The 57,439-nt window shown below is 68.0% G+C and carries 50 protein-coding genes (1 of these 50 cut by a window edge); 38 read left to right on the top strand and 12 right to left on the bottom strand.

Annotation, left to right across the window (positions count from 1 at the left end; genetic code table 11):
- The 9 genes in view from rseP to AABN02_RS00980 are tightly spaced (at most 59 nt apart) and all read left to right on the top strand, a layout consistent with a single transcriptional unit that may run on beyond the window.
- A protein-coding gene (gene rseP, locus AABN02_RS01020) for an RIP metalloprotease RseP (protein WP_338413062.1) crosses the window boundary here: on the top strand, window positions 1–1,092 show its 3' portion. The gene continues 273 nt to the left of window position 1, outside the view; the window shows 1,092 of its 1,365 coding nt (coding positions 274–1,365); the start codon falls outside the window, past its left edge; it ends in the stop codon at window positions 1,090–1,092.
- A gap of 4 nt (window positions 1,093–1,096) precedes the next feature.
- A complete protein-coding gene (gene bamA, locus AABN02_RS01015; protein ID WP_338413061.1) occupies window positions 1,097–3,400 on the top strand; it encodes an outer membrane protein assembly factor BamA in 2,304 nt (767 codons plus the stop codon).
- 2 nt (window positions 3,401–3,402) lie between these two features.
- Window positions 3,403–3,957, top strand: a complete 555-nt coding sequence (locus AABN02_RS01010) for an OmpH family outer membrane protein (protein WP_338413060.1) — start codon at window positions 3,403–3,405, stop codon at window positions 3,955–3,957.
- On the top strand, window positions 3,954–5,012 hold the full coding sequence (gene lpxD / locus AABN02_RS01005; RefSeq protein ID WP_338413059.1) for a UDP-3-O-(3-hydroxymyristoyl)glucosamine N-acyltransferase: 1,059 nt from the start codon (window positions 3,954–3,956) through the stop codon (window positions 5,010–5,012). The genes AABN02_RS01010 and lpxD overlap by 4 nt, the downstream gene beginning before the upstream one ends.
- Before the next feature lie 59 nt (window positions 5,013–5,071).
- A complete protein-coding gene (fabZ, locus tag AABN02_RS01000; protein WP_338413213.1) occupies window positions 5,072–5,512 on the top strand; it encodes a 3-hydroxyacyl-ACP dehydratase FabZ in 441 nt (146 codons plus the stop codon).
- Between the two features lie 16 nt (window positions 5,513–5,528).
- Window positions 5,529–6,317, top strand: a complete 789-nt coding sequence (gene lpxA / locus AABN02_RS00995; protein WP_338413058.1) for an acyl-ACP--UDP-N-acetylglucosamine O-acyltransferase — start codon at window positions 5,529–5,531, stop codon at window positions 6,315–6,317.
- A 12-nt stretch (window positions 6,318–6,329) separates the two neighbouring features.
- Window positions 6,330–7,478, top strand: coding sequence for a lipid-A-disaccharide synthase (gene lpxB, locus AABN02_RS00990; RefSeq protein WP_338413057.1), 1,149 nt, complete (start codon window positions 6,330–6,332; stop codon window positions 7,476–7,478).
- Window positions 7,450–8,133: a ribonuclease HII gene (gene rnhB / locus AABN02_RS00985; protein WP_338413056.1), complete on the top strand. Its 684-nt coding sequence runs from the start codon at window positions 7,450–7,452 to the stop codon at window positions 8,131–8,133. The genes lpxB and rnhB overlap by 29 nt, the downstream gene beginning before the upstream one ends.
- Window positions 8,130–8,906, top strand: a complete 777-nt coding sequence (locus tag AABN02_RS00980; RefSeq protein ID WP_338413055.1) for an RNA methyltransferase — start codon at window positions 8,130–8,132, stop codon at window positions 8,904–8,906. The genes rnhB and AABN02_RS00980 overlap by 4 nt, the downstream gene beginning before the upstream one ends.
- A gap of 24 nt (window positions 8,907–8,930) precedes the next feature.
- Here the strand turns inward: AABN02_RS00980 and AABN02_RS00975 are convergent, their stop codons facing one another.
- Window positions 8,931–9,752 (bottom strand): pyruvate, water dikinase regulatory protein, encoded by an 822-nt coding sequence (locus tag AABN02_RS00975; RefSeq protein WP_338413054.1) that lies wholly within the window; start codon window positions 9,750–9,752, stop codon window positions 8,931–8,933.
- Window positions 9,753–9,948: 196 nt separating this feature from the next.
- Here AABN02_RS00975 and ppsA point away from each other — a divergent pair, with 196 nt between their 5' ends.
- From ppsA to dnaB, 8 genes are all read left to right on the top strand, one after another.
- Window positions 9,949–12,351 (top strand): phosphoenolpyruvate synthase, encoded by a 2,403-nt coding sequence (gene ppsA, locus AABN02_RS00970; protein ID WP_338413053.1) that lies wholly within the window; start codon window positions 9,949–9,951, stop codon window positions 12,349–12,351.
- Between the two features lie 155 nt (window positions 12,352–12,506).
- Window positions 12,507–12,788 carry a sodium/substrate symporter small subunit gene (locus AABN02_RS00965; protein WP_338413052.1) on the top strand — a complete coding sequence of 94 codons (282 nt, stop codon included), beginning with the start codon at window positions 12,507–12,509 and terminating at the stop codon, window positions 12,786–12,788.
- A complete protein-coding gene (locus tag AABN02_RS00960) occupies window positions 12,781–14,886 on the top strand; it encodes a sodium:solute symporter family protein (protein WP_338413051.1) in 2,106 nt (701 codons plus the stop codon). The genes AABN02_RS00965 and AABN02_RS00960 overlap by 8 nt, the downstream gene beginning before the upstream one ends.
- 118 nt (window positions 14,887–15,004) lie before the next feature.
- Window positions 15,005–15,373, top strand: a complete 369-nt coding sequence (rpsF, locus tag AABN02_RS00955; protein WP_179635079.1) for a 30S ribosomal protein S6 — start codon at window positions 15,005–15,007, stop codon at window positions 15,371–15,373.
- Entirely contained in the window at window positions 15,373–15,711 is a 339-nt protein-coding gene (gene priB, locus AABN02_RS00950; RefSeq protein WP_338413050.1) for a primosomal replication protein N, read from the top strand. Before rpsF ends, priB begins: the two co-directional genes overlap by 1 nt.
- A gap of 9 nt (window positions 15,712–15,720) precedes the next feature.
- Complete coding sequence (gene rpsR, locus AABN02_RS00945) at window positions 15,721–16,005, top strand: 30S ribosomal protein S18 (protein WP_179635080.1); 285 nt, start codon at window positions 15,721–15,723, stop codon at window positions 16,003–16,005.
- A 10-nt stretch (window positions 16,006–16,015) separates the two neighbouring features.
- Window positions 16,016–16,468, top strand: a complete 453-nt coding sequence (gene rplI / locus AABN02_RS00940) for a 50S ribosomal protein L9 (protein WP_179635081.1) — start codon at window positions 16,016–16,018, stop codon at window positions 16,466–16,468.
- Between the two features lie 112 nt (window positions 16,469–16,580).
- Window positions 16,581–18,737, top strand: coding sequence for a replicative DNA helicase (dnaB, locus tag AABN02_RS00935; protein ID WP_338413049.1), 2,157 nt, complete (start codon window positions 16,581–16,583; stop codon window positions 18,735–18,737).
- Window positions 18,738–18,807: 70 nt separating this feature from the next.
- On the opposite strand, the gene AABN02_RS00930 is transcribed toward dnaB, so the two are convergent.
- The gene (locus AABN02_RS00930) at window positions 18,808–19,503 is read right to left on the bottom strand and encodes a Bax inhibitor-1 family protein (protein ID WP_338413048.1); all 696 of its coding nucleotides are present in this window, start codon (window positions 19,501–19,503) and stop codon (window positions 18,808–18,810) included.
- 142 nt (window positions 19,504–19,645) lie between these two features.
- On the opposite strand from AABN02_RS00930, the gene AABN02_RS00925 reads away from it, so the two are divergent.
- Window positions 19,646–20,059 carry a heme-binding protein gene (locus AABN02_RS00925; protein ID WP_338413047.1) on the top strand — a complete coding sequence of 138 codons (414 nt, stop codon included), beginning with the start codon at window positions 19,646–19,648 and terminating at the stop codon, window positions 20,057–20,059.
- Between the two features lie 6 nt (window positions 20,060–20,065).
- A complete protein-coding gene (gene dut / locus AABN02_RS00920; RefSeq protein ID WP_338413046.1) occupies window positions 20,066–20,545 on the top strand; it encodes a dUTP diphosphatase in 480 nt (159 codons plus the stop codon).
- Window positions 20,546–20,573: 28 nt separating this feature from the next.
- Here dut and AABN02_RS00915 read toward each other — a convergent pair whose 3' ends face one another.
- Entirely contained in the window at window positions 20,574–21,101 is a 528-nt protein-coding gene (locus AABN02_RS00915) for a peptidylprolyl isomerase (RefSeq protein ID WP_338413045.1), read from the bottom strand.
- Window positions 21,102–21,165: 64 nt separating this feature from the next.
- Here AABN02_RS00915 and AABN02_RS00910 point away from each other — a divergent pair, with 64 nt between their 5' ends.
- From AABN02_RS00910 to AABN02_RS00900, 3 genes are read left to right on the top strand one after another with little or no spacing between them, the layout of a single operon-like run.
- A complete protein-coding gene (locus tag AABN02_RS00910) occupies window positions 21,166–22,374 on the top strand; it encodes a cupin domain-containing protein (protein ID WP_338413044.1) in 1,209 nt (402 codons plus the stop codon).
- Window positions 22,375–22,382: 8 nt separating this feature from the next.
- A complete protein-coding gene (locus AABN02_RS00905; protein WP_338413043.1) occupies window positions 22,383–22,652 on the top strand; it encodes a hypothetical protein in 270 nt (89 codons plus the stop codon).
- Window positions 22,653–22,682: 30 nt separating this feature from the next.
- Window positions 22,683–22,934: a hypothetical protein gene (locus tag AABN02_RS00900; RefSeq protein ID WP_338413042.1), complete on the top strand. Its 252-nt coding sequence runs from the start codon at window positions 22,683–22,685 to the stop codon at window positions 22,932–22,934.
- 131 nt (window positions 22,935–23,065) lie between these two features.
- On the opposite strand, the gene bamC is transcribed toward AABN02_RS00900, so the two are convergent.
- The 5 genes from bamC to AABN02_RS00875 form a co-directional block, all read right to left on the bottom strand.
- A complete protein-coding gene (gene bamC, locus AABN02_RS00895) occupies window positions 23,066–24,247 on the bottom strand; it encodes an outer membrane protein assembly factor BamC (RefSeq protein ID WP_338413041.1) in 1,182 nt (393 codons plus the stop codon).
- Between the two features lies 1 nt (window position 24,248).
- On the bottom strand, window positions 24,249–25,130 hold the full coding sequence (gene dapA / locus AABN02_RS00890; protein WP_338413040.1) for a 4-hydroxy-tetrahydrodipicolinate synthase: 882 nt from the start codon (window positions 25,128–25,130) through the stop codon (window positions 24,249–24,251).
- A gap of 28 nt (window positions 25,131–25,158) precedes the next feature.
- Window positions 25,159–25,758 carry a class I SAM-dependent methyltransferase gene (locus AABN02_RS00885; protein WP_338413039.1) on the bottom strand — a complete coding sequence of 200 codons (600 nt, stop codon included), beginning with the start codon at window positions 25,756–25,758 and terminating at the stop codon, window positions 25,159–25,161.
- 109 nt (window positions 25,759–25,867) lie between these two features.
- Window positions 25,868–27,103: an MFS transporter gene (locus AABN02_RS00880; protein WP_338413038.1), complete on the bottom strand. Its 1,236-nt coding sequence runs from the start codon at window positions 27,101–27,103 to the stop codon at window positions 25,868–25,870.
- Between the two features lie 69 nt (window positions 27,104–27,172).
- Window positions 27,173–27,910, bottom strand: coding sequence for a hypothetical protein (locus AABN02_RS00875; RefSeq protein WP_338413037.1), 738 nt, complete (start codon window positions 27,908–27,910; stop codon window positions 27,173–27,175).
- A gap of 147 nt (window positions 27,911–28,057) precedes the next feature.
- Here AABN02_RS00875 and AABN02_RS00870 point away from each other — a divergent pair, with 147 nt between their 5' ends.
- The 10 genes from AABN02_RS00870 to AABN02_RS00825 all read left to right on the top strand — a co-directional run bounded on the left by AABN02_RS00870 (window position 28,058) and on the right by AABN02_RS00825 (window position 41,599).
- Window positions 28,058–30,055, top strand: a complete 1,998-nt coding sequence (locus AABN02_RS00870) for a DNA topoisomerase IV subunit B (protein ID WP_338413036.1) — start codon at window positions 28,058–28,060, stop codon at window positions 30,053–30,055.
- 50 nt (window positions 30,056–30,105) lie between these two features.
- Window positions 30,106–31,335, top strand: a complete 1,230-nt coding sequence (locus tag AABN02_RS00865) for a mechanosensitive ion channel (protein ID WP_338413035.1) — start codon at window positions 30,106–30,108, stop codon at window positions 31,333–31,335.
- 18 nt (window positions 31,336–31,353) lie between these two features.
- A complete protein-coding gene (locus AABN02_RS00860) occupies window positions 31,354–32,946 on the top strand; it encodes a GAF domain-containing sensor histidine kinase (RefSeq protein WP_338413034.1) in 1,593 nt (530 codons plus the stop codon).
- A 14-nt stretch (window positions 32,947–32,960) separates the two neighbouring features.
- Complete coding sequence (locus AABN02_RS00855; protein ID WP_338413033.1) at window positions 32,961–33,611, top strand: response regulator transcription factor; 651 nt, start codon at window positions 32,961–32,963, stop codon at window positions 33,609–33,611.
- A 296-nt stretch (window positions 33,612–33,907) separates the two neighbouring features.
- Window positions 33,908–35,029 (top strand): hypothetical protein, encoded by a 1,122-nt coding sequence (locus AABN02_RS00850; RefSeq protein WP_338413032.1) that lies wholly within the window; start codon window positions 33,908–33,910, stop codon window positions 35,027–35,029.
- Between the two features lie 233 nt (window positions 35,030–35,262).
- Window positions 35,263–36,048: a DUF481 domain-containing protein gene (locus AABN02_RS00845; RefSeq protein ID WP_338413031.1), complete on the top strand. Its 786-nt coding sequence runs from the start codon at window positions 35,263–35,265 to the stop codon at window positions 36,046–36,048.
- Between the two features lie 22 nt (window positions 36,049–36,070).
- Window positions 36,071–36,601, top strand: a complete 531-nt coding sequence (locus tag AABN02_RS00840) for a hypothetical protein (RefSeq protein ID WP_338413030.1) — start codon at window positions 36,071–36,073, stop codon at window positions 36,599–36,601.
- Between the two features lie 60 nt (window positions 36,602–36,661).
- Window positions 36,662–39,007 (top strand): DNA topoisomerase IV subunit A, encoded by a 2,346-nt coding sequence (parC, locus tag AABN02_RS00835; protein WP_338413029.1) that lies wholly within the window; start codon window positions 36,662–36,664, stop codon window positions 39,005–39,007.
- 457 nt (window positions 39,008–39,464) lie between these two features.
- Window positions 39,465–40,175, top strand: a complete 711-nt coding sequence (locus tag AABN02_RS00830; protein WP_338413028.1) for a winged helix-turn-helix domain-containing protein — start codon at window positions 39,465–39,467, stop codon at window positions 40,173–40,175.
- Window positions 40,172–41,599: an ATP-binding protein gene (locus AABN02_RS00825; RefSeq protein ID WP_338413027.1), complete on the top strand. Its 1,428-nt coding sequence runs from the start codon at window positions 40,172–40,174 to the stop codon at window positions 41,597–41,599. The genes AABN02_RS00830 and AABN02_RS00825 overlap by 4 nt, the downstream gene beginning before the upstream one ends.
- On the opposite strand, the gene AABN02_RS00820 is transcribed toward AABN02_RS00825, so the two are convergent.
- The 4 genes from AABN02_RS00820 to AABN02_RS00805 form a co-directional block, all read right to left on the bottom strand.
- A complete protein-coding gene (locus tag AABN02_RS00820) occupies window positions 41,551–42,351 on the bottom strand; it encodes a hypothetical protein (protein ID WP_338413026.1) in 801 nt (266 codons plus the stop codon). The two genes, AABN02_RS00825 and AABN02_RS00820, sit on opposite strands and share 49 nt — an antisense overlap.
- On the bottom strand, window positions 42,329–43,897 hold the full coding sequence (locus AABN02_RS00815) for a hypothetical protein (RefSeq protein ID WP_338413025.1): 1,569 nt from the start codon (window positions 43,895–43,897) through the stop codon (window positions 42,329–42,331). Before AABN02_RS00815 ends, AABN02_RS00820 begins: the two co-directional genes overlap by 23 nt.
- 155 nt (window positions 43,898–44,052) lie before the next feature.
- Complete coding sequence (locus AABN02_RS00810; protein ID WP_338413024.1) at window positions 44,053–44,571, bottom strand: disulfide bond formation protein B; 519 nt, start codon at window positions 44,569–44,571, stop codon at window positions 44,053–44,055.
- A 5-nt stretch (window positions 44,572–44,576) separates the two neighbouring features.
- Complete coding sequence (locus AABN02_RS00805) at window positions 44,577–45,035, bottom strand: RidA family protein (protein WP_338413023.1); 459 nt, start codon at window positions 45,033–45,035, stop codon at window positions 44,577–44,579.
- A gap of 130 nt (window positions 45,036–45,165) precedes the next feature.
- Between AABN02_RS00805 and AABN02_RS00800 the strand changes: the two genes are divergently transcribed.
- The 6 genes from AABN02_RS00800 to AABN02_RS00775 all read left to right on the top strand — a co-directional run bounded on the left by AABN02_RS00800 (window position 45,166) and on the right by AABN02_RS00775 (window position 57,282).
- Window positions 45,166–47,655, top strand: a complete 2,490-nt coding sequence (locus AABN02_RS00800) for a DNA internalization-related competence protein ComEC/Rec2 (protein ID WP_338413022.1) — start codon at window positions 45,166–45,168, stop codon at window positions 47,653–47,655.
- Window positions 47,652–49,085, top strand: a complete 1,434-nt coding sequence (locus AABN02_RS00795; RefSeq protein ID WP_338413021.1) for a circularly permuted type 2 ATP-grasp protein — start codon at window positions 47,652–47,654, stop codon at window positions 49,083–49,085. The genes AABN02_RS00800 and AABN02_RS00795 overlap by 4 nt, the downstream gene beginning before the upstream one ends.
- 5 nt (window positions 49,086–49,090) lie before the next feature.
- A complete protein-coding gene (locus AABN02_RS00790) occupies window positions 49,091–50,047 on the top strand; it encodes an alpha-E domain-containing protein (protein ID WP_338413020.1) in 957 nt (318 codons plus the stop codon).
- A gap of 17 nt (window positions 50,048–50,064) precedes the next feature.
- Complete coding sequence (locus AABN02_RS00785; RefSeq protein ID WP_338413019.1) at window positions 50,065–53,607, top strand: transglutaminase family protein; 3,543 nt, start codon at window positions 50,065–50,067, stop codon at window positions 53,605–53,607.
- A gap of 70 nt (window positions 53,608–53,677) precedes the next feature.
- Window positions 53,678–56,293, top strand: a complete 2,616-nt coding sequence (locus AABN02_RS00780; protein ID WP_338413018.1) for a circularly permuted type 2 ATP-grasp protein — start codon at window positions 53,678–53,680, stop codon at window positions 56,291–56,293.
- Window positions 56,284–57,282, top strand: coding sequence for a transglutaminase family protein (locus tag AABN02_RS00775; protein WP_338413017.1), 999 nt, complete (start codon window positions 56,284–56,286; stop codon window positions 57,280–57,282). The genes AABN02_RS00780 and AABN02_RS00775 overlap by 10 nt, the downstream gene beginning before the upstream one ends.
- Window positions 57,283–57,439: the final 157 nt, after the last annotated feature.

The raw sequence follows: 57,439 nt of genomic DNA, 5'->3' as shown, positions 1-57,439 counted from the left end.
CGCTCTGCCGTGGTCGCGGCTGGCCCGGTGGCCAACCTGGTACTGGCGGTGCTGCTGTACGCGGCCTCGTCGTGGCTGGGCACGCTGGAGCCGCGTGCCGTGATCGGCGCGCCCGCCGCCGGCAGTCTGGCTGAAGTCGCGGGCCTCCAGGCGGGGCAGTGGGTGCGCCGCTGGTCGCCGGCCGATTCGGAACAGTGGGCGGACGTGGTCTCGCTCACCGATCTGCGCTGGCAGCTCACGCGGGCAGCGCTCGACGACCGCGATTTGCGGCTGGAAGTGACCAGCATCGATGGTGGCCGTCGCCGCGAGGTCATGCTGCCGCTGTCCGGTCTGGAAGCCAGCGAGGCCGATGCGGAGTTGGTGCGTCGCATCGGGCTGGTGTCGGCCTATTCGGAACCAGTGCTCGGAGAGATCAAGCCGGGTGGTCCGGCAGACCGCGCCGGGCTGCAAGCCGGTGACCGGGTGCTGCGGGTGGACGGACACGACGTCGTCGATGCGACCAGCCTGCGGGCGCAAATCAGGGCCTCGGGTGCCCAGGCGGATCCGGTGGCGCAGTCCTGGCAGATCGAGCGCGCCGGGCGTTCGATGGCCATCGAGATCCGGCCGGTGCGTGTCGAGGACCAGGGGTTGCAGATCGGCCGCATCGAGGCCGTTGTCGGCAGCCGGCCACAAACGGACCTCATCACGTTGGGATTCGCTGAAGGTCTGGCGCAGGGCGTGGTGCGGACCTGGGACATGTCGGTGATGTCGCTGCGCATGTTCGGCCGCATGGTGATCGGCCAGGCCTCGCTCAAGAATCTCAGTGGTCCGCTCACGATTGCCGACTATGCTGGGCAGTCTGCGGAGCTTGGGCTGGCCTACTACCTCGGCTTTCTCGCGGTGGTCAGTGTCAGTCTTGGCGTTCTGAACCTGCTCCCGCTGCCCATGCTCGACGGTGGGCACCTCCTGTATTATCTGATCGAGGGTGCCATCGGTCGGCCGATCTCCGACCTCTGGACCGCCAGATTGCAACGTGGCGGTTTCATGGTGATCCTGCTCATGATGTCGCTCGCCCTCTACAACGATGTGGCCCGTTACCTGGGCCTGCACTGACCGCATGCGCGTACCCGCCTACCACTTCGCTCTCTCTTCCCGTGCCTGTGCCGTTGCGGTGCTGGTGGCGTCCGCGGCTCTGCCCGCTCTGGCTGTCCAGCCCTTCGTGATCAAGGACATCCGTGTCGAGGGTCTGCAGCGGACCGAGGCCGGCACCGTGTTCGCCGCCCTGCCGTTCCGCGTGGGCGACACGTACAGCGACGAGAAAGGAGCTGCCGCCCTGCGCGCGCTGTTCGCCACCGGGCTGTTCAAGGACGTGCGCATCGAGGTCGAGTCGCAGGTCGCTGTCGTGGTCGTCGAGGAGCGCGCGGTCATCGCCAGCGTCGACTTCACCGGCACCAAGGAGTTCGACCGCGAGACGCTGATCAAGGCGCTCAAGGACATCGGCGTCGGCGAGGGCCAGCCCTTCGACAAGGCCCTGGCCGACCGCGCCGAGCAGGAACTCAAGCGCCAGTACCTGACCCGCAGCCTCTACGGCGCCGAGGTGGTCACGACCATCACGCCGGTGGACCGCAACCGCGTCAACGTCACGTTCGCCGTGAGCGAAGGCGGTGTGGCGCGCATCCGCGACATCCACATCACCGGCAACGAGGCGTTCTCCGAGGGCACGCTGCTCGGTCAGCTCGACCTGACCACGGGCGGCATGATGACCTGGTACACCAAGAGCGACCGCTACGCCCGCACCAAGCTCAACGCCGACCAGGAAACGCTGCGTGCGTGGTACCTGAACCGCGGCTACCTCGAATTCAACGTCGAATCGACGCAGGTGGCGATCTCTCCGGACAAGCAGGACATCTCGATCACCATCAACATCAAGGAAGGCCAGCGCTACACCGTCACCGGCGTGAAGCTCAGCGGTGATTTCCTGGGCAAGGAAGAAGAGTTCAAGCAGCTGGTGAAGATCCGTCCGGGCGAGCCCTACCGCGCCGAAGACGTGGCCACCACCCAGAAGGCCTTCACCGACCGCTACGGCCTGTTCGGCTACGCCTTCGCCAAGGTGGAACTGGTGCCCCAGATCGACCGCAATACCGGTCGCGTGCAGATCGTGCTGAACGGTGATCCGGGTCGCCGCGTCTATGTGCGCCGCATCAATGTGTCGGGCAACACCCGCACCCGCGATGAAGTCATCCGCCGTGAACTGCGCCAGTTCGAATCTGCCTGGTATGACAGCCAGCGCATCAAGCTCTCGCGCGACCGGGTCGACCGCCTGGGCTACTTCAGCGAAGTCGATGTCGACACCAGCGAAGTGCCCGGTACCTTCGACCAGGTGGACCTGACGATCAACGTCAAGGAAAAGCCCACGGGCAGCCTGATGGTCGGTGCGAACTTCTCCAGCGCGGACAAGTTCTCCTTCACCGGCTCGATCAAGCAGGACAACGTGTTCGGCTCCGGCAACTACCTGGGCATCGAGGTCAACACCAGCAAGTCGGCCCGCACGCTGGTGCTGTCGAGCGTCGATCCCTATTTCACCCGCGACGGCATCTCGCGCTCGCTGGACGTCTACTACCGCACCAACAAGCCGCTCAACAGCCAGGGCGAGGCCTACGAGCTGGTCACGCCGGGCGCTGGCGTGCGTTTCGGTGTGCCGTTCTCGGACTACGACACCGTCTACTTCGGCGTCGGTGCCGAGCGCACCAGCATCAAGTCGGCCACCGCGCTGCCGGAAAACTTCTACCGCTACCGCGCCACCTACGGGCAGTCGAGCACATCGTTCCCGCTCACCCTGGGCTGGCAGCGCGACGGCCGCGACAGCGCCCTGGTGCCGACCAACGGTCGTTACCAGCGGATCAATCTGGAGTGGGGCGCCTTCGGCGACACGCGCTACCTGCGCAGCAACTACCAGCTGCAGCAGTACTTCCCGATCAGCAAGAAGCTCACGCTCGGCCTGAACGCTGAAATTGGCCACGGCATCGGCCTCGGCGGCCGCGCCTTCCCGATCTTCAAGAACTTCTACGGCGGCGGCCTCGGCACCGTGCGGGCGTTCGACCAGAATTCGATGGGTCCGGTGGACGTGACGGGCGCCTACCTCGGTGGCACCAAGCGCATCAACCTCAACAGCGAACTCTATTTCCCCTTCCCGGGCACCGGCAACGACCGGACGCTGCGCTTCTTCGGCTATTTCGACGCGGGCAACGTCTGGGGCGACAACGAGACCCCGACCATCGCGTCCTTCCGCACGTCGGCCGGTCTGGGCCTGTCCTGGATCTCGCCGGTCGGTCCGCTCAAACTCAGCTGGGGTCAGCCCATCCGCAAGTTTGCTCAGGATAGAATCCAACGCTTCCAGTTCCAGATCGGTACCGCATTCTGATGATGACTTCCTTCATACGTCCGTTGACTGCCAAGACCCTGCTCGCTCTCACCACCAGCGTGGTTGCCCTTGCTGCGCTGCTGGCGTCTCCCGCAGTTTCGGCGCAGGAATTCAAGATCGGCTATGTCAACAGCGACCGCATGCTGCGCGATGCGGCCCCGGCCAAGGCTGCGCAGGCCAAGTTGGAAGTTGAATTCGGCAAGCGCGAGAAAGACCTCAACGACGCCGCCGCCCGCCTGAAGACCGCTGCCGACAAGTTCGAGAAGGAGCAGGTCACCCTGGCCGAATCCGAGCGTGGCCGCCGCCAGCGGGACCTGGTCGAGCAGGAGCGTGACCTGCAGCGCAAGCGCCGCGAGTTCCAGGAAGACCTGAACCAGCGCAAGAATGAAGAGCTGTCGTCCGTGGTCGAGCGCGCCAACCGCGTCATCAAGCAGATCTTCGACGCAGAAAAGTACGACCTGATCCTGCAGGATCCGGTGGTCTTCGCCGGTCCCCGCGTGGACATCACCGACAAGGTGATCAAGGCGCTCAACGCCGCGCCCCCGCCGACCAAGTGAGCCCCGTCTTCTCCGTGCGTCTGCACGAGGTGCAGGCGGCCCTCGGGGGAGATCTGGTCTCGAACGACGGCACCGATTCGCTCGGTGACCGACTGATCCACCGCATCGGCCCGCTCGACAGCGCCGATGCCACCACGGTCAGCTTCCTGTCGAACCCGCGCTACCGCAGCCAGTTGCAGGACACGGCCGCGGGCTGCGTCATCGTGGCCCCGGCGGTGCAGGACGGCGTCCGGGCTGGTTGTGTCGCGCTGGTCACGCCCGATCCCTACCTCTATTTCGCGCGCCTGACCCAGTGGTGGGCAGCCCGCACGCGCGCGGCCGCTCCGGTGGGCGTGCATCCCAGCGCCGTTGTGGCACTGGATGCTGTCCTTGGAGAGGGTATTTCCATCGGACCGCTGGCGGTGGTGGAGTCTGGTGCGGTGATCGGCCGCAACGCGGTGGTTGGCGCCCACGCTTTTGTGGGTGCCGGCGTAGAGATTGGCGAAGGCAGCCGTCTGGCGCCCCGCGTGACGCTGATGCCAGGCACCCGCCTCGGCGCGCGCTGCCTGCTGCACAGCGGTGTTGTCATCGGTGCCGATGGGTTCGGCTTCGCGCCCACCCAGGGTCGCTGGGAAAAGATCGAACAGCTTGGCGGCGTGGCGGTGGGCGATGACGTCGAAATCGGTGCGAACACCTGCATCGACCGCGGCGCCCTCGACGACACCGTCATCGGCACCGGCGTCAAGCTCGACAACCTGATCCAGATCGGCCACAACGTGCAGATCGGCGACCACAGCGCGATGGCGGGCTGCGTCGGCGTGGCCGGCAGCGCACGGATCGGCAGCGGCTGCACGGTGGGTGGCGGCGCGATCGTGCTGGGCCACCTGGCACTGGCCGACGGCGTGCACATCTCCGCCGCCAGCGTCGTGATGCGCTCGATTTCCAAGCCAGGGCAGTACAGCGGGGTCTTCCCGCTCGACGACAACGCCGCGTGGGAGAAGAATGCCGCCACGCTGCGGCAACTGCACACCTTGCGCGACCGCCTGCGCGCTCTCGAAAAGAAGATGACACCATGACCACGACGCACAACCTGACCGTTGACACCACCGAGACGCCTGCTCCTGTCCTGCTCAAGATGGACATCCACCAGATCCTCAAGAAGCTGCCGCACCGCTATCCGATCCTGCTGGTCGACCGCGTGCTGGAGATCGAGCTGGGCAAGCGCATCAAGGCGCTGAAGAACGTGTCGATCAACGAGCCGATCTTCCAGGGTCACTTCCCGCACCGCCCGGTGATGCCGGGCGTGATGATCCTCGAAGCGCTGGCGCAGGCGTCGGCGCTGCTGTCCTTCGCGACCATGGGCGAGGACCCGGGCGAGGACACGGTGGTGTATTTCGCAGGCATCGACGGCGCGCGGTTCAAGCGTCCGGTCGAGCCGGGTGACCAGCTCATCCTCGAATCGACGCTGGAGCGTGCCAAGGGCGGCATCTTCAAGTACAAGGCCCGCGCCACGGTCAACGGCGAACTGGCCACTGAGGCCGAGCTGATGTGCACGATGCGCAAGATCGTCTCCTGAGTCGGGCCAGCGGCGCATGAGCAGCATCCACCCCACCGCGATCGTCGACCCTGCAGCCCGGCTGCACCCCTCGGTCGAGGTCGGTCCGTATTCGATCATCGGCGCCCACGTCACGCTGGGCGAGGGCAGCCGCGTCGGTCCGCACTGCGTGATCGACGGCCACACCACGATCGGCCGCGACAACCGCTTCTATCCCTTCTGCTCGATCGGCTCCGATCCGCAGGACAAGAAGTACGCGGGCGAGCCGACCCGGCTGGAGATCGGTGACGGCAACACCTTCCGCGAATCCTGCACCGTGTCCACCGGCACGACGCAGGACGAAGGCGTCACCCGCATCGGCGACGACAACTGGCTCATGGCCTACGTCCACATCGCCCACGACTGCCGCATCGGCAGCCACACCATCATGGCCAACGTGACCACGCTGGCCGGCCATGTGCACGTGGGCGACTGGGCCATCATCGGCGGCCTGACCGGCATCCACCAGTTCAGCCGCGTCGGTGCCCACGCGATGGCCGGCTTTGCTTCGCGCATCGCGCAGGACGTGCCGCCGTTTGTCATGGTCGCCGGCAACCCCTGCGAAGCCCATGGCTTCAACCAGGAAGGCCTCAAGCGCCGCGGTTTCAGCGCGGAGCGCATCGCAGTCGTCAAGCAGATGTACCGTGCCATCTACCGCAAGAGCCTCACGCTCGACGCCGCCAGGGGCGAGATCGAGGCCTTGCTGGGCACGGTGCCGGACGCGGACGGCGAGGTGCGGCTGATGCTGGACTTCCTGTCCAACGCGCCCCGCGGCATCGTCCGCTGAGCGCCTGATGCGATGAGCACGACCGATCCGCGCCTGGCGCTGGTGGCTGGCGAGGCGTCCGGCGACCTGCTGGCCGGGCTGCTGCTGGGTGGCCTGAAGCAGCGCTGGCCCGAGCTGCAGTCCGCGGGCATTGGCGGGCCGCAGATGAAGCGCCACGGCTTCGATGCCTGGTGGCCCTACGACCTGCTGGCCGTGCACGGCTACAGCTTCGAGCTGCTCTGGCGGCTGCGTCGCCTGTTCGCGATGCGCACGGAGCTGGGTGACCGCCTGCTGCGTGAGCGTCCGGAGGCGTTCATCGGTGTCGATGCGCCCGACTTCAACTTGGGCCTCGAAACCCGCCTGAAGCAGGCCGGCATCAAGACCATCCATTTCGTCAGCCCGTCGATCTGGGCGTGGCGCGGCAACCGCATCCACAAGATCCGCGCCGCCGTGGACCACGTGCTGTGCCTGTTTCCCTTCGAACCGGAGCTGTACCAGCGCGCCGGCATCGCCGCCACCTACGTGGGCCATCCGCTGGCGGACGCGATCCCGATGGACGTGCCGCGTGACGCCTCCCGTGCGGCGCTGGGTCTGGCCGACGAGGCGACCGTGATCGCCTTGCTGCCGGGCAGCCGCCGCAGCGAGATCCGCTACATCCTGCCGAGCCTGCTGGGCGCGGCGGCTCTGCTGACCAAGCAGCGGCCCGCGTTGAAGTTCGTGCTGCCCGCCATGCGCGGTGTGCGGGACCTGATCGATCCGCTGGTGGCAAAGTTTGCTGGCCAGATCGACCTGCAGGTGATCGACGGCCGTTCGCACGAGGCACTGGCCGCCTGCGACCTGACGCTGATCGCCAGCGGCACCGCCACGCTCGAAGCCGCCCTGTTCAAGCGCCCGATGGTCATCACCTACAACATGCACTGGCTGTCCTGGCTGCGCATGAAGGGCATGGCCTACCAGCCGTGGGTGGGGCTGCCGAACATCCTGGCGCGCGGCTTTGTCGTGCCGGAACTGCTGCAGGACTCCTGCACGCCCGAGGCGCTGGCCCAGGCCGCCGAACAGTGGCTGGACAGCCCCGCGCGCTGCGAGGGCGTGCGCCAGCGTTTCACCGAACTGCACCACCTGCTGCGCCAGGACACGGCGCGACGAGCCACCGATGCCATCGCGCAAGTCCTCGGCCGCTGAGCCTGTCCGCTTCATCAGCGAGCAGTTCGCGCTGAGCTTCGACCGCCCCGGCCTGATCGCGGGCGTGGACGAGGCCGGCCGCGGGCCACTCGCGGGTCCAGTGGTGGCGGCAGCGGTGATCCTCGACGACCTGCAGCCCATCGCCGGCCTGGCCGACTCGAAGGTGCTCACGGCCAAGCGGCGCGAACGGCTCTTCGACGAGATCCGCGCCAAGGCGCTGGCCTGCTGCATCGCCGAGGCCACGGTCGAGGAGATCGACCAGCTCAACATCCTGCACGCGACGATGCTGGCGATGCGCCGCGCCGTCGAAGGCCTGCGGCTGCGCCCGGTCAAGGTGCTGGTCGACGGCAACCGCATCCCGACGCTGCGCATCCCCGCCGAGGCCATCGTCAAGGGCGATTCCAAGGTGCAGGCCATCTCGGCCGCGTCGATCCTGGCCAAGGTCCACCGCGACCGGCTCTGCGCCGAACTGCATCTGCGCTATCCCCAATACGCCTTCGACGTCCACAAGGGCTACCCGACCGCGGCCCACCTCAGCCTGCTGCGCGAACACGGCCCCTGCGACCAGCACCGCCGCTCCTACGCGCCCGTGCGCGCCGCGGCCTTGCTGCACCCATCCCCGATCCAGCCCCTGATTCCGAACCCGACCCGATGAAAGAACCTCGCCACATCACCTCCCGCAGCAGCCCGCTGGTCAAGGACCTGCGCCGGCTCGCCCAGGAGCCGGGCGCCTACCGCAAGCTCGGTCTCGTCTGGCTGGAGGGCGATCACCTGTGCCGGGCGTTCCTGGCGCGGGGCGGGCGGCCACGGCAGGCCGTGATTGGTGCGAGTGCATGGCTGCAACCCGGACCGCGCGAGCTGGCGCTGAAGGCGGACGAGATCAGCGTGCTCGACGACAGCCTGCTGCCCGAAGTCAGCTCGCTGGAGTCGCCCGCACCGGTCGGTTTCCTGATCGACGGTCCGGCCAAGGGGCAGGCGCCGCTGGCGGGCGTGGCCACGGTGGTGCTCGACCGCCTGCAGGACCCGGGCAACGTCGGCACCATCCTGCGCAGTGCCGCGGCACTCGGCGTGAAGCAGGTGCTGACGATGAAGGGCAGCGCCGGCCTGTGGTCGCCCAAGGTGCTGCGCGCGGGCATGGGCGCGCACTTCGCCTTGCATCTGGTCGAGGGCGTGATCGTCAGCGAACTCGATTCGCTGGGCATCACCCTCATCGCCACCAGCTCGCACGCCGCCCAGGCGCTGCACGAGCTGACCCTGCCCGCGCCCTGCGCCTGGGTCTTCGGCCATGAAGGGCAGGGCGTCGCCGAGCCGCTGATGCAGCGCTGCGGGCTGACGGTGCGCATTCCGCAGCCGGGCGGCGAGGAGTCGCTCAACGTGGCGGCAGCGACCGCCATCTGCCTCTACGAATCGGCGCGGCAGGCGCTGTAAGCCGACTCAGCAGATTCGGCAGATTCAGTAGATCAACCGATCCGGCCGGATATCGCGCAGGATCGTCGTGGCGATCTCCTCGATCGACTTGTGCGTCGAGGACAGCCAGGCGATCCCGTCGCGCTTCATCATCCGCTCGGCCTCGTTGATCTCGGCGCGGCAGTTCTCCAGCGCGGCGTACTTGCTACCGGGACGGCGCTCGTTGCGGATCTGGCTCAGGCGGTCGGCGTCGATGGTCAGGCCGAAGCATTTTTTCTTGTGCGGCTTGAGCATGGTGGGCAGGCTGTCGCGCTCGAAGTCCTCGGGGATCAGCGGGCAGTTGGCGGCCTTGATGCCGTGCTGCATCGCCAGATAGAGCGAGGTCGGCGTCTTGCCGCAGCGGCTCACGCCCACCAGGATCACGTCCGCTTCGGCCAGATTGCGCGCCGACTGGCCGTCGTCATGGGCGAGCGAGAAGTTGATCGCCTCGATGCGGTCGTGGTACTCCTGACTCTTGGCCACGTCCGAGAAGCGCCCGACCCGGTGGTTGCTCTTGACGCCCAGTTCGATCTCGATCGGCTCGACGAAGGTGCGGAACATGTCCAGCACCAGCGCGTTGCACTGCGCGCTGAGCAGGTCGCGCACATCGTTCTTGGCCAGGGTCAGGAAGACGATCGGGCGCTGACCTTCCTGCATCGCCAGCTGGTTGATCTCCTTGACGACGTCCTCTGCCTTTTCCTGGGTGTCGATGAAGGGGCGGCGGATGTGGCGGTGCTTGGCCGGGAACTGGGCCATGATCGATTTGCCGAAGGTTTCGGCGGTGATGCCGGTGCCATCGGAGACGAAGAAAACTGTGCGGTTGGGCATGAATGTGATCGCATGAAATGGGTACAGGCGAGGTGCATCATAGGCCGGCCTGCCCCTAGAATGGCACCCAATCGCTTCTCGCCATGCCACGCCCGATCCCCCTCTCACACGAACAACCACCACAAAGCGGGTGGGGGATGACGGCTGGCGTTCGTCGCAGGGAAGCCCCAGGTTTTTTACATCATGGAGCTTTGTCATGTCTTCAACCTCTCTGGCGACCGCCCTGGTAGTTCCCTTCGAACACCTGCGCATGACCGACGTCGACACCGTCGGCGGCAAGAACTCTTCTCTCGGTGAAATGATCAGCCAGCTCGCCGCCTCCGGCGTGCGGGTGCCCGGTGGTTTTGCCACCACCGCCCAGGCCTTCCGCGAGTTCCTCACGGCCAGCCACCTGACCGAAAAGATCAACGCCCGCCTGGACGCGCTGAACACCGACGACGTCCGTGCACTGGCCGAAGCCGGTGCCGAGATCCGCGGCTGGGTCGAGTCCGCGCCGTTCCCGGCCGACTTCGAGGCGCAGATCCGCGCCGAGTTCATCAAGCTCACCGAGGGCAACCCCGGTGCGTCCTTCGCCGTGCGCTCGTCCGCGACCGCGGAAGACCTGCCGGACGCCTCCTTCGCCGGCCAGCAGGAGTCCTTCCTGAACGTCGTCGGCATCGACAGCGTGCTGCACAAGATCCGCGAAGTGTTCGCGTCGCTCTACAACGACCGCGCGATCTCCTACCGCGTCCACAAGGGCTTCGCGCACGCCGACGTCGCGCTGTCGGCCGGCATCCAGCGCATGGTGCGTTCGGACCTGGGCGCGGCGGGCGTCATGTTCACGATGGACACCGAATCCGGCTTCCAGGACGTCGTCTTCATCACCTCCAGCTACGGTCTGGGCGAGACGGTGGTGCAGGGCGCCGTCAATCCGGACGAGTTCTACGTGCACAAGCCGACGCTGCGCAATGGCAAGGCCGCCGTGATCCGCCGCAATCTGGGCTCCAAGCTGATCCGCATGGAGTTCGCGACGCCCGAGGAAAAGGCCGCTACCGGCAAGCTGGTGCGCACCGTCGACACGCCGCCCGAGATGCGCAACCGCTACTCGCTGAACGACGCTGACGTGACCGAGCTGGCCCGCTACGCGCTGATCATCGAGAAGCACTACGGCCGCCCGATGGACATCGAGTGGGGCAAGGACGGCAGCGATGGTCTGCTCTACATCCTGCAGGCGCGTCCCGAGACCGTGAAGAGCCAGATGGGCGGCAAGGTCGAGCACCGCTACAAGCTCAAGAGCAGCACCGACCGCACCATCCTCGCCGAAGGCCGCGCCATTGGCCAGAAGATCGGCACCGGCCCCGTGCGCCTGGTCCACTCGATCGCCGAGATGGAGCGTGTGCAGCCCGGCGACGTGCTGGTCACCGACATGACCGACCCGAACTGGGAACCGGTGATGAAGCGCGCCGCCGCCATCGTCACCAACCGTGGCGGGCGCACCTGCCACGCGGCGATCATTGCGCGTGAACTCGGCATCCCGGCGGTCGTCGGCTGCGGCGACGCCACCGAGCACCTGAAGGACGGCCAGCTCGTCACCGTGGCCTGCTCGGAAGGCGACACCGGCTTCATCTACGACGGCCTGCTCGACATGGAGGTCAGCGAGGTGCAGCGCGGTGAACTGCCGTACTCGCCGGTCAAGATCATGATGAACGTGGGCAACCCGCAGCTCGCCTTCGACTTCTGCCAGATGCCGAACTCGGGCGTGGGCCTGGCCCGCCTCGAATTCATCATCAACAACAACATCGGTGTCCACCCGAAGGCGATCCTCGACTACCCGAACATCGACCCCGACCTGAAGAAGGCGGTCGAATCGGTGGCGCGTGGCCACGCCAGCCCGCGGGCGTTCTACGTCGACAAGCTGGTCGAAGGCATCTCCACCATCGCCGCGGCCTTCTGGCCCAAGCCGGTGATCGTGCGCCTGTCGGACTTCAAGTCGAACGAGTACCGCAAGCTGATCGGCGGCAGCCGCTACGAGCCGGAAGAAGAGAACCCGATGCTGGGCTTCCGCGGCGCGGCGCGCTACGTCAGCGCCGAGTTCGGTGAAGCGTTCGCGATGGAGTGCGAGGCGATGCGCCGCGTGCGCGGGGACATGGGTCTGACCAACGTCGAGATCATGGTGCCCTTCGTGCGCACGCTGAAGCAGGCCGAGCGCGTCGTCGGGATGCTCGCGGACCAGGGCCTCAAGCGGGGCCAGGACGGTCTGCGCATCATCATGATGTGCGAGATCCCGAGCAACGCCATCCTGGCCGAGCAGTACCTGGAGTTCTTCGACGGCATGTCCATCGGCTCGAACGACCTGACCCAGCTCACGCTCGGCCTGGACCGTGACTCGGGTCTGGAAATCCTCGCCGCCGACTTCGACGAGCGCGATCCGGCCGTCAAGGCGCTGATCTCGCGTGCGATCGCCGCTTGCCGCGCACACGGCAAGTACATCGGCATCTGCGGTCAAGGGCCCAGCGACCACCCCGACTTCGCCGACTGGCTGGCGCAGGAGGGCATCGTGTCGATCTCGCTGAACCCGGACTCGGTCGTCGAGACCTGGCAGCGTCTGGCCAAGCGCTGACCGCGGACCGACGCTCCCCCTGAGGCGACGCTGGTCGCCTCGATCCCCACAGCCCACCCGTCCCGGTGGGCTGTTGCATTGCGTGGTTCGTCTTGGTGTCATTCCTGTGGCGGCCCTGACAAGGGCTGCGCACAATTCGCACCAGAGGTGATTGCATGGACGACAGGAAACACGACGGCCCCCCGAAGCGGACCTATTGGCACCGGGTGTGCCTGTGGACGCTGCTGGGGCTGGGACTGTGGTTCGGCGTCACCTTCGGCGTGTCCTGGTGGGCGCACGCGCTCGATGCCTGGAAAGTCGGGCGCATGCCGGCCGGCTACTGGTGGGCCACGCAGGGCGCGATTGGCGTCTACCTGCTGATCATCGTCGGCCATGCCTGGCTGATGGACCGTCTGGAGCGCGAGGTCCTGACCGACGGTGATTCCCGCCATGGATGATCCGAGGCTGGGGGCGTCCGAGGAGACGCGGGTCTTCACGCGGGTGCTGTTCCGGCGATATGCGGTCTATACGCTGGGGGTGCTCCTGTTCATCCTCGGGCTGGGGGCGATGGAGCGGATGGGCTGGCCGCGCAGCTGGATCGGCGGCACCTTCCTGATCGCCACGGTGGCGGTCTATGCGGCGATCGGCCTGATGTCGCGCACGACGGACGAGGCGGAGTACTACGTCGCCGGCCGCCGCGTGCCGGCGATCTTCAATGGCATGGCAACGGCCGCGGACTGGATGTCGGCGGCGTCCTTCATCGGCACGGCCGGCGTGCTCTATCTGCAGGGCTTTGCCGGTCTGGCCTACATCCTGGGCTGGACGGGCGGCTACTGCCTCGTGGCGCTGCTGCTGGCGCCGTATCTGCGCCGACTCGGTTTCTTCACCATTCCCGAGTTCCTGGGCGCCCGCTACGGTGGTGAGCTGCCGCGCCTGGTCGGTGTCGTGGCGGTCACGCTGGTGTCCTTCGTCTACGTCGTGGTCCAGATCTACGGGGTGGGGCTCATCACCTCGCACCTGACCGGTTTCAGCTTCGAGATCGGCATCTTCGTCGGCCTCGGCGGCGTGCTGGTGTGTTCCTTCCTCGGCGGCATGCGTGCGGTGACGTGGACGCAGGTGGCGCAATACATCATCCTGATCCTGGCCTACCTGACGCCGGTGGTGTGGATGTCGCTGAACCAGACCGGTAGCCCGTTTCCGCTCTTTTCGTACGGGCAGCAGCTGGAGCACGTCACCCAGCGCGAAGAGGTGTTCAAGAACGACCCGGCGGAACTCGCCGTGATCCGGCAACTACAAGTGCGTGCGGACGATGCGCTGCGCAAGCTGGCCGATGTGCGTCAGGCGATGGTCGACGATGCCGAGACGCTGTCCGCCCAGGTCAAGGCGCTGCAGACCGCGGATTCCGAGCCATCGCGGGTGCAGCAGGCCGAGCGTCGGCTGCTGAGTCGCCCGCAGACGGAAAGCGCCGCCCGCTCCACCTACCAGCATGAATACGACGATGCCCGGCAGCGGGCCCTGCCGCTGGGTGGCATGCCGCCCCAGGCGCAGCCGATTGCCGCTGGCAATCCGCGGGGGGATGTGGCCGCGCGGGAGGCCTATGAAGTGGGGCGCCGCAATTTCCTGGCGCTGGTGCTGTGCCTGATGCTGGGCACCGCCGCGATGCCGCACGTGCTGACGCGCTACTACACGACACCGTCGGTCAGCGAGGCGCGGCGGTCGGTGGCGTGGTCGCTGTTCTTCATCGCGCTGCTGTATCTGGCCGCGCCGGCACTGGCGGTGATGGTCAAGTACGAGGTGTTCACCAATCTGATCGGTACCCCCTTCGATCAATTGCCGGGCTGGATCCGGCGCTGGTCCAAGCTCGATCCCACGCTGGTGTCGGTCGAGGACATCAACGGCGACGGCCTGTTGCAGCTGGCCGAGCTGCACCTCGGCGGCGACGTCATCGTGCTGGCGGCGCCCGAGATCGGCGGGCTGCCGCTGGTGGTGACCTACCTGGTGGCTGCGGGTGGCTTGGCGGCGGCACTGTCCACGGCGGACGGGCTATTGCTGACGATCTCGAACGCCCTGTCGCACGACCTGTACTACCGGCTCATCAATCCGCGTGCGCCGGCAATGCGGCGCGTGATGCTGTCGAAGTTCCTGGTGCTGGTGGTGGCGCTGCTGGCCGCGTTCATCGCGTCCATGCGGTTCGCGGACATCCTGCAGTTCGTGGCCGCGGCGTTTTCGCTCGCGGCCGCGACCTTCTTTCCGGCGCTGGTGATGGGGATTTTCTGGCGCCGCGCCAACCGGGTCGGCGCCGTGCTGGGCATGTTGTCGGGCCTGGGCGTGTGCACCTACTACATGGTCACCAACCATGAACTGCTGCGCCGTGTGTTCGGGATCACGCGGGCGGTACAGGACTGCGCGTGGTGGGGCATCGATCCGATGGCCGCAGGCGTGTTCGGGGCACCCGCTGGCGCGCTGGTGCTGGTGATCGCCAGCCTGCTGACGCCTCCGCCAGGGCCGGCCGAGCAGGCGGTGGTGGACCGCCTGCGCACGCCTGGGTGGTCGTGACGGGGTCCGAATCCGACTGATTCCAGAAACGCGCTACAATCGCAGGCTTTTCTCTTGCTGCACCCGTTTCTTGACGCGACGGGGCGGCTTCCGCAACAGGAATCCATGAGGAGTATCCATGCGTCACTATGAAATCGTGCTGCTGGTCCATCCGGACCAGAGCGAGCAAGTTCCGGCCATGCTGGAGCGTTACAAGGCTCTGGTGGCCGCGTCCGGTGGTCAGATCCACCGTGTCGAAGACTGGGGTCGCTTCCAGTTGGCTTACCTGATCAACAAGCTGGCCAAGGCGCACTACCTGTGCCTGAACATCGAATGCAGCAAGGAAACCCTGGCTGAAATCGAAACCGGCTTCCGCTTCAACGACGCAGTCCTGCGCCACCTGACGGTTCGTCGCGACAAGGCCGAAACCGGTCCTTCGTCGATGATGAAGCGCGTGGAAAAGGAAGAAGCGCGCAAGTCGTCGTCCCAGCAGGAAACGAGCAACTGATGTCGGCAGACGCCTGCCACGCTCCGATGGTCAACCAGGTGCTGCTTGCAGCCCAGGTCGTCGAGCGTGCGGCCATGCGCTATACCCCGGCAGGTCTGCCGGCGCTGGATGTGCGGCTGGCTCACGCCTCGCAGATCGAGCACGCCGGACACCCCAGGCAGGTCAGCGTGGAAATCCACGCGACGGCCCTCGGGGACACTGCCCGCCAGCTCGAAAGGCTGGCCGTCGGTGAATCCGCGGTCTTCCACGGATTCCTGGGCAAGCAGCGCAGCGGTCGAGGCGTCATGTTCCACATCCGTCAGCTCGACACCAGTCCCAACGTTCCAGTATTGACTTAGGAGGTTGTCATGCCCCCGCCACGTGGTAAGTTTTCCAAGGACCGCAAGGTCAAGCGCAACCAGCAATCCCTGCTGTTCAAGCGCAAGCGTTTCTGCCGCTTCACCGTCGCCGGTGTCGAATCGATCGATTACAAGGATCTCGACATCCTGCGTGATTTCGTCGGCGAGAATGGCAAGATCACCCCGGCCCGCCTGACCGGCACCCGTGCGATCTACCAGCGTCAGCTGACCACCGCGATCAAGCGTGCGCGCTTCCTCGCGATGCTGCCGTACAGCGACCAGCACAAGGTCTGAGGAGTCCGGTATGCAAGTGATCCTGCTCGAAAAAGTGGCCAACCTCGGCACCCTGGGTGACGTGGTCAAGGTCAAGGACGGCTACGCCCGCAATTTCCTGATCCCGACCGGTGCTGCACGTCGTGCCACCGAAAAGGCCATCAAGGAATTCGAAGTCCGCCGCGCCGAACTCGAAAAAGTGCTGGCTGACAAGCTGGCTGCCGCACAGGCCGAAGGCGAAAAGCTGGCTGGCAAGACCGTCACCATCGCCCAGAAGGCCGGTGTCGATGGCCGTCTGTTCGGTTCCGTGACCAACGCCGACGTCGCCGAGGCCCTCAAGGCCTCCGGTTTCGTCGTCGCCAAGGCCCAGGTCCGCATGCCCAATGGCCCGCTGAAGGTCGTTGGTTCGCAGACCGTGGCGGTTGCGCTGCACCATGACGTCGTGGTCGATGTGACCGTGGCGGTTGTCGGCGCGACGGACTGATCCCAGTCTGAGTGCCCGCGCCGTGCTCGCCACGGCGCTTCTGAAGGCCGGCGCAAGCCGGCCTTTTCCATTTGGTCTGTCCACAGCCCGCCTCCCGACCTATCATCGAACGATGTCTTCCCTGTCATCCGGATCCATGATGCCGTCCTCCCGGGGCGGTGACGACGAGGTCGCGCGACTGCGCGTGCCTCCCCACTCGGTCGAGGCCGAACAGAGCGTGCTGGGCGGTCTGCTGCTCGACAACAGCGCGTCCGACCGCGCCGGTGACCTGCTCACCGACAACGATTTCTACCGCTACGAACACAAGCTGATCTACGCGGCCATCATGGCCCTCATCAGCGGCAACAAGCCCGCCGACGTGATCACGGTGTTCGAGCACCTGCAGAGCCTGGGCAAGTCCGACGACGTGGGCGGTCTGGGCTATCTGAACGCGCTGGCCAACAGCGTGCCTGGCGCGGCCAACCTGCGCCGGTACGCCGAGATCGTCCGCGAGCGGGCCATCCTGCGCAAACTGGTCGAGACCAGCGACGAGATCGCCACCAAGGCGCTCAATCCGCAGGGCACGCCGGTGTCGATCATCCTTGACGAGGCCGAAAGCAAGATCTTCAAGATCGGCGAGGAAGGCTCGCGCAACAAGCAGGGCTTCCATTCGCTCGACAACCTGGTCGTCTCGCTGATCGACCGCGTGCAGGAGTTGGCCGACAGCGGCGCAGGCGAAGTGACCGGCGTTCCGAGCGGTTTCATCGACCTCGACCGCATGACGGCGGGATTCCAGGGCGGCGATCTGATCATCCTGGCGGCGCGGCCCTCGATGGGCAAGGCGCAACCGCTGGATGCCCGCGTGCGCACCCGCGGCGGCTGGAAGGCGATGGGCGAATTGGTGGTCGGTGATGCGCTGGCCTCCGTGGATGGCCGGCCGTCGATCGTCACCGGTGTTTATCCACAGGGTGTTCGTCAGGCCTACCGAATCACTTTCTCGGATGGTCGATCGACCGAATGTTGTGCGGAACATCTCTGGCGTGTTTCCACCTCGGCAGACAGTACGCCCAGGATTCTGTCCACTCGGGATGTGATGCTGGGGTTGAAGGACCATGGGCCGGAACATTGGTGGATCGAGTGCGCCAGCGGTGAGTTCGGGCAGTCCGATGTGTCGACACCGGCACCGTACCGCCTGGGAAGGCAGGTTGCTGCAGGGCATGTGGCCCGCATTCCCCGTGAATATCTGGAGGCACGCAGGTCTGTTCGCTCTGAACTGGTGCAGGGCTTGCTGTGTGGCTTGCCTATCGGATCGGAGCGTGTTCGGGTCGGTGCTGAACGGGTCGAGTTGTCGGTTGGTAGCCAGTTGTTGGCTACCGATGTCGCCGAACTGGTGCGCTCGTTGGGTGGCTGGTGTGCAATCAGACGGGAGTCGGGCTCCACGGTTTGCCAGATCACCCCATCGGTGAAGCGCCTGACCATCACCTCGATCGAGGCGACCCGCGAGACGGTCTGCCAGTGCATCTCCGTCAGTCACCCTGAGCGGCTCTACATCACGGACCAGGACATCGTCACCCACAACACGGCCTTCGCGCTCAACATCGCCGAACACGTCGCCGTCAAGGAGCGCAAGCCGGTCGTCGTGTTCTCGATGGAAATGGGCGCATCCCAATTGGCCCTGCGGATGGTCGGCTCGCTCGGCCGCATCGATCAGCAGCATCTGCGCACCGGCGCGCTGAACGACGACGAGTGGGGGCGGCTGTCCGAGGTGCTGGACCTGCTGCACGGTGTGCACCTGTTCATCGACGAAACGCCGGCGCTGACACCGGGTGAAGTGCGGGCGCGGGCGCGGCGGCAGGCGCGGCAGTTCGGCCAGCTCGGCCTGATCGTGGTGGACTACCTGCAGCTCATGAGCGGCTCCGGCTCCAGCAGCGGTGAAAACCGGGCGACCGAGATCAGCGAGATTTCGCGTGGTCTGAAGGCGCTGGCCAAGGAGCTGCAGTGCCCCGTGATTGCGCTGTCGCAGCTCAACCGGTCGGTGGAAACACGCACCGACAAGCGGCCGATGATGAGCGACCTGCGCGAATCTGGTGCAATCGAACAGGATGCCGACGTCATCATGTTCATCTACCGCGACGACTACTACAACAAGGACTCGAAGGAGCCGGGGGTGGCGGAGATCGTGATCGGCAAGCAGCGGAATGGCCCGGTGGGCACGGTCAAGCTGGCGTTCATGAAGCCGCTGACCAAGTTCGAGAATCTGGCGCCCGGCAGCTACGGCGGCGAATACTGACCAGTAGCCGGACACACGCGTATGAAAAAGGGGCCTCGCGGCCCCTTCGACGTTGTGGGAACGCCGTGGGTCAGTCGTCGCTGCCGAAGCCGATGCCGAAGAGCATCAGCAGGTTCTGGAACACGTTGTAGAGGTCCAGGTACAGCGCCAGCGTCGCGCTGATGTAGTTGGTCTCGCCGCCGTCGATGATGCGGCGGATGTCGTAGAGCATGAAGGCCGAGAAGATGCCGATGGCCAGCACCGACAGCGCCATCATCACCGCGCTGGACTGCACGAACAGGTTGATGGCCATCGCCACCATCAGCACGACGGCGCCGACGAACAGGAACTGGCCCATGCCCGACAGGTCGCGCTTGATCACGCTGGCCAGTGCGGCCATTGCGAAGAACACACCCGCCGTGCCACCGAAGGCCAGCATGACCACCGAGGCCCCATTGGACATGCCCAGCACGAAGGCCAGCATCCGCGAGAGCATCAGCCCCATGAAGAAGGTGAAGCCGAGCAGCACGCCCACGCCCGCGGCCGAGTGCTTGGTCTTCTCGATGGCGAACATGAAGCCGAAGGCGCCGGCCAGGAACAGGACCATCGACAGGCCATTGCCCATCGTGGCGAGCAGGCCGGTGGACACGCCGATCCAGGCGCCCAGCACGGTGGGCACCATCGACGCGGCGAGCAGCAGATAGGTGTTGCGCAGCACGCGGTTCTGCTGCGCAGCCAGCGCGCCTTGACCAGACGCGCCGGGGAAGGTGGGCAGGCGTTCGTTCATGGAACCTCCAGACGGTTGTGAAGAAGATGTTGCGGTTTGTTGGAGCCCGCAGGGTCAGTTTAGTTCCGGGCCGTGCGCCACGGGAAGCGGCGCGGTAAAGTGCGACGCTTTGTATTTCGCAACCGGACAACAGGACCGATCCATGAAGACCAAGCCCGTACTGACGCTGGACGATACCCGCCGCATCGCCCAGGCTGCTGAAGCCGAGGCCGTGCGCAACCATTGGGCGGTGACGATCGCGATCGCCGATGACGGCGGCCACCTGCTGTGGCTGCAGCGTCTGGATGGCGCCGCACCGCTGTCGGCCCACATCGCGCCGGCCAAGGCCCACACGGCCGCGCTGGGGCAGCGTGAGTCGCGCGTCTATGAAGAGATGATCAACCAGGGGCGCTATTCGTTTCTGAGCGTGCCCGCGGTGGAAGGCCTGCTGGAAGGCGGCGTGCCGATCATGGTGCAGGGCGTCTGTGTCGGCGCCGTCGGGGTCAGCGGGGTGAAGTCGAGCGAGGATGCGCAGGTGGCGCGCGCCGGCATTGCCGCACTCGTGACGGGCGCCTGAGCCGTGGTGGGGCCTGATGTCGAAGTCAAGGTGCTGGATGCCCGTCTGCAGGGCTGGGGGCTGCCGCGCTACCAGAGCGAGCAGGCCGCCGGGATCGACCTGATCGCCTGCCTGGACGCGCCGCTGGAGATCCATCCGCAGGCGCCAGCGCAACTGGTGCCCACCGGACTGGCGCTGCACATGAACAGTGCGGGCTTCTGTGCGGTGATCGTGCCGCGCTCGGGCCTCGGCCACAAGAAGGGGCTGATCCTGGGCAACAGCATCGGCGTCATCGATGCGGACTACATGGCGCAGTGCTATGTGAGCGTCTGGAACCGAAATCCGTCGGGGGAGCCAATCGTCATCCAGCCGGGCGACCGGATTGCGCAGATGCTGTTCGTGCCGATCCTGCGGCCGCGGCTGGTGGTCGTGGAGGAGTTCGCCGCCAGCAGCGAGCGGGGTGTGGGTGGATTCGGTTCGACCGGTGTCGCCAGCACACCCGCCTGAGCGGGTGGCGTGAACGGGGCAGGGTGGGTCAGTGCAGGGTCGTGCCGGGCGGCACCACGCTGAACAGGCCGCCTTCGCCCTCACCGTCGCCGACGCTGCCCTGGGCGATCTCGGCCTCGGTCGCCTCGCGCACGTCGCGGACCTCCAGTTGCAGAACGAGCGCCACGCCGGCCAACGGGTGGTTGCCGTCGAGCACCACGTGGGTGTCGTAGACCTCGGTGACGGTGTAAATGACGTCTGCGGGCATGTCGGGTGTCGCGCTGCCGGGCGGCGGTCCCTCGAACTGCATGCCGGGCGAGACCTCGTCCGGGAAGATGCTGCGCTCTTCGAAGAACACGAGTTCGGCGTGGTATTCGCCGAAGGCATGTTCCGGCTCCAGGTGGAGCGTGTTCTGGTAACCGACGCCCTGGTCGGTCAGGACTTCTTCGACCTTGGCGAACAGGTCGTCGCCACCGAAATAGAACTCGACGGGGTCGCCGAGGTCGTCGATCAGTTGGCCGTGGGCGTCTTCGAGTCGCCAGGTCAGGCTGACGACGCAAGGGGCTGATATCTGCATGGGCGACATCATCTCATGCGCGCGCGCCCGCGAGCGCCGCCCGGCGGACCGGCACAATGTCGGGATGAACCAATCTTCCGGCCTCTCGCTGCGGCAGCACCCCGATGCCGCCGTCCCTCCGCTCGATCAACCCGCCGTGCTGCTGGGTGGTCTGAGCCCGACTGAATTCATGCAACAGCACTGGCAACGCGCGCCGCTGCTGGTGCGCCAGGCCTTTCCGGGCGTCCAGCCGCCGCTGACGCGCGCCGACCTCTTCAAGCTGGCCGAAAGCGAGGAGGTGGAGTCCCGCCTCGTGACGCGCCGCGGGCGGGGTGCCGACGAGGTCTGGAGCCTGGACCGTGGCCCGCTGGCGCGGCGCCGCCTGCCGGCGCTGAAGCAGCCGGACTGGACGGTGCTGGTCCAGGGGCTGGATCTGCATCTGCCGAGTGCCCAGGCGATGCTGACGCCGTTCCGCTTCATTCCACAGGCGCGGCTCGACGATCTGATGGTCTCCTGGGCAGCGGAAGGCGGCGGCGTCGGTCCGCATTTCGACTCCTATGACGTGTTCCTGATCCAGGTGCAGGGCCAGCGCCGCTGGCGCATCGGCCGCATGGCAGACGCCCGGTTGCGCCCGAACCTGCCGGTCAAGATCATCGAGAACTTCCAGCCCGAGCAGGAATGGGTGCTCTCGCCCGGTGACATGCTCTATCTGCCGCCGGGCTGGGCGCACGATGGCGATGCGGTCGGCGGCGAGTGCATGACCTGCTCCGTGGGCTTCCGTTCGCCGCACCGCTCCGAACTGGCGCGTGAAACACTGCTGCGGCTGGCAGACGCCGTCGAGGATGAGGGAGACGAGGGCGTCCGTCCGGTCGTCTATGCGGATCCTGGGCAGGCTGCGACCATGGAGCCTGGGCGCATTCCGCCCGCGCTGGTGCAGTTCGCAGCGGACGGCTTGCGCCGGGTACTGGAGGAGCCGGGTGCGCTGGAGCGGGCGCTGGGCGAATACATGAGCGAGCCCAAGCCGACCGTGAGCTTCGAGTTCGGCGATCCCTTGCCGGCGAACAGCGGGGTGGTGCTCGATGCGCGCAGTTGCATGCTCTACGACGACCACCACGTGTTTATGAATGGGGACTCCTGGCACGCGGCGGATGAGGATGCGCAGGTGCTCCGCCGCCTCGCGGATGCGCGGCAACTGGATGCCGCCACCTTGGCAACCGTGAGCAGCGCCGTGCTCGGATTGCTGGAGCAGTGGTGCGACGACGGCTGGATCCACCCGCTGACGTCGCGTGGATGACACACTTCATGCGCCGGCGCAAGCGAGAAAGCCTTAGTCTGCATGCCGGCGCGTTAGCATGGTCGTCACATAGCAGCCTGATTGCGCCATCCTCTGGGGTGGCCGTGAGCTTTCAGGCGCTTTTGGTCAAGCCGGGGACCGTAAGAAGCCGAGATGGTTTCGTTATGTATAATGGAAGGCTGGGTATGGAAATGCTCGAGCTTTTCATTCCCGTGAAGGCGCTTGATGACTGGATGCTGCTGAAGCAACTTGTCAGAGAGGCCGTCAATTACCGGTAATTGTTAGACTCTTTGACTGAGGAATAAAGCATGAACAAGTCGCTCCTGATGGCCGCCGTGATCGCCGCTGTTGCTCTGGCCGCCTGTGGCAAGAAGGAAGAAGTCGCTCCCGTGGTCGCTCCGGCTGTTGAAGCCGCTGCGTCGATGGCCGCTCCCGCCGCTTCGGCCGTGGCTGATGCCGCTGCTTCGGCTGCCGCCAGCGTTGCTGACGCCGCTTCCGGCGCTGCTGCTGCTGTGGCTGGCGCCGCTTCGGCCGCTGCCGATGCTGCTGCTTCCAAGTAAGCAATCGACCGCAAACGAAAAAGCCGCCGTGAGGCGGCTTTTTTTTGCCTTCTTCCTGATTGGCGCAACCGCTACCAGATGGAAATGGCGGTTGCTGCAGGATAGCGAATTGCTATTCGCTGGCTGAAACCTCAGCGCAACTCGTTGGCGAGTAACTGGACGATATTGCGCGCGCCTTCATCCATGACGGCCGCACCCTTGTCGTCGAGTATCGACAATGAACTCGATGTACCGTTGCCCGAGGTCAACTTCAGGCGGTATCGCGTGCCTTTCAGATCTTCCTTGCGGGCGCCGCTGAATACGCGCGAGAAGAAGCCAGGCTCTTCCTTGCCGGCCAGCTTGGGGTCGACGTAGCGCACCAGGTACTCATTCTGGGCACGGTCACGCTCTTCGACCGTGAAACTGCTGCGGTCCAGCGCCAGGCCGACGCGGCGCCAGCTGCGCTCCAGATTGTCGTCGATCTGCAACACCGTGCCCGTCGATTGATCGACCACCCGCGCACGCGGGGCGGCGGCCGGTGTCGCGCTGACGGAACGGACGGCAGCGTCCACCGCTTTTGCATTGCCGGACTTGCCCAGCTCTTCGGTGCCGGTCAGCCGCAGCATCATCCGGGCCAGCATTTCCGCTTCGAGGCCAGGATCGCTCGGGCGGTTTTGCCAGCGCAGGCCGTCGCCGTTGCGGTCGGTGCCAACCTCTTCGATGCCGCGGTGGCTGATGTAGATCTCGGTGACCGCGCCGTTGCGTTCGACTCGGGTGCGGTAGCGGTCCCGCTCGCCGGTGTCGCGCAGCTTGTCGAGCACCTTGCCCACGGTGCGGCTGACGATGTCCGTCGGCAGTTTGGCCCGGTTCTCTGACCAGTCGGTCTCCATCACGCCCACCTGCGGCGTGTCGGTGACCAGCGTGAACCCGTTGTCCTGCCAGAACGTGCGCAGCGTGTCCCAGACCTGTTCGGGCGTCTTGCGGACGACCAGCCAGCGCTGGTTGCCGGCGCGTTCGATGCGCACGTCGTCGTTCGGTCGCGCCGCCACAGCCGCCGCAGCGGCTGGCGGTGCAGCCGCTTCGGACGTCTGCATCGCGTTGGCGCTGATGGCGCCACCGGCCGGGGGCTGGTAGCGCGGATCGTTGCCCAGCTGTGTCAGGTCCGGCGGGACCTGCAAGGTCGGTGCCGGTGTGGCCGCGGCCGAGCGGTAGTCGATCTTGCTCGACGTGAACGAGTCCGACACGGTTGTGCAGCCGCCCAGGCCACAAGCGAACAGGGCAGCGGCCAGCGAGGCGCGCGCGGGGTGGCGCAGGGACATCAGGTTGCTTTTCATCTCAGAGAATGCCGGCTTCGCGCATGGCGCCTTCGAGGGGCGCGACCAGACTGTCGGACATCGGCACCATCGGCAGGCGCAGCGCGCCGCCACACAGGCCCATGCGCTGCATCGCCCACTTGACCGGCACCGGATTGGGTTCGGCGAACAGCAGCTTGTTCAGCGACAGCAGCTTGAAGTGGATCTCGCGGGCGGTCTGCGCATCCCCCGCCACGGCGGCGCGGCACAGATCGGCCATGGCGCGCGGGGCGATGTTGGCTGTGACGCTCACATTGCCCTGGCCGCCCATCAGCATCAGCGCGATGGCCGTGCCGTCGTCGCCGGAGTAGACGCCGAAGCCCTTCGGCGCGTGCTTGATCAGCCAGCAGGCGCGCTCGATGTTGCCGGTGGCTTCCTTGATGCCGATCACGCCGGGCAGCTTCGCGAGCCGCAGCGCCGTCTCGGGCAGCATGTCTGCAACGGTTCGGCCGGGCACGTTGTAGAGCATCACGGGGATGTCCACGGCTTCCGTGATGGCCTTGAAGTGCTGGAACATGCCTTCCTGCGAAGGCTTGTTGTAGTAAGGGACGACGCTGAGCGTGCAGTCGGCGCCGACTTCCTTGGCGAACTTCGACAGCTCGATGGCCTCGCGGGTCGAGTTGCCGCCAGCGCCTGCCATGACCGGCACGCGGCCGGCGGTCTGCTCGACGGCGACACGGATGATCTCGCAGTGCTCTTCGACCGACACCGTGGGCGATTCGCCGGTGGTGCCGACGACGCCGATGCAGGCCGTGCCTTCGGCGATGTGCCAGTCGATCAGCCGGCGCAGGCTGGGGTAGTCCACGCTGCCGTCTTCATGCATCGGCGTGACGAGTGCGACGATGCTGCCAATGATCGGGTTCATGTGCAATAGTCCTTGTGATTTCGGGATTCTAACTGCCGGGCAAGTGCCATCGATCCGGGTTGCCTGAGGTGTCGGCGGTGGTCTGGCGCACGGCCGCGATGCGTTGAACGAAGCGCGGTGGGCCGTCCAGAAAGCCGTCTTCGTAGGCAATGACCCGCAGTTCTGGCCGAACTTGGTCGAGCAACTCGCCTGGCTGGAGCAGGAAATCGGGCCGCGATGGTTTGCCCACGCTGGCATTGCCGTGCGCGAAGGTCTCGTAGAGCAGCACGCCGCCTGGCGCCACGCTCGCCACGATCCGCGGCAGCAGCGGGCGCCAGAGGTAGTTCGTGACGACGACGGCGTCGAACTGGCGATCCGGCAGCGGCCAGGGACCGTTTTCGATGTCGGCCTGGACCACCTCGGCGGCGATGCCCTGCAGCGTGGCCAAGGCGGACGTGTCCCGGTCGACCGCCGTGACCCGCGCGCCATGCGCCGTGAGCCAACGCACATGGCGGCCGCTGCCGCAGGCGAGGTCGAGCACGCGTGCGCCGTGGCGCAGATTCGGGATCAGGCCGGCGTGGCGGCTGATCCATTCGGAAGGGCTCGGATTCGAATGCAGGTTCAGGTGCGCGCTCAGAAACAGCTCCACAGGCGGTTGCCCAGATCGACGATCAGCGCCGGTTGCAGATAGGCCGCGAACACCAGCCCCAGTGCCGCCGCCACCACGGCGCCGACCAGCAACTGGCGCATTGGCCGTCTCATGCCGGCTGGGCCATCGGTCGGGCGATGGCGGTTTCGCGCACTGGCAGGTTCACCAGCGCGGCGAACACGCCCAGCGCCACGGCGATGCCCCAGACGATGTCGTAGCTGCGAGTGCTGTCGTACAGCAGACCGCCCAGCCAGACCCCCAGGAAGGAGCCGATCTGGTGGCTCAGGAACACGCAGCCGCCCAGCATCGACAGGTACTGCACGCCGAAGATCTGCGCGACGACCGCGTTGGTCGGCGGCACGGTGGACAGCCACAGCACGCCCATCACGGCGGCGAACACATAGACGCTCATCGGTGTCAGCGGCGCGACCAGGAAGGCCACGATCACGACCGAGCGCGCCAGGTAGATGGCAGACAGGATGTGCCGCTTGGACATGCGCTGGCCGAGCGAGCCGGCCGCGTAGGTGCCGACCACATTGAACAGGCCGATCAGCGCCAGCGCGGTCGTTGCCACCTCGGGCGCCATGCCGTGGTCCTTCAGGTAGCTGGGCATGTGGACACCGATGAACACCACCTGGAAGCCGCAGACGAAGTAGCCCGCCATCAGCAGCTGGAAGCTGCGGTAACCCATCGCCTCGCGCAGCGCGGCGCCGATGCTCTGCTGTGGGCGCGTCGGGCCGCCGGGCTGTTGCGGCTCGCGCAGGCCCCAGGCCAGCGGGATGATGACCAGCGCCGCGCAGCCCAGCAGCACCAGCGCCTGCTGCCAGCCCAGGTGGCCGATCAGCCAGTTCTCGACCGGCACCATCAGGAACTGTCCGAAGGAGCCCGCCGCCGCCGCCACGCCCATCGCCCACGAGCGCTTCATCGGATCGATCTGGCGCCCGATCACGCCGTAGACCACGGCGTAGGTCGTGCCGGATTGCGCCATGCCGATCAGCAGCCCGGTGCTGGCAATGAAGGCGGGCCCGGTCGTGGCCTGCGACATCAGCACCAGCCCGCCCGCGTAGAGCAGGCTGCCGCCCATGAGCACGCGGAAGGCGCCGAAGCGGTCCGCCAGCATCCCGGCGATCGGCCCCGCCAGGCCCCAGGACAGGTTCTGCACCGCCATCGCGAAGGAGAAGGTCTGGCGCGTCCAGCCGCGCTCCATGGTGATCGGCGCCAGCCACAGGCCGAAGCCGTGGCGGATGCCCATCGACAGCGTGACGATGAGGGCGCCGCACAGCAGCACCTGGGTCATCGACAGGCGGGCTGGTGCATCCACGGAGAGGGGAGAGGAAACGCGCATCCGGCGGACTGTAGCGAACTTCAATGGCCACTGCTGACACGCAGATGCGCGCCGGACCTTGCCCCAGCGTCAGAACCGGAAGCCCGCCTTGACGCCGTAGCTGGTGGCGTCGCCGGTCTTGTCGGCTTCGAGCGCGAGGTTCACCAGACCGAGGTTGACGTTGACGCCACCGAAGAGGCGGGTCTGGTTGATGCGCTCCTTCTGGAGCAGCGTGGTGCCGGTGACCTGCGTGCGGGTGGTGACGGTGCCGATGCCGGCATAGGGCGTGGCGAACAGGAAGCCCTTGGAGATCGACACGTCCAGCCCGGCGCTGCTGGCCTTGAGCTGGTCGATGCCGCTGAGTTGCGAGTAGCTGGCGCGCACGGCCAGCGCCGGCGTCAGCATGCCGCCGGGCACGAAGGCCCAGCGCAGCTCGCCCCCCGTGGTGGTGGCGCCGGTCGCCGGCACGCGGCCGAGCGAGGCGCCGATGTCGATGTTGAAGGGCAGACCCTTGACTGCGCGAACAGAGGTCACCGGCAGCGCCTTGGGCACATCGGCCCCTCCCGCCGCCTTGGCCAGCACCTCGCGGTGCTGCAGTTCGGTGGCGGTGACGCCGGCGCCAATGTCGAAGCCGATCACGCCCAGCGGCTCGGCCGGCACCAGGGCCTTGTACGACAGCGCGGCGCCCAGGTCCTGGCTCAGGGCGTGGAACTCGGACTGCGTCAGCAGGTTGAGGGTGTTGATCTCCAGCGCGTGGGCGCCGCCAGTGGCCAGCAGGGTGGTCGCGGCCGCAGAGGCCGTCAGCAGGGAGCGCAGTGCAAGCGTCATTCGGGTGTCCTTCGGGTTCTGGATCGGGAGTGCAAGGAGAGCGGGCAGGCTAGCACCGGGGGATTTCCCGCTGGTGTGGGGCTTGTGACGGACCGCACTGAAGTGCTGGAAGTTGTGCCGCCTGTTGCAAACCTACAATCCGCCGCCATGGCCACCAAGACCCCGACTTCCACTTCCCCCGCCGCCTATGGCGAAGCCTCGATCCGCGTCCTGAAAGGACTGGAGCCGGTCAAGCAGCGCCCGGGCATGTACACCCGCACCGAGAACCCGCTGCACATGGTGCAGGAGGCGATCGACAACGCCGCCGACGAAGCACTCGCCCACCACGGCAAGCGCATCGGCGTGACCCTGCACACCGACGGCTCGGTGAGCATCGAGGACGACGGCCGTGGCATTCCCTTCGGCCTGCACCCGGACGAAGGTGTGCCGGTGGTCGAGATCGTGTTCACCCGGCTGCACGCCGGCGGCAAGTTCGACAAGGGCTCGGGCGGCGCCTACAGCTTCTCGGGCGGCCTGCACGGCGTCGGCGTGTCGGTGACGAACGCGCTGGCGACCCGGCTGCAGGTGACGGTGTGGCGCGAGAAGCAGGTCGCCACGCTGGCCTTTGCCGGCGGTGACGTGGTCGAGCCGCTGGTGATCCGCCCGGCCGGACCACCCTCGTCGGGCGACCGCAAGCAGGGCACGACGGTGCGCGTCTGGCCGGATCCGAAGTACTTCGAGTCGGCCGAGCTGCCGAAGCACGAGCTGGTGCACCTGCTGCGCAGCAAGGCGGTGCTGATGCCGGGCGTGACTGTCACGCTCACGCACGAGAAGACCGGCGAGGTGCAGACCTGGCTCTACCAGGGCGGCCTGCGCGACTATCTGGCGCAGCACCTGAACGGTGAGCCACTGATCCCCATGTTCGAAGGCGCGCAGTACGCCAGCGCGGGCGCCGACGAGACCTTCGCCGAAGGCGAGGGCGCCGAGTGGTGCGTCTCCTTCAGCGAAGAGGGCGCCAACCTGCGCGAGAGCTACGTCAACCTGATCCCGACCGTCGCCGGCGGCACGCACGAGGCGGGTCTGAAGGACGGCCTGTTCCAGGCGGTGAAGGGCTTCGTCGAGATGCACGCGCTGTGCCCCAAGGGCGTGAAGCTGATGCCGGACGACGTGTTCGGGCGGGCCAGCTTCGTGTTGTCGGCCAAGGTGCTCGATCCGCAGTTCCAGGGCCAGACCAAGGAACGCCTGAACAGCCGCGATTCGCTGCGGCTGGTGTCGTCCTTCGTGAAGCCGACGCTGGAGCTGTGGCTGAGCCAGCACGTCGAACATGGCAAGAAGCTGGCCGAGCTGGTCATCAAGCAGGCGCAGGCCCGCCAGCGCGCGGGGCAGAAGGTCGAGAAGAAGAAGGGCTCCGGTGTGGCCGTGCTGCCCGGCAAGCTGACCGACTGCGAGAGCCGCGACCTGTCGATGAACGAGGTCTTCCTCGTCGAGGGCGACTCCGCCGGCGGCAGCGCCAAGATGGGCCGCAACAAGGAGACGCAGGCCGTGCTGCCTCTGCGCGGCAAGGTGCTCAATGCCTGGGAGGTGGAGCGCGACCGGCTGTTCGCCAACAACGAGATCCACGACATCGCGGTGGCGGTCGGCGTCGATCCGCACGGTGCGAACGACCAGCCCGACATGTCGGGTCTGCGCTACGGAAAGATCTGCATCCTCAGCGACGCGGACGTGGACGGCTCGCACATCCAGGTGCTGCTGCTGACGCTGTTCTTCCGCCATTTCCCCCAGCTGGTCGAGAACGGCCACATCTACATCGCCAAACCGCCGCTGTACCGGGTGGACGCTTCCGCCCGCGGCAAGAAGCCGGCCGCGAAGTTTTACGCACTCGATGAAGGTGAATTGCAGGCGATACTTGACAAGGTGCGCAAGGAAGGCGCGCGCGAGGGTTCCTGGAACATCAGCCGCTTCAAGGGCCTGGGCGAGATGAACGCCGAGCAGCTCTGGGAAACGACGCTGAATCCGGACACGCGCCGGCTGATGCGGGTGGAGTGTGGTGCGCTGGGTGTGCCCGCGACCACCGCCGCGCTGACCAAGCTGATGGGCAAGGGTGAAGCCGCTTCGCGGCGCGAGTTGATGGAACTGCACGGCGATGCAGTCGAAGTGGATGTGTGAAATCTGAAATCTGACCGGCCGGATGCCGGTGTGTCGATGGGGGTGGGGATATGGAGCAATTCAGTGGTGTGGTGGGTTCGGTGGCGGCCGGGCTGGGGCCGTACGCGCCCAAGGTGATCGGCGCGCTGGTGATGGTGCTGATCGCGTGGATCGGCAGCCGGCTGGTGCGCGCGGCGATCACGCGGCTGTGCCTGAAGCGCCAGCTCGACGAGAAGCTGCAGTCGCCGGGCTTCTCGGTGATGCTGGCCAATGTCGGCGTCGGCGTGGTGTGGCTGTTCACGCTGCCCGGGCTGCTGGAAACGCTCGAACTGAAGGGCCTGCTCGACCCGGTCAACGTCATGATGTCCCGCATCATGGGGTTCGTGCCGAACCTGGTCGGCACCATCGTGGTGTTCGGCATCGGTTTTCTGGTGGCCCGCGTCGTGCGGCAGATCACCACCGGCATGCTGCGCGCCGCCGGCTCCGAAAAGGTGGCCGTGCGCATGGGGTTGTCCACCTCGCTGGGCGAGGGCGGGCTGGCCGGGCTGGTCGGCTCGCTGGTGTTTTCCTTGATCATGCTGCCGGTGCTGGCGGCCGCGCTGGAGCCGCTCGGGCTGGACGCCGTCACCCAGCCGGTGAGCAACCTGCTCGACACGGTGATCGCGCTGATCCCGAAGATCGCCGCATCGGCCGTCATCGTCGCGGTCGCGGCGCTCATCGGACGCGCCGTGGCGGGCATCACCACCGGCGTGCTGAGCGGCATGGGCTTCAACAAGCTCTCGCAGCACCTCGGGTTGGGCGAGATGGGCCGCGCCGGCGCGCGCACCCCGTCGGAGCTGGCCGGCTCGGTCGTGATGTTCGCGATCGTGAGCGTGGCGGTGATGCAGGCCTGCGAGGTGCTGGGCTTCGCGATCCTGACGAAGCTGGTGGTGAACCTGGGCGCCGTGCTGGCCGGGGTGGCCGTCGCGGGCGTCGTGATGATCGGCGGGCTGTGGCTGTCCAACTGGGTGGCTGGCCTGATTCGCGCGGGGTCGGCGGTGAACGCGCCCGCGCTGGCCAATCTGGTGCGGGGCGCGATCCTGTTCTTCACCGCTGCGCTGGCGCTGCGCCAGGCGGGCTTGCCGGGCGACATCGTCGGCATCGCCTTCGGTTCGGTGGTGGGGGCGATCGCGGTGGGTGCGGCGGTGGCGGTGGGGGTCGGCGGTCGGCACCTGGCCGGGCGCCTGCTGGAGGAGGCCGTGGAGGCGCTGCGGACTTCGCCGCCCGCCTCGGACACGCCGCCCATCCAGTTCCCGGACTGAGCGCGGGTCGAGCACGGCATGTGGAATCGACTGCGCCGAAGGCACTTCGACAGCCGCTCCCTGGTGTGGCAGTTCGTGGCCGTGGTCCTGCTGCCGGCGCTGCCCGTTGCGGCCGTGCTGCACTGGGGGCTGCAGGGTGCGCCGGCGCTGGTCGGGGCGGTGCTGGCGACGGCGGCGCTGTGCGCGGCGGCCGGTGGCGCGCTGGCCTACCGTGTGAGCAAGTCGCTGCGCCAGATCATCGCGGCGACCCAGATGGTGCGCCGCAGCGAGCCGGTCGATGACGTCAATCTGCCCTTGCAGACCGGCAGTGCCGAGCTGCAGCGCGCCAGTGCGGGCCTGCGCCGGCTGATCGAGGTCTGGCGCCGGCGCCAGCGCGATCTGCTCGCGCAGACCGAGTCGCTGGGCCGGCGGCTGGCCCTGCGCACGCATGAACTGTCCACCTTGCAGGACCTCTCGATCGGGCTGGCCAGCAAGACGGAGCTGCACGAGCTGGTCGCCGAGGCGCTCAGTGCGCTGGAACAGACCATGGCCTACACCAGCGCCTCCGTCTGGTCGCGCACGGCGCGCGACGAGGGTGGCCAGGTCGTGCTGATGGGCTACCGCCAGAACGACGACGAGGCCGGCCAGACGCCGACCGACGACCTGACCGGCATGCGCCTGTCACGCGCCAACCTGCAGCATTACGAGCACATCGAGCGCGAAGGCGCGCCCATCGTCGAGAACCGCGTGCGCCAGAGCCTGCTGTCGTGGCTGTGGTCGTTGTTGTCGGACGATGCCCGCACCTCGGGCCTGTACCGCGGCACCAAGGCCTGGATGGCCGTGCCGCTGAAGTCGCGCGAGTCGGTGATGGGCGTGCTGCGGGTCGACCACGAGGAGCCGGACTTCTTCGATGCCGAGCGGGTGCGTCTGCTCACGGCGGTGGGCAGCCAGACCGGGCTGGCGATGCGCCACGCGCAGCTGCTGTCCCAGCAGAAGGACCAGGCGGTGGTGGCCGAGCGCAACCGCATTGCCCGCGATCTGCACGACGCGGTGTCCCAGACCCTGTTCGCGGCCAATGTGATCGCCGGCACGCTGGGCCGGCTGGCGTCCCGGCTGGCCGAAGGCGAAGGCGATGGCGGGGCCGCCGTGTTGCAGCAGCAGGCCGAAGCGCTGGAGCGGCTCAACAAGGGCGCGCTGGCCGAGATGCGGCTGCTGATGTTCGAGCTGCGCCCCGATGCGCTGCAGCACCTGCCGCTGGCGGAGCTGCTCCAGCACGCCATCGATGCACTGGCCAGCCGCGGCACGATCGAGGTCTCGCAGCGCCTGGCGCGCGAAGACCGCCTGCCCGGCGCCACCCGCGTTCACCTCTACCGCATCGCCCAGGAGGCGCTGTCGAACATCGGCCGCCACAGCGGTGCGAGCCACGCCGTGATCGAGTGGATCGTGCCCGAGAGCGGCTCCGGCGGACGGCTGCGCATCGCCGACGACGGGCATGGATTCGATCCTGGTGCATCGCCACCGGGCCACTTCGGTCTCAGCAACATGGCCGAGCGGGCGGCCGAGATCGGCGCGACCTGGAACATCACCTCGGGACCGGACGAGGGCACCGAAATCCGGCTGGAGCTGCCATGAACAAGAACGAATCCATGAACACTTCCCAAGCGACGCGCATCAGCGTCTTCGTCGTCGACGACCACCCGATGATCCGCGCCGGCCTGGTGGGGATGATCTCGGGCGAGAGCGATTTCCTCTGCGTGGGCGAAGCGGGGCACGGCGCAGATGCCGTGCGGATGATCCCGGCGCTGCAGCCGGACGTCGTGCTGATGGACCTGCTGATGCCGCAGATGGACGGCATCGAGGCCATCCGCCAGCTGCGTCCGCTGGCGCCACAGACCCGCTTCCTGATCCTCACCAGCCTGACCGAGCCGGGCGAGGTGCAGCGGGCGCTGGCGGCCGGGGCAGTGGGCTACCTCACCAAGACCGCGTCGGCGCACGAGCTGGTCAACACGATCCGCGCGGCCTTCGGCGGCCGGCGGGTGCTGTCGCCCGAGGCCACCGAGGCGCTGATCAGCGTGTCGCAGAACGCGGCCCCCGGCGCGGACCTGACCCAGCGCGAGCGCGAGTTGCTGGCGCTGATGGCCCGCGGCCTGAGCAACCAGGACATCTCGGACCAGTTGCACATCGCGCTGCCGACCGTCAAGTTCCACATCACCAACATCCTCAGCAAGCTGGGCGTGAGCAACCGCACCGAGGCCGTGCTCATCGCCTTGCGCCACAAGCTGGTGCCGCCGAACTGAAGCGCCGAACCCCGGAGATCCGGCGCCTGCCAATCCCGACTTTGGTCTGGGTCCGCGCCAGCCCAGGGGTTGGCAGCGCGGCAGCGCCTCCCGCCTACCATTGTGTCTGCGAGCCAATATGTCCTCCCCCCCGCGGACGGCTCGCAGGGAACATAACTGGCAGGGAGGAATTTTTTTCAAACAACATGAATCTGCCAGATTCACCCGGGGTTGTGACAAGGGTCCGGCGCGGACAACGGTGGTGATGGATCGATACTGGTGATCGATGTTTCCACCCGGCTGCTGCCCCGATCCCCATGTCCATTCATTCCTGCTTCCGAGTCACCGCGTTCGTCGCCACCATGGCGTTCGGCGCGCTGTCGGGCGTTGCCGTGCAGGCTGCACCGACCCTGGCCGGTTGCGAACTCTTTCCCTCCAGCGCCATCTTCAGCCAGCGCATCGACGATGTGCAGCGCTTCCCGCCGCACGCGCGCAGCGCGGCCTGGCTGGGCAGCATCGGCCTGGGCCGCAAGCTGCACGCCGACTGGGGCCGCACGGTCGATCCCGCGCAGACCGCCCACTACTACGGCATGCCCGTCAGCGTGGTCGACGGCACGCCGGCCACGACCCGCTGGCCGCTCGTCAGCCACACCATCCAGGACGCCCGCGATTCGAACGGCGCCGGTGTGCCCTCGGAAAGCGACTGCGCGGTCGGCGACCAGGGCCTGCCCGCGCTCCAGCGTGGCTGCGACAGCCTGATTCCGTCGCGCCGGCGCTTTCCGTATCCCAATGACGGTCTGCTGAAGGCCGAACACGGCCTGTGCAACGACCCCGCGACCTGCGGCGACCGGCACGTGCTGGTGCTGGAGCAGGGGGCGTGCCGCCTCTGGGAGAGCTATTTCACCTACCAGGTGAACGGCCGCTGGAATGCCTATTCCACCGCCGCCTGGGACCTGAAGTCGATGGAGATGCGGCCCGACGGCTGGACCTCCGCCGACGCGGCCGGCCTGCCCATCCTGCCGCTGCTGGCGCGTGCCGACGAGGTCGAGGCCGGCGTGATTCCGCATGCGCTGCGCGTGACCTTCCGCGACGCCGTGCTGGACCGGCGCCACACCTGGCCGGCCAGCCACTCCGCCGGAACGACCCGCGCCGACGGCATCCCCTTCGGCGCGCTGCTGCGCTTGCGGGCGGATTTCGACATCCCGTTCTGGTGGACGGCGCAGGCCAAGGTGCTGGCGCGGGCCATGCAGAAATACGGCCTCTACGTGGCCGACATCGGCTCGGACTTCTACGTCCAGGGCGATCCGGACGAGCGCTGGGGGCGCCTGACGATCTGGCAGATCCAGCGCATGAAGCTCAACGACTTCGAGTTCGTCGACATCGGGGCCATCACGCGCCATCCGCGCTTCAATCCGCGGTCGTATCAAGCCGCCTGGTGAGACGGTGCGGCGGTTCGGCGCCTGCAGGCACCGAACCCGACTTTGGTTCAGGTCTGCGCAGGACCTCGGTCCGGTACCGCACGGAACATGCGCCCCTACCATTCGCGGGCAGGCCGCACATCCTCCCCCCCGCGGATGGCCTTGCAGGGAACTACAACTGACAGGGAGGGTCTTTTTCAAAAAAGACAACTGTCAGGGGCGTAAGTACGCATCAATTGCATGAGCCAGAACCAATGAACAAATTCTTCGCATTCAGTCTGATCTCCATTGCAGCCTTCGCGGCCAACGTGGCACAGGCCCAGACCGCAGCGCCGGCCACGCCGATGGCCACGCTGAAGACGGACGGCAAGCTGCGCGCGGCCCTCGGCCTCGGCGCCAGCGTCTCGTCGGGCAACAGCCGCACGTCCAACGTCTCGCTGACTGCACATGGCGTGCGTGCGACGGACCAGGACAAGGCGACGGTCTACGGCTCGGCGCTGTATGTCCGTGCCGCGGGCGTGACCTCGGCCGAGCAGCTGCGTGCCGGTGGCCGCTACGACTACAACCTCAGCTCCGACACCTTCGCGTTCGGCACCGCCGATCTGGAGCGTGACAAGCTGGCCAACCTGTCGCTGCGCGGCGTGCTGGGCGGCGGCGTCGGTCTGCATGTGATCAAGACCCCGGCCACCACGTTCGACGTCTACGGCGGTCTGGTCTACAACGCCGACAAGTACGTGGCCGCCACCGTCGTCGACGGCCAGTCGCGCTCGTCCTACGGCTATGCCGCGCTGCTGCTGGGCGAAGAGTCGCAGCACCGCCTGTCGGACACCACCAGCGCCTGGCAGCGCCTGACGGTCTACCCGAACCTGCGCAACCGCGGCGAGTTCCGTGCCAGCTTCGCCTCCGGCCTGTCGGTGGCGATGTCCAGCGCGATGAACCTGAACGTCGGCCTGGGCTACGCCTTCAATTCCGACCCGGGCACGGGCCGCAAGAAGGGTGACACCCTGCTGACCACGGGCGTGTCGGTCAAGTTCGACTGATTCTCCCTTCAAGGATCCGCACATGGAACTCGGCACGACCTCCATCCTGGTGCAACTGCTGCTGATCTTCGTTCTGGTGGCACTGTTTGCAGGGCGGCGCCGGATGCGGATCCACCGTGACCAGCGTGACACCCACCCCGGTGTCACCGCGCCGCTGGCGGCCCCGTGGCCGGCGGCGCGGCCAGCTGCTCCCGCCTTGCCCCCGGCGCCTGCTCTGGCCGACATGCCGTTCTCGATGCAGCGCGCGCCTGCGCAGGCGGCTCCCATCCTCGTGTCCGAGGAACTCCTGCCGCCGTGTTTCGCGGACACCTGTGCCGACTGGGCGCAGGTGGAGTCCGGCACGGCCCAGGCGCCGATCACCCGGTTCGGCCTGACGGACTGGTCCGTCCAGGCGGACCCGGCCGTGGACGGGGCGGACCATGAATCCTCGGTCCTGCATTGGACGCTGGACACCCCCGCCGAGACGGCGCGCCGTGCGCGTCCGGTGCCGACCCGTTCGGCGTCCGCGGCGATGTCCTGCACAATCGCGCCGCAGGTGCACCAATGCGCCTGAGCTGATCCGTGCCGGTCTCCACTGTGGCGGCGGGTCATGCCGTGACCCGACTGCCGCAAGATGGACCAGACCACGATCGATTTTTCTACCGCTCCCGCCGGCAAGCCCGGCTCCGGCGATGACGCCCTGACGCTCGCGCACTACGCCGAGCGTGCCTATCTGGAATACGCGCTCAGCGTCGTCAAGGGCCGGGCGCTGCCCGATGTCTGCGACGGCCAGAAGCCGGTGCAGCGCCGCATCCTCTACGCGATGCAGCGCATGGGCCTGACCACCTCGCGCAGCACCAGCGGCCAGACCAGTGGCGCGCGGCCCGTCAAGAGCGCCCGCGTCGTCGGCGACGTGCTCGGCCGCTACCACCCGCACGGCGACACCGCGGCCTACGACGCGCTGGTCCGCATGGCGCAGGACTTCGCGCTGCGCTACCCGCTCATCGACGGCCAGGGCAACTTCGGCTCGCGCGACGGCGACGGCGCCGCGGCCATGCGCTACACCGAGGCGCGGCTGGCCCCGATCTCCCGCCTGCTGCTCGACGAGATCGACGAAGGCACGGTCGAGTTCATCCCCAACTACGACGGCTCGACCGAGGAGCCGCGGCAGCTGCCAGCCCGCCTGCCGTTCGTGTTGCTGAACGGTGCGTCCGGCATCGCGGTCGGCCTGGCCACCGAGATCCCGAGCCACAACCTGCGCGAAGTGTCGTCTGCCGTGGTCGCGCTGATCCGCGACGAACACCTGAGCGACGACGCGCTGCACGCGCTGCTGCCCGGCCCGGACTACCCCGGCGGCGGCCAGATCATCAGCAGCGAGGGCGACATCCGCGACGCCTACCGCACCGGCCGCGGCTCGCTCAAGGTGCGTGCCCGCTGGAAGATCGAGGATCTGGCGCGGGGCCAGTGGCAGCTGGTCGTCACCGAACTGCCTCCCGGCGCCAGCAGCCAGCGGGTGCTCGAAGAGATCGAGGAGCTGACCAACCCCAAGATCAAGACCGGCAAGAAGGCGCTTACGCCCGAGCAGACGCAGCTCAAGACCACCGTGCTGTCGGTGCTGGACGGCGTGCGCGACGAATCGAGCAAGGACGCGGCCGTGCGGCTCGTGTTCGAGCCCAAGAGCCGCGCCATCGACCAGCAGGAGCTGATCACCACGCTGCTGGCGCACACCAGCCTGGAAAGTTCGGCGTCGATCAACCTGACCATGGTCGGCGCCGATGGCCGTCCGACGCAGAAGAGCCTGCGCCAGATGCTCGGCGAGTGGATCGGCTTCCGGCTGGCCACCGTGCGCCTGCGCACCGAGCACCGGCTGGCCCGCGTGCTCGACCGCATCCACATCCTCGAAGGGCGGCAGACGGTCCTGCTCAACATCGACGAGGTGATCCGCATCATCCGCGAGAGCGATGAGCCGAAAGCCGCGCTGATCGCACGTTTCCGCCTCAGCGACCGGCAGGCCGAGGACATCCTCGAGATCCGCCTGCGCCAGCTCGCCCGGCTGGAAGCGATCAAGATCGAGCAGGAACTGTCGGAGTTGCGCGGCGAGCAGGGCAAGCTGGAGGACATCCTCGGCAACGCCAGCTCGCTGCGCCGGCTGGTGGTCCGCGAGATCGAGGCGGACACCAAGCAGTTCGGCGACGACCGCCGCACGCTGATCCAGGCCGAGAAGAAGGCGGTCGCGGAAGTCAAGGTGATCGACGAGCCGGTGACGGTGGTGGTAAGCCAGAAGGGCTGGGTGCGTGCGCGCACCGGCCACGGGCACGATCCGGCCGGCTTCGCCTTCAAGGCGGGTGACGGGTTGTATGGCACCTTCGAGTGCCGCACGGTCGATCCGCTGATCGTCTGCGGCAACAACGGACGGGTCTACTCGGTGCCGGTCAGCGCGCTGCCGGGCGCGCGCGGTGACGGGGCGCCCATCACTTCGCTGGTCGAGCTGGAATCGGGAACGCAGATCCTGCATTACCTCGCCGGCCCCGCCGATCGCCTGCTGCTGCTGGCCCACAGCGGGGGCACCGGCCTGCTGGCGAAACTCGGTGATCTGATGACCCGCCAGAAAGGTGGCAAGAGTTATCTGACCCTGGAAGCGGGCGAGCAGTGGTTTCCGCCGGTCACCGTGCTGCCCACCCAACCCCAGGTCGCCTGTCTGGCGGCCAGCGGGAGATTGCTGGTCTTCGGCCTGGGCGAACTCAAGCACCAGCCCAACGGCGGACGCGGGCTGACGCTGATGGAGGTCGATGCCGCAGATCCCCTGCGGATGGTGGTGCCCTTCACGACCGGGCTGCGGGTCAGTGGTGTCGGGCGCGGTGCCAAGGCCCGGGACGAGGATCTGCGGCCGGCGGCGCTGGCTGCCTACGTCGGCCGGCGTGCGCGCAAGGGACGCACCATCGACACGACCATGAAGGTGCAGGGCATTGCTGCGCTTTGAAGTCCGGGAGAACCCTGCATGTGGTCATTCATGGCCACATATTCATTGCCCATTGATTGTCGAATTAGCTTGAATTTGGTATCTCCGGCGCCGTAATTGAAAAAAGCTGGTTTCGGTTAATCTCCGTTAAGGTTGGCTGTGTAGCCTTCCGTCGGATTCATGACAGCGATTGTGTTTAAATCGTAACTGTCGTGAGCTAAATACTTCAGACGCCGGGTCCGGCGGGAACTGTTCGGGAAATATGGTGTCCCTCTCTCTACAGTTCCAGCGCGCTCGGTCGGTCCTTGATCCGATACCAGTTCCCCCGCACCGTGCCACTTCGGTGGCGCGGGCTTTCAGGCCCGGCCCTTTTTTGGTCGGGCCTTCTTTTTTTTCGATTCAGGAATTGTTTCAGTCTAAGGCGGCCTTCATCCCCAGCCGTTAGCATCGGGCATTCACTGAGGGATATTTTCAAATCATGCGATTGCTGCTGGCAGAAGACGACCCCTTGCTGGGCGATGGTCTGCGCGCAGGGCTCAAGGCCCTGGGGTTTCAGGTGGACTGGGTCCGGGACGGTGTGGCCGCCGAGCGCGAGCTGCTGAACCAGACCTACACCGCGGCGATCCTCGACCTGGGCTTGCCCCGGGTCGATGGCATGGATGTGCTCCACAACCTGCGGTCCCGCGGTGTGGCGACACCCGTGCTGGTGCTGACGGCCCGTGATGCCGTGCCGCAGCGCATTCAGGCGCTCGACCTGGGCGCCGACGACTACGTGGTCAAACCCGTCGATCTCCATGAACTGGCCGCCCGCCTGCGGGCGCTGGTGCGCCGCTCCCACGGCCAGGCGCAGGACCGCCTGAGCTGCAACGGCGTCGATCTGCAGCCGGCCTCGCGCGAGGTCTGGGCCGACGGCGAGATCGTCAAGCTCTCCAGCCGCGAGTTCAGTCTGCTGCACGTGCTGATGCTGCGTCCGGGCCGGGTGCTGACCCGCGAACAGCTCGAGAACCACCTCTACGGCTGGGGCGAGGAGGTCGGCAGCAACACCATCGAGGTGCACGTCCACCACCTGCGGCGCAAGCTCGGCTCGCACCGCATCCGCACGGTGCGCGGGGTCGGATACGCCTTTGCCGCCCAGTCCAGCCCGGCGGCCACCGACGCCGGTCCCGACAGCAGTCTCGCACCGCTGTGACCACCCAGGTCGCCAGCAGTTCGCTGCGTACGCGGCTGCTGCGGCGGGTGCTGGCGGGGGTCTCGCTGCTGTGGCTGCTGGCCGCGGTGCTGGCGTGGGCGGACACACGCCGTGAACTGGACGATCTGCTCGATGGCCATCTGGCGCAGTCCGCTGCGTTGCTGGTGGCCTTGCAGTTGCAGGACGGCGGGGAAGTGCTGCTGCCGCCGGCCAACAACCTGCACCGGTATTCGCCGCGGGTCGCGTTCCAGGTCTGGCGCGCGGGTCAGCTCGACCTGCATTCCTGGAACGCGCCGGCCGAGCCGCTGGCGCCGCTGCAACCCGGATTCCACGCCACGCGGCTGGCGGGGCGGGACTGGCGCGTCTTCGCGGCGCGTCCGGCCAAGTCCGACGTCATCGTGCTGGTGGGCGAGCTGAGCTATTCGCGCGCCGAGATTCTCCAGGCGGTGCTGCGCAGTTCGCTGCTGCCGCTGCTGGTGGCGCTGCCGCTGCTCGGGCTGAGCGTGTGGTGGGCCGTGCGGCTGGGCCTGGTGCCGCTGGACCGGCTGGGCAAGGAACTCGCCAGCCGGGATCCGGCCGCGCTCGATCCCATCCGGATACACGACGCGCCGACCGAGTTGCTGCCGCTGGTGAGTGCGCTCAACGAACTGTTCGAGCGGACGACCGCGCTGCTGGCGTCCGAGCGGCGCTTCACCGCCGATGCCGCGCACGAGCTGCGCACGCCGATCGCCGGCATCCGCGCCCAGGCCCAGGCCGCACTCGCCGTGCACGACCCGGCCGCGCGGCGCCACGCGCTGCAGGCCACGCTGGTCGGCTGCGACCGCGCCACCCGGCTCGTGCAGCAGCTGCTGACGCTGGCCCGGCTGGAGGCCGAACCCCAGGCCCGGCTGAACCATGTCGATCTGGTGGTGCTGGCGCGCGACGAGGTGGTCGAGATCGCCTCGGCGGCCTTCGACGAGGGACAGGAGTTGCAGCTGGAAGCGCCGGAAGAAGAGGGCTGGCTGCGGGTGCGCGCCGAGCCCACGCTGCTGGCGGTGCTGCTGCGCAACCTGATCGACAACGCCCTGCGCTACAGCCCGCGCGGCGCGACGGTGCGGGTGTCGGTGGTGCCGGTGATGCCGGACTGGGTGATGCTGGTGGTCGAGGACAGCGGCCCGGGCCTGCCGCCGGAGCATCTGGCGCGGCTGGGCGAGCGTTTCTTCCGCGCCCTCGGCAACGAGCGGCCGGGCAGTGGCCTGGGCTGGTCGATCGTGCGCCGCATCGCGGTGGCGCTGCAGCTCGAGGTGGAGGTCGACCGCTCGCCGGATCTGGGCGGCCTGCGGGTGCAGGTGGGCATGGCGCTGGCGGGCGGCGAGTCCGATCCAGCCCATCCGACTCAGGCTTCGAACGGCCCCGCGCGCGCCGAGTCCCTGTCCCAGACGTAGCGGCACAGCGTCCGGCTTTCGGGCAGCAGGTAGATCACCTGGGTGGCTTCGGCCGCCGGGGCGGGGGTGCCGGAATGGTCGGTCTGCGCCCAGGCCGGACGCAGGCTGCGGCCTTGCGGCGTCCGTGCGAAGGCGCGCAGGCGGCGGTCCAGCGTGGCGGCGTCGCCCGGATCGAAACGCTCCCACAGCAGGTCCACCGGCAGGCCATCGATCAGCCGGATCAGGGTGGCCCCTTCCTCGCGCAGCAGCGCCAGCACGGCATCCTCGTCGCGGATCTGGCCGCGCAGGCGCTGCCATTCGTCGAACAGCATCGGCTGCATGTCTTCCAGGTGCACGCCGGCCTGCTGCAGCGCTTCGGTCCAGGCGGCCAGGTCGCTGGTGTTGACGGCACTCGCCAGCCAGCGGTGGCGCCGCCGGCCGAGCGGCAGCAGCATCACGTGGCGCTCGCCCGGGCCGAGCGCCTGGTCGAAGTGCGCCCGCGCCTGTTCCAGCACCGCCGACCGCGGGCCCTCGCCTTCGATCAGCCGGTGCAGCACGTATTCGTCGGCGACCCGCAGGTGGGCGATCGACGGCAACGTGTCGACATCGGCCAGCCGGAGCGCGGCCAGCGCCGCCGACAGCGCACTGCCGCCGCTGCCGCCCGCGCTGGCGGAGGCCTGGCTCTGCTGCGTCCAGCCCGGGCCGAGCAGCTGGGCCTGGCAGCCCCGCATGCGCAGCTCCAGCAGCAGCTCAGAGCGCCAGCGCAGCGACACGTCGGGCTTCCTCCAGCGAGACCAGCCCGGCCGTGACCCATTCGAGCGCGGCATCCTGCAGGCCGGTGTAACCCTCCCGGCTGGCGGCGGCCTGCAGCGCCCGGTGGGGCACTGGGGTGGTGGTCAACAGCTCGGCCAGCGGTGGGGTCCATGCCAGCCAGCGGCTGATCACCTGACGCCCCACCTGACCGGTGTGGTCGCAGTCCGGACAGCCCGCGCCCCGCACTGAAGCGGGTTGACCGGGCCGGGCCGGGGCCAGCGGCCGGCTGCACGAGGGGCAGTTCAGCCGCAGCAGGCTCTGCACCAGCGCGCCCTTGAGCGTGAGGGCCAGTACCGGCGCGGACAGGCCCAGCCGCTCCAGCCGCAGCAGCGCCGACCAGGGGTCCGTTGCCGCCACGCTCAGCACGACGGGACGCCCGCTCAGGGCCTCGTCGCTCAGGCGCGCGGCCACCTCCGGCGTGTCGAGTTCGTCGATCAGCAGGTGGTCCGGATCCTGTTCCAGCGCGCCAGCAAGGTCGGACAGCGTCGGTCGCTCCAGCAGCAGGATGCGCTGGCCGCCAGCCCCCAGCTCCCGTCCCAGTGCCTGCAGGGTTTCGGACTTGCCGGCACCCGGTGGCGACACCACCAGCCACAGGCCGTGGGCGAGTTGCAGCGCGTGCCGCAGCCGCTCCAGCGTGCCGGCATCGTGGCCGAGTTCATCCAGTCCCGGCGGGCGGTGCGGCCTGGTCACCGTCGGAAGGCGGAGCACGGCCGCGCGCTGCACACGGCCATCGGGCGCGCTGCGCTGCAGCACCGTGATGTGGGCGGTCCACTGGCGCCCGGCATGCATGACCGGCAGGTGGCCGTCGCGGGTCGCGGCGGCCTGCAGGGCCTCGAAGACCGCGTCGAAGGAGGGGGCCTGGCTGTCTGGTGCGGCCGTGCGGCGCAGGATGCCCTCGACACGCATCTGCCAGACGCCGGGGGCTGGATCGTCCGGGCCTGGCTCGGCCTGCAGCCAGTGCAGGTGGGTCGCATGGGCGCCCAGCGCCTGCCGCAGGACCTCGTTGATGTGGCGCAGCGCGTCGGTCTCGGCCGGCAGGTCGCGGCCCGGTCGGCGCACGCCGGTGTGCAGCGCTTCGTCGGCCTGCCGGGTCTGCTCGATGCGGTCGACGAAGCCGAGCAGCGCCTGCACCGGGGTGACGTACCAGCGCGTGCGCGGGTGGCCGGCGTCGCGCAGACGTGCCTCCAGCCACAGGCGGTGGTCGCGGTCGAAGGGGTCGGCCAGCACCAGCGCGATCGCGCCGTCGGCGGCGCGCAATGCCACGCACAACCTCTGTCGGCTGACGTCGAGGGGGATCAGGCGGGTATCGGCCTGCTCGACGCTGGCCCGTGTCAGTTCGGCCGGCGGCATGCCGCTGGCCAGGCCCAGCCAGTCGCGGAACGCGCTGTCCTGCGCGGACGGGGGCACGGGGCGGTGTGTGTCGGCGCTGTACCGCCGCATCAGGCGCTGGACGACCCGCTCGGCCTGCTCCTGCGCCAGCATCCTGGACTGCTCCTGCTCGCTCATGCCGCCATTAGGCCCCAGGCCGCCCAGCGCGACCGCCCCACGCCTGTGGGCTGCAGCCCCCGAAGACAGGCCCCGTCAAGTGCGGGGCAGAAGGGCGGCTGCGAAGGGAAAATGGGCATGAATGGCGAAATATGCGGAGAATTTCGCCAAGTATTTCACATGTAGTCTGGTTCGGGCATGAAGGCTGCCCGCACCAGACCCAGCGCGATCAACACGATCAGCGCGAACAGTCCGAAGCTCCACAGCTCGAATGGCACCCCCAGCAGGGACACCGCCGCGTCGGCGCAGGACGAGCGCACTTCGAACACTTCCGGCTGCCACGCATCCAGCCCGAGACCGGAAATGATGCGGTCGGCGAGCGTCATGTCGCACGACGGCAGCTTGGCGGCCACCAGGTTCTGGTAGAGCGCCGCCGCGCCGCCGGCCACGCCCAGCCCCGCCACCAGCAGGGAAGACAGCACCGACGACAACCGCCCGAGTCCCCCGCCCGGCATGGATGCGGCGAGCAGCGCCACGACGGCGATCGCCAGGAAGAGGATGCGCTGCAGGATGCACCACGGGCAGGGCTCCATGCCGAAGCGGTGCTGCGCGAAGACGGCCCCGCCCACGCTGGCCAGACAGGCCAGGGCGATCAGCACGAGCACCACGCGCGCATGGCGCTTCAGCAGGTCCATGGCGTTCATTCGACTTCGGCGATCAGCTCGATCTCGACGCAGGCGCCCAGCGGGATCTGGGCCACGCCGAAGGCGCTGCGGGCATGGGCGCCGATCTGGTCGCCGAAGACCTGGGCGAAGAGCTGCGAGGCGCCGTTGGTGACCAGGTGCTGCTCGGTGTAGTCGCCGGTGCTGTTGACCAGGCTCATCACCTTGACGATGCGCCGCACGCGCTCCAGGTCGCCGACGGCCGCCTGCAGCGTGCCGAGCAGGTCGATGGCGATGGCGCGGGCCGCCTGCTGACCTTCCTCGGTGCCCATGGTCTTGCCGAGCTGGCCGACCCAGGGCTGGCCGTCGCGCTTGGCGATGTGGCCGGACAGGAAGACGAGGTTGCCGGTGCGCACGAAGGGCACGTAGGCGGCGGCGGGGATGGCCACGGGCGGCAGCGTGATGCCCAGGTCCTGGAGGCGTTGGTGGAGGCTCATGGGTGGTTCCGGAGAAGCTTCAAGTGAAAAAATCGCGATGTGCCATCGCCGAGTGTCCGCACGATCCTACACTGGCTGTCGTCAAAAAAAACCAGGGGCGGGGGATGGGGCAGGCGGGCAGGGAGCGTCGGTGAAGGTGCGGCTGGACCTGTGCGCCGGGCGCGGTGGCTGGTGGGCGGCCGTCGGCTGGCTGTGTGGCAGCGCCCTGCAACTGCAGCAGGCCACCGTTGCCGATGCGCGGCTCTGGCTGCTGGCGGGAGCACTCGCCGCGCTGTGCGGCTGGCGGGGCGCGGCGGTCCGGTCGCCGTGGTGGAGCGGGGTGCTCTGCCTGCTCGCGGCCGGCATGCTGTCCTGGGCGGTGACCGACTGGCGCGCCCAGCAGCGCCTGGCGGACCGGCTGGATCCTGCCCTTGAAATGCAGTCGATCCGCCTCACCGGCGTGGTGTCGGGCTTGCCCGTGTGGCGGCCCGAGGGGGTCCGATTCGAGCTGGCCGTGGAGCGCACGGAGCCACCGTCACCCGCAGGGGTTCCCACCCGCCTGAGTCTGTCCTGGTATCCGTCGGACGACGGCCCCGGCTTCACGGCGGCGACCATGCCCCGCGCCGGCCAGCGCTGGAGCCTGCCCGTGCGCCTGCGGCTGCCGGACGGGCCGGTCAACCCGCACGGCTTTGATGCGGCGCTGGGCTGGTTCGAGCGCGGGATCGGCGCGGTCGGCACGGTGCAGGGTCGCGCGGGCAGCGGGCCGGCGATGCTCGGGGAGACGGGTGGCGAGCGGGTGGACCGGCTGCGCCAGGACCTGCGCGACCGCCTGCGCGGCCGACTCGGTGACACGCCCGCGGCCGGCCTGCTGGCGGCACTTGCGGTGGGGGACCAGGCCGCGATCGAACGCGAAGACTGGGCCGTGTTCCGCGCGACCGGCATTTCTCACCTGGTCTCGATCAGCGGCCTGCACGTCACGCTGCTGGGCTGGCTGGGCGGCGTGGTCCTCGGGCGGATCTGGCGCCTGCGCAGTGCGTGGCTGCTGGTCTGGCCGGCACCGGTCGTCGTGCGCTGGGGCGGTCTGGCGGTGGCGGTGGCCTATGCGCTGCTGGCGGGGTGGGGCGTGCCGGCGCAGCGCACGGTGCTGATGCTGGCGATCGTCGTGCTGCTGCGCAGCGGGGCGCGGCGCTGGTCGGGCGGGCGCATCCTGCTGGCCGCGGCGTTGGGGGTGGTGGTCTGGGACCCGTGGGCGCTGCTGCAGGCGGGGTTCTGGTTGTCCTTTGTCGCGGTGGGGCTGCTGATGCTGGGCGGAGCACCCTCGGCGGTCGAGGTGGGGAAGGGCTGGCGCGGGCGGGCGCAGACGGAACTGCGCAGCCTCTGGCGCACACAGTGGGTCGTCACCCTGGGTCTGGCACCGTGGACGCTGCTGTTTTTCCAGCAGATCTCGCTGGTCTCGCTGCTGGCCAATGCGGTGGCGATTCCGCTGGTGACGCTGGTGGTCACGCCGCTGGCGCTGCTCGGGTTGCTGCTGCCGCCGCTGTGGGCCTGGGCGCTGCCGGTGGTCGAGGTGCTGATGCGCGTGCTGCAGGCCCTTGCCGCGTGGCCCTGGGCGAGTGTGCACCTGCCGGCCGCGCCGGTGTGGGCCCAGGCGCTGGGCATCGCGGCGGCGGCCTTGCTGGTGGCGCCGCTGCCGGTGGCGTTGCGGTTGGTGGGTCTGCCACTGCTGCTACCGATGCTGTGGCCCGCCCTGCCGCTGCCGCCCGACGGAGAGTTCGAGCTGCTCGCTGCCGACATCGGCCAGGGCAACGCCGTGCTGGTGCGGACGGCCCGCCACAGCCTGCTCTACGACACCGGCCCGGCCTACGGGCGCCACGGGGAGTCGGGCAATGCCGGTGAGCGGGTGCTGGTGCCGCTGCTGCGGGCGCTGGGTGTGCGTGCGCTCGACCAGCTGGTCATCACCCACCGCGACACGGACCACAGCGGCGGCGCGGACGCGGTGCTGCAGGCCCTGCCGGTCGCGCTGCTGCAGAGTTCGCTGGAGCCGGGCCACCCGCTGCGTGCGCGGGCGCCGCACCAGCGCTGCACCGCCGGCACACGCTGGGAGTGGGACGGCGTCCGCTTCGAGGTGCTGCATCCCGAGGCGGCCGACCACGACCGGCCGGGCATCGCCGTGCTGCGCCCCAACGCGGTGTCCTGCGTGTTGCGGGTGGCGTCGCGTGGCGGACGGGCGGCACTGCTCACGGGCGACATCGGCATCGACCAGGAGTTGCGCCTCGTGATCCGCCAGCCGGAGCGGCTGAAGGCCGAGGTGCTGCTGGTCCCGCACCATGGCAGCCGAACTTCCTCGGACTTGCATTTTGTCAAATCGGTGCAGGCGACGTGGGCTATCGTGCAGGCTGGGCGGCACAACCGCTATGGGCATCCGGCGCCTCCCGTGATGGAACGCTATGCGGAACAGGGCATTTCGGTGGTCAAGACGCCCCAATGTGGTGCATGGCACTGGCAGAGTGCAGACGGAGCACATTGGTGCGCACGAAATTTGCGCGTGCGCTACTGGCAGTTGATCGAACCTGTGCCATTTGCCGCCGATGGCCCTGATATTGCTAAGTCAGTTCTCAACGATCAACCACCACCCCCATGAGACCGATGTTCGACGAAATGAATGCCACCGGCACCTCGGTGCGGGAACACTATCGGACCTATGAGCGCTGGCTGTCGCAGCAGCCGCGCGAGGTGATGCATGCCCGGCGCGAAGAGGCCGAAATGATCTTCCGGCGGGTCGGGATCACGTTCGCCGTCTATGGCGACAAGGATTCCGGCGAAGGCACCGAGCGGCTCATCCCGTTCGACCTCATCCCCCGGGTCATTCCTGCCCATGAATGGCGCGAGATGGAGAAGGGGCTGACGCAGCGGGTCACCGCGCTCAACCGCTTCATCCACGACGTCTACCACGGCCAGGAGATCGTCAAGGCGGGCATCGTGCCGGCCGACCAGATCCTGTCCAACGCACAGTTCCGCCCCGAGATGATCGGCGTGGACGTGCCCGGTGGCGTGTACTCGCACATCTCCGGCATCGACATCGTGCGTGCGGCGAACCCGGACGGCAGCGGCAACTACTACGTGCTGGAGGACAACCTGCGCGTGCCCAGCGGCGTGAGCTACATGCTCGAGAACCGCAAGATGATGATGCGGCTCTTCCCGGACCTGTTCGCCAGCCACCGCATCGCCCCGGTCGCCCACTACCCGGACCTGCTGCTGGAAACGCTGCGCGAAGTGGCTCCAAACGGCGTCAACGACCCGACGGTCGTGGTGCTGACGCCCGGCATGTACAACTCGGCCTACTTCGAGCACGCCTTCCTGGCGCAGCAGATGGGTGTCGAGCTGGTCGAGGGCCAGGACCTGTTCGTCAAGGACAACTTCGTCTTCATGCGCACCACGCGCGGCCCGAAGCGGGTGGACGTGATCTACCGCCGCCTGGACGACGATTTCCTCGATCCGCTGGTGTTCCGCCCGGACACCACGCTGGGCTGCCCGGGGCTGCTGTCGGTCTACCGTGCCGGCAACGTGACGCTGTCGAACGCGGTCGGCACCGGTGTCGCCGACGACAAGTCGATCTACGCCTACGTGCCCAAGATGATCGAGTTCTACCTGGGCGAGAAGCCGATCCTCAACAACGTGCCGACCTACCTCTGCCGCGAGGCGGACGACTACCAGTACGTGCTCGACCACCTGGACGAGCTGGTGGTCAAGGAAGTGCACGGCGCGGGTGGCTACGGGATGCTGGTCGGGCCGGCCTCCACCAAGGCCGAGATCGCCGCGTTCCGCGAGCAGCTCGTCGCCAACCCGAGCAACTACATCGCACAGCCGACCCTGAGCCTGTCCACCTGCCCGACGTTTGTCGAATCGGGTGTGGCGCCGCGTCACATTGACCTGCGACCCTTCGTGCTGTCGGGCAAGACCGTGCAGATGGTGCCGGGCGGCCTGACGCGGGTGGCACTCAAGGAAGGCTCTCTCGTTGTCAATTCCTCGCAGGGCGGGGGCACCAAGGACACCTGGGTGCTGGAGGACTGAACCAAATGCTGTCAAGAACTGCTGATCACCTGTTCTGGATGTCGCGCTACATGGAGCGCGCCGAAAACACCGCCCGGATGCTGGACGTCAACTACCAGACCGCGCTGCTGCCGCAGTCCACGGCGGTCTCGGAGCTGGGCTGGCGCGGCCTGCTGAGCATCTCCGAGCTGAGCGGCGACTTCGCGCGCCGCTACGGCGAGGTCACCGCCAAGAGCGTCATGGACTACATGGTCCACGACGAGCGCAACCCGTCGTCCATCTTGTCCTGCCTGCGGGCGGCGCGCGAGAACGCCCGTGCCGTGCGCGGCGCGCTGACCACCGAAGTCTGGGAAACCACCAACCAGACCTGGCTCGAATTCAACCGCCTGCTGCGCGAGAACACCTTCGAGCGCGACCCGAGCGGCCTGTTCGAGTGGGTCAAGTTCCGCTCGCACCTCTCGCGCGGCGTGCAGGTCGGCACCATGCTGCAGGACGAGTCGCTGCATTTCGTGCGCATCGGCACCTTCCTGGAGCGCGCCGACAACACCGCCCGCCTGCTGGACGTGAAGTTCCATGCGGTCGAGAGCGACTTCTACGGCGCCGCCGATGCCCGCGACCAGGAATATGACTTCTACCATTGGTCGGCGATCCTGCGCTCCGTCTCCGGCTTCGAGGTCTACCGCAAGGTCTACCGCAACGTGATCCAGCCGGAGAAGGTGGCCGAGCTGCTGATCTTGCGCCAGGACATGCCGCGCTCGCTGGCGGCCTGCACGCAGGAAGTGGTCGTCAACCTGAAGCTGGTGGCGCCTGACGCTTCGTCCGAAACGCTGCGCCGCGCGGGGCGGCTGCACGCGGATCTGGAATTCGGCCGCATCGACGAGATCCTGTCGACCGGCCTGCACGCCTACCTGACGCAGTTCCTCGACCGCGTCGGCGACCTCGGGGCCGGCATCAGCCGCGATTTCCTCGTGGCCGTTCACTGAAAAGAAAGCACCCACCCGTGTCCATCCACGTCGCGCTCAGTCACGTCACCCACTACACCTACGACCGCCTGGTCAACATGGCGCCACAGATCGTGCGCCTGCGACCGGCGCCGCACTGCCGCACGCCGATCCTGTCGTACTCGCTGCGGGTCGAGCCCGAGACCCACTTCATCAACTGGCAGCAGGACCCGTTCTCGAACTACCTCGGCCGCCTCGTCTTCCCGGAGCCGACGCGCCACTTCAAGGTCACCGTCGATCTGGTGGCCGAGATGTCGGTTTACAACCCTTTCGACTTCTTCCTGGAGCCGAGCGCCGAGAACTACCCCTTCGTCTACGAGGACGGGCTGAAGCAGGAACTGGCGCCGTATCTGGTGCCGGAGCCCACCACGCCAGCACTGCAGGCGTTCGTGGATTCGATCGACCGCAAGGAAGTGCGCACGATCGACTTCCTGGTCGGCCTCAACCAGCGCCTGCAGAGCGACATCCAGTACGGCATCCGTCTGGAGCCGGGCGTGCAGACACCAGAAGAGACGCTGACGCTGAAGTCGGGTTCGTGTCGTGACTCGGGCTGGCTGATGGTGGAGACGCTGCGCCACCTGGGGTTGGCGGCGCGGTTTGTCTCGGGCTACCTGATCCAGTTGAAGTCGGACGTGAAGGCGCTGGACGGCCCGAGCGGCACCGAGGTCGATTTCACCGATCTGCACGCCTGGTGCGAGGTCTATCTGCCCGGCGGCGGCTGGATCGGTCTGGACCCCACGTCGGGGCTGATGGCTGGCGAAGGCCACATCCCGCTGGCTTGCACGCCGCAGCCGTCGAGCGCGGCGCCGATCAGCGGTGCCGTCGACAAGTGCGAAGTCGAATTCAGCCACGAGATGCGTGTCACGCGCGTCTGGGAATCGCCGCGGGTCACCAAGCCCTACACCGAAGACCAGTGGGGCGAGATGCTGGCGCTGGGCGAGGCGGTGGATGCCGAGCTGGTCGCGGGCGACGTGCGCCTGACGATGGGCGGCGAGCCGACCTTTGTGTCGGTGGACGACCGGGACGGCGCCGAATGGAACACCGACGCGCTCGGCCCCACCAAGCGCCTCTATGCGCAGGAACTGGTGCGCCGCCTGCGCGACGAGTACGGGCAGGGCGGTTTCCTGCACTTCGGTCAGGGCAAGTGGTACCCGGGCGAGCAGCTGCCGCGCTGGGCGCTGTCGATCTACTGGCGCAAGGACGGTCAGCCCTGCTGGCACAACCCCGAGCTGTTCGCTGACGAGCGCGATCCGCACCAGTACACCGCCGACGATGCGCAGCGCTTCATCCGCCTGCTCAGCGCCAAGCTGGGCATGACCGACGCGTTCGTGCAGACCGGCTTTGAAGACACTTGGTACTACCTGTGGCGCGAACGCCGCCTGCCAGTCAACGTCGATCCCTTCGACAGCCGGCTGGAGGATGAGCTGGAGCGGGTGCGCCTGCGCCGCGTGTTCGCCCAAGGGCTGGACGATCCGATCGGCTACGTGCTGCCGCTCAAGCCGGAAGCAGCGCCCGGTCTGGCTGGTCCACGCTGGGTCACCGGCCCGTGGTTCTTCCGCGACGAGCGCATGTACCTGATCCCCGGCGACTCGCCGATGGGCTACCGGTTGCCGCTGGATTCGCTGCCCTGGGTCGCGAAGAAGGACTACCCGTACCAGATCGACCACGATCCGTACGCCCAGCGCGACGCGCTGCCTGCCGCATCCCAGGTGCGCAGCCAGTACGCCGCGCACGTCATCGGCGGCGGTTTTGCCGAAGGCGGCACGGTGGCACTGCAGCGCGGTGGCCCGGCCGAAGGTGACTACGCGTTCGGCGATGTCTTCGGTGCCAACGTGTCTGCTGCTGGTTCGACGGCCGAAGCCGGACAAGGCCAAGGTCCCGGTGCTGTGCCGCGTGCGGCGCCGCTGTCTGCCCTGTCGGCGCTGAGTGCCGAGGAGCTTGCACGCCATCCGCAGCGCTTCGAGTCGGCGCACTGGATCACCCGCACCGCGCTGTGCGTCGAGGCGCGTGACCCGCGCCGCGCCAATGGCCCCAAGGCCGAAGGTGTCGGCACGGCCACGGGCGTGCTCTACGTCTTCATGCCGCCGCTGGCGCATCTGGCGGATTACCTCGATCTGCTCGCCGCCGTCGAGGCAACTGCCCAAGACCTGGGCGTGCAGATCGTCCTCGAAGGCTATCCGCCGCCGCGCGACCCGCGCCTGACGGTATTGCAGGTCACGCCGGACCCGGGTGTCATCGAAGTCAACATCCACCCCGCGCACAGCTGGCGCGATCTGGTGTCGCAGACCGAGTTCCTCTACGACGCGGCCTGGAAGACCCGCCTGTCGACCGAGAAGTTCATGCTCGACGGCCGCCACACCGGCACCGGCGGCGGCAACCACATGGTCATGGGCGGCGCGACCCCGGCGGATTCCCCGTTCCTGCGCCGGCCGGACCTGCTGGCCTCGCTGCTGACCTACTGGCACAACCACCCGTCCTTGAGCTACCTGTTCTCGGGCATGTTCATCGGCCCGACCAGCCAGGCGCCGCGCGTCGACGAAGCCCGCAACGACCAGATCTACGAGCTGGAAATCGCGCTGGCCGAGATCGAGCGCAACAAGGCCATCTATGGCACCGACATGCCGCCGTGGCTGGTCGACCGCACGCTGCGCAATGTGCTGATCGACGTCACCGGCAACACGCACCGCAGCGAGTTCTGCATCGACAAGCTCTACTCGCCGGACTCGTCCACGGGGCGGCTGGGTCTGCTGGAGCTGCGCGCCTTCGAGATGCCGCCGCATGCGCGCATGTCGATCGTGCAGCAGTTGCTGCTGCGCACGCTGATCGCACGTTTCTGGAAGGAGCCCTACCGCGCGCCGCTGGTGCGCTGGGGCACCGAGCTGCACGACCGCTTCCTGCTGCCGACCTTCGTCCGGATGGACCTCGACGACGTGATGGCCGACCTGCAGCAGGACGGCTATGCCTTCGATTCGGCCTGGTTCGCGCCGCACTTCGAGTTCCGTTTCCCGAAGGTGGGCGAGATGTCGGCGCGTGGCGTGCACCTGACGCTGCGCAACGCGCTGGAGCCGTGGCATGTGATGGGCGAGGAGGGCGCGATCGGTGGCACGGTGCGCTACGTCGATTCCTCGCTGGAGCGCATCGAGGTGCTGGTCACCGGGCTGGTCGATCCGCGCCATGTCGTCACCGTCAACGGCGAGCCGCTGGCGCTGCAACCGACGGGGCGGGTGGGCGAGTACGTGGCGGGGGTGCGCTACCGCGCCTGGCAGCCGCCGGCCGCGCTGCACCCGACCATCGGCGTCCACGCACCGCTGACCTTCGATCTGGTCGACACCTGGAACAACCGCTCGCTGGGCGGCTGCCAGTACCACGTGGCGCATCCGGGTGGTCGCAACCACGACACCTTCCCGGTCAACTCGTTCGAGGCCGAGAGCCGCCGTCTGGCGCGGTTCTTCGCGATGGGCCATACACCGGGCAAGGTCGTGCCGGGTGTGGCGCAGCGCAGTCTGGAGTTCCCCTTCACGCTGGACCTGCGCCGGAGCTGATCCGGGTCAGGGTCCGCCACTGTGGCTGTCCCTCATGTCAGAAAAGCCGGCATCGGCGCATGATGCGCCGATGCAATCGAGTCTTCTCCCCGACGAGGCGCCCGAGGCCGCTGTATTGGCGGCCTTGTCCGCCTTGCATGGTACGCCTGGGCACCGTGATGAACTTCGCGGATTGCTGACGGGTGCGCCGGGCGACGCAGGTCCGCTCGACCTGGCGCCGGTGTGGGAGCGCTTTTTCAAGGCCAACGGAACGGCCGGCTGGCTGGACCTCGCTGCGCGCCTCGCGCGCGTGCAGCGCCGCGTGCGCGAGGACGGTGCGACCTACAACGTCTACGCCGAAGGGGGTGACAGTGCCCGCTCGTGGCCGCTGGAGCTGCTGCCGCTGCTGATCACGCCGCAGGAATGGATCCGGATCGAGGCGGGTGTGAAACAACGTGCGCGGCTGCTGGACGCCGTGCTGTCGGACATCTATGGCGAACAGGACCTGTTGCACGACGGCTTCCTGCCGCCGTCGCTGGTGCTGGCGCATCCGCAATACCTGCGCCCGATGCATGGCGTCAAACCCGCGGGCGGACACTGGCTGCAGATGGCGGCCTTCGATCTGGCGCGCCGTCCCGACGGACAGTGGCGCGTGGTCGGCCACCGCTCGCAGGCGCCGTCCGGCCTGGGCTATCTGCTGGAGAACCGCCTCGTCATCGGCCAGCAGTTCCCCGAGGCCTTCCGCGAACTGAGGGTGCAGCGCGTGGCCTCGGCCTTCCGCGCGCTGATGGACGGCCTGCTGCGTGTCAGCCCGGGCGGGGAGCGCTCGCGCGTGGCCCTGCTCACGCCGGGTCCGCGCAACGAGACCTACTTCGAGCATGTTTTCCTGGCGCGTTACCTGGGCGTGACGCTGGTCGAAGGCTCGGACCTGACGGTGCGCCACCAGAAGGTCTACCTCAAGACGCTGCACGGGCTGGAGCGGGTGCACGTGCTGCTGCGCCGGGTGGACGACGAGTGGCTCGATCCGCTGGAGCTGCGCGGCGACTCGGCGCTGGGCGTGCCGGGGCTGGTGCAGGCGGTGCGGGCGGGCGAGGTGGTCGTCGCGAACGCACCGGGCTCGGGTGTGTTGGAGAGCCCGGGCCTGAGTGCCTTCTGGCCCGAGGTGGCCAAGCGGGTACTGGGGGAAGATCTGCTGCTGCCCGCACACACCAGCTGGTGGTGCGGCGAGGCCAGCGTCTGGGCGGCCAACCGGCGCAAGCTGCGCGAGTTCGTGATCGTGCCGACCTTCTCGCCGAGCGCGGTGACCAAAAGCTTCGCGCCCGTGATGGCGAGCGAACTGAGCCCCGAGGCGCTGCGCCAGTGGGAAGCCCGCATCGACGCCGATCCGGCCGCGCACACGCTCATGGCGCCGGCGCGGCCGTCCGAATTGCCGGTGTGGCGGGCCGGGCGGCTGGAGCCGCGGCCGGTGGTCGTGCGGGTCTACGCGATGTCGGATGGCGAAGGGGGCTGGTGTGTCCTGCCGGGCGGGTTGACGCGCGTGGCCAACCGGCGCGATGCGGACGGGAACGGCAGTGGTGGCACCGATGCCTACCTGTCCATGCAGTCTGGTTCGGCCAGTACCGACACCTGGGTGCTCACCGACGGCACGGTCGATGCGACCACCTTGCTGCCCCGGCCGCTGGAGCCCGCCGAGCTGGCGAACTGGCGGCGTGTCATCACCAGCCGTGCCGCGGAGAATCTGTTCTGGCTCGGCCGCTATACCGAGCGGGCCGAGAACTCCGTGCGCCTGGCCCGTCTGACGCTGGAAGCCCTGCCGGCCGGCAGCACGGGGGTGCTGCAGGTCATGCACGCCCTGCTGGTGCGGCACGGCATGATCCCGGCGGCGGTGCCGCTGCCGGCGCATCCGTCCGGGCAGGCGGCGCGGGTCTTCGAGCGCAGCCTGATCCACGCCATGGGTGACCCGCGTGCCGGGGCCAGCGTCGCCTTCAATCTCCAGGCGCTGCGTGGCTGTGCCGAGGCGCTGCGCGAGCGGCTGTCCACCGAGCACTGGGGCCTCATCAAGCACCTGAGCGAGACCTTCACCCGCCAGCTCACCTCCATCGAGGCCCGCGAGGGGCATGAGCCGCTGAGCGACGTGCTGGGCGTGCTCAACCAGGCGGCGCTGCATCTGGCGGCCATCACCGGCGCCCAGACCGACCGCATGAGCCGCGACGATGGCTGGCGCCTGCTCAGCGTGGCGCGCCAGATCGAGCGCCTCGACATGCTGGCGAACGCACTGGCCACCGGGATCAAGGCCGGGCTCGCGGACACGGACGATGGCTTCGCGCTGCTGCTCGGCTTGTTCGACTCCACCATCACCTACCGGGCGCAGTTCCAGGCACGGCGCGAGGTGCCGCCGCTGTTGCACCTGGTGGTCCTCGACACCGACAACCCGCGCTCGCTGGCCTGGGTGGCGCGCACCCTGCGCGACCGGCTGCGCAAGCTCTCGCGCCACGACCCAGCCTGGGCTGAGCAGATCGTGCGCCAGCTGCCCAGCCCGGAAGACTGGTCGCTCGAAGCCCTGAGCACCCGCGATGCCGACGGCCGCTACACCGCCTTGCTCGACGCGCTGCAGACCTGCTGCATGTTGGTGCTGGGTTTGTCCAACGAAATCAGCCGCCACCTGTTCTCGCATGTGGGGCCGGCCGACCGCACCGTATGGCAGTGATCCCTGCACCGAACCCGGCGGTGACGCTGCGGGTTCTCCACGAAACCGCCTACGCCTACGACGCCCCGGTCGAACTGGCCCACCACCTCGGGCACCTGCGTCCGCGGGCAACGCCCTTGCAGCGGGTGTGCGAGTGGCAGTTGTCGGTCACGCCGCAGCCGGACGTGGGCGATGGCGACGCACCGCAGGACGCCGGCGAGTCGATCGACCCGTCGGGCTGCCGCGTGACGGTGTCGCCCGGCGTGCACCAGAGCGTCGACCCCTGGGGCAACCACCGGGCGAGCTTCTCGCATTCGCGGGTGCATGACCGGCTGGTGGTGGTGTCGAGCTTCGTGGTCGAGATCGACCCGCTGCCGACGCTGCGCCCCGAAGCCAGTCCGCCCTGGGAGGCCGTGGCCGCGCGCCTGCGCTATCGGCCCGGCGCGGGCTTCGACGAGGCGGTGGAATTCACCCTCGGCTCGGCCTACGCACCGCGCGAGGCCACGCTGGCAAGGTTCGCGACGCGCGTGTTCCGGCCCGGCACGCCGCTGCTGGCGGGGGCGCTGTCGATGATGCACCTGATCTTCCGGTACTTCGCCTACAAGCCGCTGGCCACCTCGGTCAACACGCGCGCCCCGGAAGCGCTGGCGCAGCGCCAGGGCGTCTGCCAGGACTTCGCGCACGTGATGATCGGCGCCATGCGCTCGATCGGACTGGCCGCGCGCTATGTCAGCGGCTACCTGCTGACCCACCCGCCGCCGGGGCAACCGCGCCTGATCGGTGCCGATGCCTCGCACGCCTGGGTCTCGGTCTGGTGCCCGGTGCACGGCTGGGTGGCGCTGGACCCGACCAATGCCGTGCTGGCAGGGACCGACCACGTCACCCTGGCCTGGGGGCGGGACTATGCCGACGTTGCACCACTGCGGGGCGTGATCCGGGGTGGTGGGCGCGCCGAGCCGCGTGTGGCGGTGACGGTGGCGCCGCTGGAGGCGGTGTTCGACACCGAGTAAGGCCGTGGGACTTGGCGTGACCCGGACGAAGCGACAAGCCCCGGGGTTCAGCCCGGGGTCGAGCGTTCAAGCCGGGACGGCTTGTCAACCGACATGTATGGAAATACAGTTGCCGGATGGAAGCCGTGAAGACCCTCAAGCTGCGCATCAAGGACAA

This window comes from uncultured Sphaerotilus sp. (assembly GCF_963924895.1).
Classification (GTDB): Bacteria; Pseudomonadota; Gammaproteobacteria; order Burkholderiales; family Burkholderiaceae_C; genus Sphaerotilus.
The sequence above is the reverse complement of the archived record's forward strand: the minus strand, read 5'-3'. Positions and strand labels throughout refer to the sequence as shown.

Excerpts from the sequence above, each read along its gene's own strand:
- AABN02_RS00915 (WP_338413045.1), bottom strand. The coding sequence starts at position 21,101 with ATGCAGATATCAGCCCCTTGCGTCGTCAGCCTGACCTGGCGACTCGAA.
- AABN02_RS00860 (WP_338413034.1), top strand. The coding sequence starts at position 31,354 with ATGTGGAATCGACTGCGCCGAAGGCACTTCGACAGCCGCTCCCTGGTG.
- AABN02_RS00865 (WP_338413035.1), top strand. The coding sequence starts at position 30,106 with ATGGAGCAATTCAGTGGTGTGGTGGGTTCGGTGGCGGCCGGGCTGGGG.
- AABN02_RS00930 (WP_338413048.1), bottom strand. The coding sequence starts at position 19,503 with ATGAACGAACGCCTGCCCACCTTCCCCGGCGCGTCTGGTCAAGGCGCG.
- rnhB (WP_338413056.1), top strand. The coding sequence starts at position 7,450 with ATGCCATCGCGCAAGTCCTCGGCCGCTGAGCCTGTCCGCTTCATCAGC.
- AABN02_RS00855 (WP_338413033.1), top strand. The coding sequence starts at position 32,961 with ATGAACACTTCCCAAGCGACGCGCATCAGCGTCTTCGTCGTCGACGAC.
- AABN02_RS00965 (WP_338413052.1), top strand. The coding sequence starts at position 12,507 with ATGGACGACAGGAAACACGACGGCCCCCCGAAGCGGACCTATTGGCAC.
- bamA (WP_338413061.1), top strand. The coding sequence starts at position 1,097 with ATGCGCGTACCCGCCTACCACTTCGCTCTCTCTTCCCGTGCCTGTGCC.
- AABN02_RS00900 (WP_338413042.1), top strand. The coding sequence starts at position 22,683 with ATGAACAAGTCGCTCCTGATGGCCGCCGTGATCGCCGCTGTTGCTCTG.
- lpxB (WP_338413057.1), top strand. The coding sequence starts at position 6,330 with ATGAGCACGACCGATCCGCGCCTGGCGCTGGTGGCTGGCGAGGCGTCC.
- dnaB (WP_338413049.1), top strand. The coding sequence starts at position 16,581 with ATGTCTTCCCTGTCATCCGGATCCATGATGCCGTCCTCCCGGGGCGGT.
- AABN02_RS00845 (WP_338413031.1), top strand. The coding sequence starts at position 35,263 with ATGAACAAATTCTTCGCATTCAGTCTGATCTCCATTGCAGCCTTCGCG.
- AABN02_RS00815 (WP_338413025.1), bottom strand. The coding sequence starts at position 43,897 with ATGAGCGAGCAGGAGCAGTCCAGGATGCTGGCGCAGGAGCAGGCCGAG.
- AABN02_RS01010 (WP_338413060.1), top strand. The coding sequence starts at position 3,403 with ATGACTTCCTTCATACGTCCGTTGACTGCCAAGACCCTGCTCGCTCTC.
- AABN02_RS00980 (WP_338413055.1), top strand. The coding sequence starts at position 8,130 with ATGAAAGAACCTCGCCACATCACCTCCCGCAGCAGCCCGCTGGTCAAG.
- AABN02_RS00850 (WP_338413032.1), top strand. The coding sequence starts at position 33,908 with ATGTCCATTCATTCCTGCTTCCGAGTCACCGCGTTCGTCGCCACCATG.
- ppsA (WP_338413053.1), top strand. The coding sequence starts at position 9,949 with ATGTCTTCAACCTCTCTGGCGACCGCCCTGGTAGTTCCCTTCGAACAC.
- AABN02_RS00805 (WP_338413023.1), bottom strand. The coding sequence starts at position 45,035 with ATGAGCCTCCACCAACGCCTCCAGGACCTGGGCATCACGCTGCCGCCC.
- AABN02_RS00880 (WP_338413038.1), bottom strand. The coding sequence starts at position 27,103 with ATGCGCGTTTCCTCTCCCCTCTCCGTGGATGCACCAGCCCGCCTGTCG.
- AABN02_RS00830 (WP_338413028.1), top strand. The coding sequence starts at position 39,465 with ATGCGATTGCTGCTGGCAGAAGACGACCCCTTGCTGGGCGATGGTCTG.
- priB (WP_338413050.1), top strand. The coding sequence starts at position 15,373 with ATGTCGGCAGACGCCTGCCACGCTCCGATGGTCAACCAGGTGCTGCTT.
- AABN02_RS00975 (WP_338413054.1), bottom strand. The coding sequence starts at position 9,752 with ATGCCCAACCGCACAGTTTTCTTCGTCTCCGATGGCACCGGCATCACC.
- AABN02_RS00905 (WP_338413043.1), top strand. The coding sequence starts at position 22,383 with ATGCGCCGGCGCAAGCGAGAAAGCCTTAGTCTGCATGCCGGCGCGTTA.
- dapA (WP_338413040.1), bottom strand. The coding sequence starts at position 25,130 with ATGAACCCGATCATTGGCAGCATCGTCGCACTCGTCACGCCGATGCAT.
- AABN02_RS00910 (WP_338413044.1), top strand. The coding sequence starts at position 21,166 with ATGAACCAATCTTCCGGCCTCTCGCTGCGGCAGCACCCCGATGCCGCC.
- rplI (WP_179635081.1), top strand. The coding sequence starts at position 16,016 with ATGCAAGTGATCCTGCTCGAAAAAGTGGCCAACCTCGGCACCCTGGGT.
- bamC (WP_338413041.1), bottom strand. The coding sequence starts at position 24,247 with ATGAAAAGCAACCTGATGTCCCTGCGCCACCCCGCGCGCGCCTCGCTG.
- AABN02_RS00810 (WP_338413024.1), bottom strand. The coding sequence starts at position 44,571 with ATGGACCTGCTGAAGCGCCATGCGCGCGTGGTGCTCGTGCTGATCGCC.
- AABN02_RS00870 (WP_338413036.1), top strand. The coding sequence starts at position 28,058 with ATGGCCACCAAGACCCCGACTTCCACTTCCCCCGCCGCCTATGGCGAA.
- rpsR (WP_179635080.1), top strand. The coding sequence starts at position 15,721 with ATGCCCCCGCCACGTGGTAAGTTTTCCAAGGACCGCAAGGTCAAGCGC.
- AABN02_RS00875 (WP_338413037.1), bottom strand. The coding sequence starts at position 27,910 with ATGACGCTTGCACTGCGCTCCCTGCTGACGGCCTCTGCGGCCGCGACC.
- AABN02_RS00790 (WP_338413020.1), top strand. The coding sequence starts at position 49,091 with ATGCTGTCAAGAACTGCTGATCACCTGTTCTGGATGTCGCGCTACATG.
- AABN02_RS00795 (WP_338413021.1), top strand. The coding sequence starts at position 47,652 with ATGAGACCGATGTTCGACGAAATGAATGCCACCGGCACCTCGGTGCGG.
- parC (WP_338413029.1), top strand. The coding sequence starts at position 36,662 with ATGGACCAGACCACGATCGATTTTTCTACCGCTCCCGCCGGCAAGCCC.
- fabZ (WP_338413213.1), top strand. The coding sequence starts at position 5,072 with ATGGACATCCACCAGATCCTCAAGAAGCTGCCGCACCGCTATCCGATC.
- AABN02_RS00780 (WP_338413018.1), top strand. The coding sequence starts at position 53,678 with ATGCAATCGAGTCTTCTCCCCGACGAGGCGCCCGAGGCCGCTGTATTG.
- AABN02_RS00925 (WP_338413047.1), top strand. The coding sequence starts at position 19,646 with ATGAAGACCAAGCCCGTACTGACGCTGGACGATACCCGCCGCATCGCC.
- AABN02_RS00840 (WP_338413030.1), top strand. The coding sequence starts at position 36,071 with ATGGAACTCGGCACGACCTCCATCCTGGTGCAACTGCTGCTGATCTTC.
- AABN02_RS00775 (WP_338413017.1), top strand. The coding sequence starts at position 56,284 with ATGGCAGTGATCCCTGCACCGAACCCGGCGGTGACGCTGCGGGTTCTC.
- AABN02_RS00960 (WP_338413051.1), top strand. The coding sequence starts at position 12,781 with ATGGATGATCCGAGGCTGGGGGCGTCCGAGGAGACGCGGGTCTTCACG.
- rpsF (WP_179635079.1), top strand. The coding sequence starts at position 15,005 with ATGCGTCACTATGAAATCGTGCTGCTGGTCCATCCGGACCAGAGCGAG.
- lpxA (WP_338413058.1), top strand. The coding sequence starts at position 5,529 with ATGAGCAGCATCCACCCCACCGCGATCGTCGACCCTGCAGCCCGGCTG.